This window comes from Nonomuraea aridisoli (genome assembly GCF_003236395.1).
Classification (GTDB): domain Bacteria; phylum Actinomycetota; class Actinomycetes; order Streptosporangiales; family Streptosporangiaceae; genus Nonomuraea; species Nonomuraea aridisoli.
On record NZ_POUD01000036.1, the window covers coordinates 1 to 46,902 of the forward strand.

Below are 46,902 nucleotides of genomic sequence, written 5' to 3' on the forward strand. Positions count from 1 at the left end.
CCTCCCAGCCGGAGCCGTCGCAGGAGCCGTCGCAGGAGCCGTCCCAGCCCCCCACCACGCCGCCGGGGCCCGAGGAGCCGACGGCCGAGCCGACCCTGAGCCGCCCGCCGGGCGAGTTGCAGTGCGTCCGTTCGCCCTGCAACTGACACCAGGGCGGGATGTCCGTGATCGCACGCAGATCATGAGAAAGTCGTCGAGTGGACTCGACTCGTGACCTTCTCGTAGCCCTTGCCGGTAGATATGCCTTCTCCGACCTCGGTGCGCTGACGTCCGACTCGGAGGTGGCCGAGGTCTGCGAGTTCGGGCACCGGCTGCTCTCGCTCGATGCCGAGGACTTCGCCGCCGAGGCCCGGGGCGTGCCCGCCGGCCTGCGGCGGCGGGCGCGGGCCTGCCACATGCCGCAGACGCCGCGCGAGCAGCCGCGCGGGGCACTGGAGTCACTGCGCCCCGCCTACGGGCTGCTGCTGGAGGTCATCGCCGTACGGTGGCACCGACGCGAGCTGAGCCCCATGATCGCCGCGGTCCACATCGCCGGCGAGTACCTGCCGCTGGTGGCGTTCGAGGCGCATCTCGGCCACGCCGGAGACCCGGCCCGCTGGCCGGAGGGGCTGAGCGCGCCGGGGAGCAGGTTCGGCGTGATCGGCGACCGGGAGTGCGACCACACGAAGTCGGAGCAGTCGGCCACCAACAGGACGTTGCGGGTGGCGGCCGAGCCGGCCGAGGGGTGGCGGGCGTACTTCGACCGGCAGCACAGCCAGGTGGCGGGGGCGCTGGGCGTGTGCGTGGCCGCGTGCCGCAACCCGTGCACGGCCATGGACTGGATCGAGCCGGAGGTCCGCGCCGACCTGCAGGCGCGGGCCCGCACGGCGCTGGCCTTCGCCGAGACGCCGCTCGTCCGGCTGCGTCACGCCGCGCCGGTGGGGCACGGGTTCGGGGTGCCGTCGCCGGAGGAGGTGCTGGACGCCTGGGAGCGCAGCCGGGCGGTCCTCGACAAGAACTCGGTCGGCACGGCGGCGCTGAAGGACGACGGGTTCCCGCTGCCGGGGCTGCCGTCGTTGTTCTCGGCGATCGCGGCCGCCGACATCCAGCCGGCGACCCTGCTGCGCGACGTCAGCGAGCACATCACCGCCCTGCTCGGACGCGGGTGACCACCGGCGGACGGTGACCTACGCGGGTGGCTACCGGCGGGCGGCGGCCCGCTTGAACGCGGGTGATCTACCGGCGGGCGGTGGCCTGCTCGCCGAGGGCGGCGATACCGTACAGGAGCCCGCCCACCAGGTCTCCCGCGCCGAACGCGGTGGCCATCGACATCGCCACCATCCGGCAGGCGCCGTCGGAGAGCCTGCGCCGCGCGTTCTGCCCTGTGACGATCTCCACGCCGCGGCCGTCGAGGTCGACCAGCACCACCACGGCGTCGTCGGCCTCCTCGTCCAGGGCGGCGTGCAGGCGCTCGGCGAAGTGGCGCCGGCCGTCCTCCGGCTTACCGAGGAACAGCCCGAACCGCAGCCCGCTGCGCCGCTCGGCGGTCAGCAACGCCTGCCTGACGTCGTCGGCCTGGGGCGCGGTGAGCGGCCTCATGGCTCACCATCCCGCCGAGGCGCCGCCGGTGCGGCCGCCCGGCTCGGCGGTCTCGGCGGCGGCCACCCAGTCGTTGCCGGGCCTGTCCGCCCAGCGCGGCACCCGGTCGGTCAGCACCGGGTCGGACGTGCTGACCCCGCGCTCGCTGCGGCCGGGCCCGCCCAGCCAGACGGGGCCGGAGTCGACGTGGCGCGGTGTGCCGCGGCCCGGCACCATGACCAGCAGGCTGATCAGCACGAACAGCCCCATGGACATCCCGATGAGAGCGAGCAGAATCTCCGTCGCGCTGTTCACGACTCGACCGTAAACCGCGCAAGGTGAGCGGACCAGACCCACGTCGTGCCGTACATGATCGGGACGCCCTCCAGCAGGTTAGGATCCTAGGTGTCGCAGGGCATCTCTAGAGAAGATGAACCTAAGACATACCCCGAAATCCCGGGTGGAACACGATGAGCCGGGCCATAAAACTATGGACGCGGCAACACTAGGAATCATTTCGATCTCCGAGCTACGGTGAGTTACGTGGACTCCGACAACCAGCGAGAAGACGGTCACAACGCGTCACCGATCTGGGTGAGCGACCGGCCTGAGAGCGAGCAGACCGCCACCGCGAAGCCCTCGGCGCCCACCTCCACGTACGCGCCGGTGGAGCGCGCGTCCGTGGGGACCCTGCTGCGCCAGCCGCGCTTCCGCCGGCTGCGCAACCGCGCGATCCTGGCGCTCGGCGTCGGCGTCGTGGTGGGGTTCCTCGTGGCCGACTGGCGCATCGGCGTGACCGCCGGCGTGATCGCGGCCATCGCCGAGGCGGTCTACCGGGCCCGCACCAACTCCTCCGTGCCGGCCTGGCGGCGCACGTCCGTGGCGGAACGCCGCACCGAGGGCCAGCTGCGCAAGCTCGAGCGCAACGGCTACCGCACCCTGCACGCCAGGGCGATCCCGGGCAGCGAGGCCCAGATCGACCACCTCGTGGTGGGCCCGACGGGCGTGTACGCGGTCGACTCGGAGAAGTGGGACCGCCGCCTGCCCGTACGCGTGCAGATGGGCAAGAAACTCTTCCACGGCCCCTTCGACAAGAAGGAGCGCCTGACCGAGGCCAGGTGGGAGGCGACCCAGGCCGGCGAGCTGATCACCAAGGCGTTCGGCCGCGAGGTCACGGTGGTGCCCTCGCTGGCCATCTACGGCCCCCCCGTGCCATGGAAGATCATGACCATCCGCGGTGTGGACGTCTACCAGGGCGACCGTGCGCGCAGGTGGATCACCAAGCGGGAGCGGGCGCTGACCGACGCCGAGATCGACCGGCTCTACGACATCGCCGCCCAGGTGCTGCCCGCCCGCTACGGCGAGGACTGACCCTCTCCGGCCGCCAGCTCCGCGCCGAGGGCGTCGAAGCGGGCGGCCAGCTCCTCGCTCGGCGGCAGGTCGCGCGGCAGCCGGGAGTAGAGCGCCGTACCGAATCCGGCCACGCGCACGACGCGGTCGATCAGCGCCTCACGGTCGGGCCAGGGGAACGACGGCTGCGCGATCATCAACGACGCGCAGCCGTGCAGGGCCGACCACAGGCCGAGCGCGACCTCCGCGGGGTCGCCCTCCACCACGCCGGTCTCCATGCAGGCCGACACGGCGTCCACCATGTGCCCGAACGCCTCAGCAGCGGCGGGCGGCACTCCCGGCGAGGCTGACGGGCGCATCATCAGCACGCGGTACTGCACCGGATGGTCGAGGGCGAACCGGATGTACGCGCGGGCGCACCTGCCCATGGCCGGCCACGGGTCGCCGCCGAGGTTGTCGCGGAACAGCCGGCCCAGCTCTCCCCACACGCGCATGCAGACCGCCTCGACCAGGGCCTCCTTGTCGGCGAAGTGGAGGTAGACGGCGGGGGTGGACACGCCCGCCCGGGCGGCGACGGCGCGCAGCGTCAGGGCCTCCTCCGTGCCGGCCTCGGCCAGCAGCTCCTCGGCCGCGCTCAGGAGCTCCTCGCGGAGCTGCGCTCCCTCTCCTCGTCTGGCGCGTACGCGTCTCATGGTCACGCATGAAGGTTGACACCGTCAGGTTAACGGTGTCAACCTGAGCGCCTTGGTGGAAGGGATTGCTAAATATGGGGACTTTTCAAGAAGCAACCGCACTGACCACCCGGGGGGACGGCGCCTTCGGCGTCACGCTCGACGCGGACTGGAGCATCGGGACCCGGCTGCACGGCGGTTACCTGCTGGCCGTGCTGGCCGGAGCCGCGCGCGAGAGCGCGGGAGCCGATCATCCGCATGTCACGGCGGTCACCGGCTCCTTCATCGGGCCGCCCGAACCGGGCGAGGCGGTGGTGCGGGTCGAGACCCTGCGGATCGGCAGGAGCGTGACCCAGACCAGGGCGTCGCTGACGCAGGAGGGCCGTACGTGCGTCGAGGCGCACGTCACGCTGGGCGTGCTGGACGACTCCGGCCCCTGGTGGTCGGCGCACGAGCCGGTCGACATCCCGCCCGAGCAGGAGTGTTTCCGGGTTCCCGTCGAGCCTCCGGGCCTCGGCGTCCGGGTGCCGCTGATGGGCGTGCTGGAGGAGCACGTCCATCCGGGCCACCTGGGGTTCGCCTTCGGCGAGCCGGCCGGGAACGGCGTGATCGCGTCCTGGCAGCGGCTGGGCGACGGCTCCGACTGGGACCCGGTGAGCCTGCTGGTGACGCTCGACCCCGGGCCGCCCATCGCGTCGGAGCTGGGGCTGACGGGGTGGTTCCTGACGATCTCGCTGTCGGCGTATCTGCGCAGGCTGCCCGCCCCCGGGCCGGTCCGGGTCCGGCTGTCGGCCACGGACGTCGGCGGCGAGCGCATGGACCAGTCGGTCAGCGTGTGGGACGCCAACGACCACCTGGTGGGCCAGGCCACCCATCTCACCGGCGTGCGGCTGCCCGCCGGGCGGTAACCCGGCCCTGGCCGGTGCGCTCCCTCGGGCGGTCTATCGTGTGAGGGAACGTGCCGGCCCGGGCGAAACCGTCGACATGGCTGTCCCGTGGCTCATCGGAATCTCCCACCCACGAGTTCCGGCACGCGTTCCGGCGACGACCGTCCGATGCGTGGACACGCGTCTCAGTTGCCGGGCAGTGGTCGTACCATGTGAAGACTCGCCAACGATGGGAGATGCGAATGCCCGCCCTCAGGTCACGTACAGTCACCCACGGCAGGAACATGGCCGGTGCCCGGGCCCTGCTCCGGGCGACCGGCGTAGCCGGGAGCGACTTCGGCAAGCCCATCATCGCGGTGGCCAACAGCTTCACCCAGTTCGTGCCGGGTCACGTGCATCTGCGCGAGGTCGGCGACGTTGTCTCGGCGGCGATCAGGGAGGCGGGGGCGATCCCCCGCGAGTTCAACACGATCGCGGTCGACGACGGCATCGCGATGGGCCACGGCGGCATGCTCTACTCCCTGCCGTCCCGCGAGCTGATCGCCGACGCGGTCGAGTACATGGTGGAGGCCCACTGCGCCGACGCGCTGATCTGCGTGTCCAACTGCGACAAGATCACGCCCGGCATGCTGCTGGCGGCGTTCCGGCTGAACATCCCGACGATCTTCGTCTCGGGCGGCCCCATGGAGGCCGGCAAGACGCCCGGCAGGAAGCTCGACCTCATCGACCCGATGATCGCCTCCGCCGACGACTCCGTCTCCGACGCCGAGCTGCTGGAGATGGAGGAGAGCGCCTGCCCGACCTGCGGCTCCTGCTCCGGCATGTTCACCGCCAACTCGATGAACTGCCTCGCCGAGGCCATCGGCCTGGCGCTGCCCGGCAACGGCACGATCCTGGCCACGCACAAGGCGCGCAAGAAGCTGTTCGAGGACGCCGGCCGCCGGCTCGTCGAGATCACCCGCCGCTACTACGAGGACGACGACGAGTCGGTGCTGCCGCGCTCGATCGCCACCCGCGAGGCGTTCGAGAACGCGATGGCGCTCGACGTGGCGATGGGCGGCTCGACCAACACGATCCTGCACATCCTGGCCGCCGCCCGCGAGGCCCGCGTCGACTTCGGGCTCAAGGAGATCAACGAGATCTCGCAGCGCGTGGCCTGCCTGTGCAAGGTGGCCCCGGCGACCAACAAGTACCACGTCGAGGACGTCCACCGCGCCGGCGGCATCCCGGCCATCCTGGGCGAGCTCGACCGCGCGGGGCTGCTGCACCGCGAGGTGTCCACGGTCAACGGCGGCACCCTCGCCGACCTGCTGGCCGAGTGGGACGTCCGCTCGCCGTCGGTGCGGCCCGAGGCCGTGGAGCTGTGGCACGCGGCGCCCGGCAACGTCCGCACGGTCAAGCCCTACTCGCAGGACAACCGCTGGGACGACCTCGACCTCGACCGTGAGGCGGGCTGCATCCGCGACATCGGGCACGCCTACAGCGCCGACGGCGGCCTGGCCGTCCTGTACGGCAACATCTCGCGCGACGGCGCGGTGGTGAAGACGGCCGGCGTCGACGAGTCGATCTGGACGTTCAGCGGGCCCGCGGTGGTGTTCGAGTCGCAGGAGCAGGCGGTCGAGGGCATCCTCGGCGGGCGCGTCAAGGAGGGCGACGTGGTGGTCATCCGCTACGAGGGCCCCAAGGGCGGCCCCGGCATGCAGGAGATGCTCTACCCGACCTCCTTCCTCAAGGGCAAGGGCCTCGGCAAGGTGTGCGCCCTAGTCACCGACGGCCGCTTCTCCGGCGGCACCTCCGGGCTGTCGATCGGCCACGCCTCTCCCGAGGCGGCCGAGGGCGGCGCGATCGCGCTGGTCGAGGACGGCGACATCATCGACATCGACATCCCCGGCCGCTCGATGGAGCTGCGGGTGCCCGAGGCCGAGCTGGCCGCTCGGCGTGAGCGGCTCCTCGCCGAGCTGGGCGGCTACCGTCCGCGTGATCGCGACCGGAAGGTGAGCGTGGCCCTGCAGGCGTACGCGGCGATGACGACCTCGGCCTCGACGGGCGCCTCCCGGGACCTGTCCCAGCTGTCCCGCTGATTCGCACCCGTACGGCAGGCGACTGGGTTCTCGCCTGCCGTACGGGTCCCTGTGACCCCGCACAGGTTTTCGAAAAATGTCGGTCGGGATCCCTATTCTTGGGGTATGACGACAGTCGTGAAGCACGATTCCCGCCCGCTGACGACCGCCGAGATCGCCGCCCTCGCCCTCTCCCTCGCTCACCTCGGAGCGGGCCCCCAGGCCGTCACCGCCAGGCGCGGCCTGCAGCACGCGCTCGAGCACCTGGAGCTCGACGACGACGTCATCGCCACCACGCTCACGACCCTCACCGAGCCGCTGCCCGCCGACGTCGCCTCCCGGGCGCGGCTCATCGCCGACGCCATCACCAGCCGTCTCATGATCCGCCTCCACTACCGCGACGCCTCGGGCACGATCACCGTGCGCGACGTCGAGCCGGTGACCTGCCTGGTCCACCGCGAATACTGGTATCTCGTGGGCGTGTGCCGGATGCGCCGGGCGATCAGGGCGTTCCGCTTCGACCGGATCATCGCGGTCGAGCCGACGCTCACGCCGTCCCGTCCGCATCTGGCCGACCGGTTCCTGCCGTTCCAGCGGCGTAAGCGGCGCACGACCGCGGCCGCGTGAGCCCGCAGAACTAACCGGGCTTTGACCGGGCCCTCCCCCGGCCGTTGGGACGGCGGATGGCAGGCTCCCGCACATGCGCGTTCGGGAGTTCACGCTGTTCGCCGTCCTGCTGGCCGTGTTGCCGGGCTGCGCCGCGCGGGCGGCCCCGGCGGCGCCCGAGGCGCCGCGGCAGGTCTCCGCGCTGCCGGCGGCCGAGCGGCGGGCCCTCGACCGGGCGCTCGGCCGTTACCTGCGCGACCGTCCGGGGCGGGCGGCGCTGGCCGTCCACGACCGCACGACCGGGATCCGGTACGCCTTCCACGAGCGGGCGCCGTTCGTGCTGGCCAGCGTGGCGAAGGTGGACATCCTGCTGGCGTTCCTGATGGCCAAGGGCGGCGAGCGGCTGAGCGAGCTCGAGCGCCGGCTCGTCTCGTGCATGATCCGCCACAGCGACAACACCTGCGCGCGCCTGCTGTACGTGACCGTGGGCGGGCGATGGGGCCTGGCGCGGACACTCGACCGGATCGGCGCGCACCACACGCGGCCAGGCCCCGGCTTCCTGTCGGGGTGGACGCGCAGCCGGCCGTCGGACCAGGTCCTGGTGCTGGAGCGGCTCACCGACCCGTACGGCCCGCTCTCCGCCCGTGCCCGGCGCTACGCCCTGGAGCTCATGTCGTCGGTGGCGCCGTCACAGGCGTGGGGCGTCGGCACCGTCGCACGGACGGGTGAGGTGGCGCTGAAGAACGGCTGGCTGCCCACCGAGCTGCACGACGGCCTGTGGACGGTCAACAGCGTGGGGCGCCTCGACGTGCGCGGGCACGAGCTGCTGGTCGCGGTGTTGTCGGAGCGCAGCCCCGACATGCCGACCGGCGTCGACACCGTCGAACGCCTCGCCCGGCTGGCCGTGCGGGCGCTGGCCGAGGAGGAGATCGTCGACGAGGGCGTACGGCTGGCGGTGGCCCGGCGGCTGGTCGGCAGCCGGGCCTTCCGTGAGACGTGGGCGTACCCGCGCCCCGGCCCTACACCCCCGGCGGGTCAGGACGCGCAGCACCCGCCGCCGCAGCAGCCCCCGCCGGGGCGGGGCGCGGCGGCACCGCCCGTCATGGAGACGGTGGACAGCAGCTTCACCGTGTCGTCGTGACCCTCCGGGCAGCTCGCCGGATCGTCGGAGGCCGACATGGGACGGGACACCTCGAAAGTCGAACCGCAGGCGCGGCAGCGAAAGTCGTAACGCGGCATGGCACCAAGGGTAACGGCATCACTCTGCATAGGTCAGGTGGGCGTAGTCGGAGATCGGGCGGTAGCCGATGGACCGGTAGACGGAGTTGCTCGTCGGGTTGGCCAGGTCGGTGAAGAGCACGACCTGGTCGCAGCGTTCGTCGAGGCCGATCCGGCTGGCGTACGCGGTGACGGCCGCGCCGTAGCCGCGCCTGCGGCGCGAGGGCGGCGTGTAGACGGGCCCGATGCGGCAGACCCCGCCGCACGCCGGGGAGAGGGCGGCGAGCGAGACCGGCGCCCCTTCGTCCTCCCACACGAACAGCTCGCGGCCGGACAGCCGCCGTGCCACCCGCTCGGCCACGTCGGCCTCGCCCATCCCCACCTCCGCTCCGAAGGCGTGGTACCAGCTCACCAGCAGCGGGAAATCGCCGGGCACGGCGAGCCGCCCCCGCCCCGGCACGTCGGGGACGGTGAGGTCAACCAGCCGGTAGAGCCGCTCGGAGACGGCTCTCGACGGCTCCCCGAGCAGGCGTACCACCTCGGAGATCACCTCCACGGGGCCGACGACCTGGGACACCCCGCCTTCCAGCGCCGCGAGGAGCGGGGCCACCGCCTCGACCGGCACGGCGAAGAGCCCCGCCGGATGCGGCGGCGTACGGAAGACCGCCCCGCGGATCTCACCGCCGGACGTCCACCAGCCGAACAGGGGATGCTTCACGGGCAGGCCGGCCCGCAGGTCGGCCAGGACGGTGAGCGCGACCGTGTGACGCACGGGGTCGCCGAGCAGAAAGGGCTCGGCGACCGCCGCGTATTCCTCGACGTCCGAGGTGAAGGTCCACATGCCTGCTCATGCTGTCAGGCGGCGGACCTCCCGCTCAATGCCGTTTCAGGCGGCCGCCTCGAGGTAGGGCGCCCACTGCGGGTCGCCGATGAGCGAGGCGCCGATGAGCCGCCAGTGGGCGCCCCGTGGCACCGCGGGGCTGACGCGCAGCGTCCACCCCAGCTCCTCGAGGTACTTGTCGGCCTTCCTGTGGTTGCAGCTCACGCAGGAGGCGACGCAGTTCTCCCACGTGTGGGTGCCACCCCGGGACCTCGGGATGACGTGGTCGATGGTCTCCGCCTTCTGCCCGCAGTAGGCGCAGCGGTAGTCGTCGCGCCGCATGAGGGCGGCCCTGGTCAGCGGGATGCGGGATCGGTAGGGGATGCGGACGTATCTGCGGAGCCTGATCACCGAGGGCACGTCGAGCGTGCGGCTCGCGGAGCGCAGCACCGCGCCCCGGCCGTCGCGGTGGACGACATCGGCCTTCTCCCGCAGCACGAGCACGATGGCCCGGTGGAGCGAGAGGGTGGTGAGCGGCTCGTAGGTGGCGTTGAGCAGCAGGACTTGGCGCATCATCGGGCCTCTCCCTGCCGCGCGGGTATCAAAGGGGACATGCCGCGGCATGTCCCGACTGTCGGCCCCTCCTGGGGCACTCGTGCTTCCGTCACGTGGACCTCCGCCGGACGGTCCAGCGGATGGTCACCACGGCACCGTCCTGTCACCAAGTCTGGCGTTTGCACCGTGGTCCCCGCCACCCCAAAAATTTCGGACCCGGGATGACCAGAGGGACGCACGGTACGTTTTATGCCCCCTCTACCAGCGCTTTACGCATCGCCGTTGGCATAGGGTTCCCTGCATGACGCGAGAGCCGTACCCGAGCGCACGCCGCGAAAACATCATCGACATCCTGCACGACACGCCCGTCCCCGACCCGTACCGGTGGCTCGAGGATTCCGACAGCCCCGAGACCAAGGGGTGGCTGCTCGCGCAGGCCGAGTTGTACGCCAGGGAGCGGGGGCCGCAGCGGTTCAAGAGCCGCATCGCCGAGTTGCTGAGGTCGGGCTCGGTGGGCGTCCCGGCCTGGCGCGGCGGCCGCTACTTCTTCTCCCGGCGCACGCCTGACCAGGAGCACGCCGTCTACTACGTGGTCGAGCCCGACGGCACCGAGCGGCCGCTGATCGACCCCATGGCGATCGACCCGTCCGGCGTGACCACGCTCGACGCCGTCCAGCCCGACAAGGAGGGGCGCCTGCTGGCGTACCAGATCTCGGTGGGCGGCGACGAGGAGTCGGTCCTCTACGTGATGGACGTCGCCACCGGCGCGCGGGTCGAGGGGCCGATCGACCGCTGCCGCTACTCCCCGATCGCCTGGATGCCGGGCGGTGAGGCGTTCTACTACGTCCGCAGGCTGCCGAGCACCGAGGTGCCGGAGAACGAGACGCAGTTCCACCGCCGCGTCTACCTGCACCGCGTCGGCACCTCCACCGAGGACGACGTGATGATCTTCGGCGAGGGCCTGAAGATGACCAACTACTACGGCGTCTCGGTCTCGCGCGACGGCCGCTGGCTGCAGGTGTCGGCCAGCGAGGGCACCGCGCCGCGCAACGACCTGTGGGTCGCCGACCTGACCGCCTCGCCGATCGACCGTCCCGAGCTGAAGGTCGTCCAGGAGGGCGTGGACGCGCAGACCGGGCTGATGTTCGGCCGCGACGGCCGGCTCTACGTCCACACCGACCGTGACGCGCCGCGTGGGCGGGTGTGCGTCACCGACCCGGCGACGCCGGGCTTCGAGACGTGGCGCGACCTGATCCCGCAGGACCCGGAGGCGGTGCTGTCCGACTTCGCGATTCTCGACGACCTGGAGCGCCCGGTCATGCTGGTGGGCTGGACCCGCCACGCGATCAGCGAGATCACCGTTCACGACCTGGAGACCGGCGAGCGCGTCGGCGAGGTGCCGACGCCGGGTCTCGGCACGATCGGCGGCATCGCCGAGCGGCCGGAGGGCGGTCACGAGGCGTGGTTCGGCTACACCGACAACACCACCCCGCCCACGATCCAGCGCTACGACGCCCGCACGGGCGAGACCACGCTCTGGGCGGCCTCCCCCGGCGCGGTCGAGGTGCCGCAGGTCCGCACCGAGCAGGTCGTCTACCAGTCGCATGACGGCACCGACGTCCGCATGCTGATCATCTCGCCGGCCGGCGAGGCGAGCGGCCCGCGCCCGACGATCCTGTACGGCTACGGCGGCTTCGGCCTGTCCATGACGCCCGGCTACTCCGCGTCGATCCTGGCCTGGGTGGAGGCGGGCGGCGTCTACGCGATCGCCAACCTGCGCGGCGGCGGCGAGGAGGGCGAAGACTGGCACCGCGCCGGCATGCTCGGCAACAAGCAGAACGTGTTCGACGACTTCCACGCGGCCGCCGAGCACCTCATCGCCACCGGCGTCACCACGCCGCAGCAGCTCGGCATCTCCGGGGGCTCCAACGGCGGCCTGCTGGTGGGCGCCGCGCTGACGCAGCGCCCCGAGCTGTACGCCGCCGTGGTCTGCTCCGCGCCGCTGCTCGACATGATCCGGTACGAGAAGTTCGGCCTCGGCGCCACCTGGAACGTCGAGTACGGCTCGGCCGACGACCCCGAGCAGTTCCGCTGGCTGCTGTCGTACTCGCCGTACCACCACGTCCAGGAGGCGGTGGCCTACCCGGCGACGTTGTTCACCACGTTCCAGTCCGACACGCGGGTGCATCCGCTGCACGCGTGGAAGATGTGCGCGGCGCTGCAGCACGCTTCGACGGCGGACCGGCCGGTGCTGCTGCGCAACGAGGCCGAGGTCGGCCACGGCGCGCGGGCGGTGAGCCGCACGGTGGACCTGTCGGCCGACACGCTCACGTTCCTGGCCCGGCACACCGGCCTGTAGTCGAGACCATGAGCGACCTGGGGCCGGTCATGGTGGAGGCCGCCCCCAGCGCCGGCCTCCGGCCGTACGTCACGCGGCTGTGCGCGTTCCGCGAGCACTACGCCGCGCCGGTGACGCGGTCGGAGGCGGCCGAGCCGGGGGCGGTGCTCGTGCTGGCGTTCGGCGCGCCGATGGAGGCCGGCGGGCGGCGGGTCACGGCGTTCACCGGCGGGCTCGGCGACCGGTTCACCGTCACGCGCACGGCCGGGCCGATCGAGGGCGTGGAGGCGGTGCTCACGCCGTTCGGGGCCAGGAGGCTGTACGGCGTCCCGATGCGCCACCTGACCAACCTCGTCGTGCCGGTCGGCGACCTGCTCGGGCCGTGGGCCGGCCTGGTCGTCGAGCGGCTGGCCGGCACGTCGTCGTGGCGGGAGCGGCTGGCGCTGACCGACCGGCTGCTGCGTGAGCGCATCGCGGCCGGTCCCCCGCTGCGGCCCGAGGTGCCGTGGGCGTGGGCGCGGCTGCTGGAGTCGGGCGGGCGGGTGAGCGTGTCGTCGCTGGCCGAGGAGCTCGGCTGGAGCCACCGCCATCTCGTCGCCCGTTTCCACGACCATGTGGGGCTGCCGCCGAAGACGGCGGCGCGGGTGATCAGGTTCGCGCGGGCGCGGCGGCTGCTGCGGTCGGGCGCGCCCCTCGCCGAGGTGGCCGCGGCGTGCGGCTTCTACGACCAGGCGCACATGAACCGGGAGTTCCGCGCCCTGGGCGACACGACGCCAGGTCAGATTCGTCCAAGACCCGCGGGCGCCGCCTCGGCATCCTGAGGTCATGCGCACCGTTTACGCACTCGCTCGATATCACGACTGCCAGGCCGCCGTCGACTTCCTGACCGCCGCGTTCGGGTTCCGCGTGCGGGAGGTCTCCGAGGACGACTCCGGCGCCGTCCACCACGCCGAGCTGCTCGTCGGCGACGACATCGTCATGCTCGGCCGGGGGGAGCCGGGCGGGCCGGGGATCTACATCGCGGTCGACGACGTCGACGCGCACCACGACCGCGCGAAGGCCGCCGGCGCGGTGGTCACCATGGAGCTCGTGGACCAGCCGTACGGCTCCCGCGAGTACGCCTGCGAGGATCCGCAGGGCAACCTGTGGTTCTTCGGCACGTACCGCCCGTGACGCCGGGCCGTTCTGTCGGTGGGGGGCTGCGAGGATCCGGTGGCATGACGACGGATCCCCTCGCCCCCTACCGCTGGCTGGAGACCCCCGAAGGCAGCCCGGCCAACCCGCTCGACGTGATCTACTGCGTCTCCTTCCTGCGCGGGGTCGATCCCGCCGAGGTGCTGCGGCGCTTCGACCCCGAGGGCCCGCCGGGGCGGGAGATGGGCTTCGACGAGCTGGAGGAGGCGGTCCACGAGTTCGTCGAGGAGACCGACGGCGGAGCCGGTGGCGGCTACGCCGGGGTGGTGGCGGCCGGCGAATGGAGTGTGGCCGTGGAGTTGTGGGGGTGGTTCGGCACGATCGACGACCACGGGATCGCGCGGACGTTCGCGCTGGCGGCCCTGATCACCGGCGTGCCGATGTCCCGCGATCTCCTCGCGGGCCCGTTCCTCGTCGGCGCCGTCGCCGAGGGGCGCGGCTAGCGCGGGAAGACGACGGTCTTGTGGCCGTCGAGGAGGACGCGCTGCTCGGCGTGCCACTTGACCGCGCGGGCCAGCACCAGCGACTCCACGTCACGGCCGATCGCCACCAGGTCCTCCGGCGAGTGGCTGTGGTTGACCCGGGCCACCTCCTGCTCGATGATCGGCCCCTCGTCGAGGTCGGAGGTCACGTAGTGGGCCGTGGCGCCGATGAGCTTCACGCCGCGGTTGTAGGCCTGGTGGTACGGCTTGGCGCCCTTGAACGACGGCAGGAACGAGTGGTGGATGTTGATGGCCCGCCCCGCCAGCTTGGCGCACAGGTTCTCCGACAACACCTGCATGTAGCGGGCCAGCACGACGAGGTCGACCTGGTAGTGCTCGACCAGCGCCAGCACCTCGGCCTCCTGCCGGGCCTTGGTCTCCGGGGTGACCGGCAGGTGGTGGTAGTCGATGCCGTACGACTGCGTGAGCGGCCGCAGATCGGGGTGGTTGGAGACGACGGCGGCGATCTCGATGTCGAGGGCCTTGGAGCGCACCCGGTAGAGCAGGTCGTTCAGGCAGTGGTCGAACCTGCTCACCATGATCAGCACCCGCGGCTTCCTGGCCACGTCGCGCAGGGTGAACTCCATGCCGAAGTCGGGCGCGAGCGCGGCGAAGGCGGCGTTGAGCTCGTCCTCTCCGGGCGGCCCGGCGAACTGCACCCGCATGAAGAACCGCTCGGCCACCCGGTCGCCGAACTGCTGGCTCTCGATGATGTTGCAGCCGCGGCCCGCCAGCAGGCCCGAGACGGCGGCCACCACACCGGGGCGGTCGGGGCAGGACAGCGTCAGGATGTATTCGGCGGGGCTGGTCATGACTTCACTCTCGCGGGCATAGACGGTGGCGGCTCCTGGCCTCGATCGAGGGTACCCGCGGTGACGGCCTCGCGGTGAGCGCTTCAGGTCTGCGGGTCTTTCGCCCAATCTCGGGTAGTTATCTGACATTACCGAGCAAAACACCGGAATTCGGGAGTGGCGGGACGGGGAACTACTGCCGCCTTTCTGGGCATGTGTGAGCCTTCCGAGGTCGTAGGAGAGTGGAGCATGTCCCGCCCCAGGTGGGTGGGGCGGGATGGAGCGCGTGCCGTTGGACGTCGTCGTACTGGCCTTGATCGCCGGCCTGTTCGCCGTCGTGTCCGGGATGAACGACGGTGGCGCCCTGCTCGCGACCGGCCTCAAGCTGCCCACGGTGCGCCCGGCGACCGGGATCCTCACCCTCGTCGTGCTCGTCGCGGTCATCCCGCTCTTCACGCACCAGGTGGCGCTGACGTTCGTGACCAGGCTGGCCTCGTTCGAGGATCCGGGCGGGCGGATCGCGATGGCCATCGCGGTGGTCGCCTCGCTGGCCGTGGTGATGCTGCTCAGCGCGCTGGGCCGGCCGACCAGCCTCACCCTGGCCGTCGTGGGCGGTCTGACGGGCGCCGGGCTGGGCTGGGGGCTGCCGGTCTCGTGGGGTTCGGTGGCGCTGGTGCTGGCGTTCGGGGTGGCGGCGCCGATCGTGGGCGGGATGCTGGGCTGGGCCATGATCCGGGTGCTGGTGGCCTCGGCGCGGGCCTCGGCGCTGCGACATTGGCACTCGGCGGGTTTCCTGCTGCAGACCCTCGCGTACGCGGCCAACGACGGGCAGAAGATGCTGGCCGTGTTCATGGTGGCGCTCGGGTTCTCCGGGGCGCCGGTGGAGTACACGGTGCTGGTGGCGGTGCTGTTCGGGCTCGGCACCATGTACGGGTTGCCCAAGGCGGGCCGGACCCTGAGCCGGGAGATCATCGTCTCCAGGCCCCCGCACGGCGTGGCGGCCGAGATCGGCGCCGGGGCGGCGGTGATGGCGTGCGCCGCCGCCGGGATGCCGGTGAGCATGACTCAGGCCGTCGCGGGCGGCCTCATCGGGGCGGGCGTCTCCCACGGCGGCGGCCGGGTCCGCTGGTACGCCGCCACCAAGATCGCCGCGGCCTGGCTGCTGACGTTGCCCGCGAGCGGGCTGCTGGGGTGGTGCCTCGCCCTGCTGGTGAAGGGTTTCGCGAGCCTGGAAGTGGCGTGAGAAGGGGCGCGTGAGCGCCATGGAAGGAGTGGCATGTCTCCACGAGACGCGCTCCTCGGAAGCGGGAGGGCGATGAAGAGATTGCGGCGTATCCGCGACCTGATGAGCGGTCGCATGGACAGCGCGCTCACCGAGGCGCTGCTCGGACAGTTGCAGGCCACCAAGGAAGGCGCATGGCTGGCCATGGCCATGATCGGCGGCGAGGTCGGCAGGACGGGCGCGCACGAGCAGATGCGCTCGATCGAGCACCTCGGCGACGAGGAACGCGGCCGCCTCGTCGAAGAGCTGAAGAACGCCCTCGTCACCCCCATCGACCGGGAGGATCTCTTCCGGCTCTCGCGCTCGATCGACGACGTGCTCGACTCGCTGCGCGACTTCGTCCGCGAGTCGCATCTCTACCGGGTGCCCGACCAGATCCGTTTCTCTCCCATGCTGGACCAGGTCATCGCGGGCATCGAGGCCCTGGAGGGCGCCGTGCGCGACCTCTCCTCGCGTCCGTCCGTGGTCATCCTGAACGCCCTGGAGGCGAAGAAGGTGGGCGGGGTGATCCGGAAGATGTACCAGTACGAGATCTCGCGGATCTACTCCGGGGAGATCACGGCGGACACGATGAAGGAGCGGGAGCTGGTCCGCCGGCTGGAGATCGTCGGCGTGGCCATCGGCGAGGCCGCCGACGCCATCGCCGACGGCGCGATGAAACGGTAACCGTCGGGAACGGCGGGCCCGGCGGGTGATCAGCAGGCGGCTCACGGGTGAGCCAGTAGGCGGGTCACCCGGCGGGCGCCTCAGTGGATGGCTCAGTGGCTGTTGAAGGCGTTGATGCCGGTGAGGTCGGCCGACAGCGCCCACAGGCGGGCGGCCTGGTCGGGGTCCACGGCGTGGTCGCGCACGCCGGACCGCGCGCTCGCGGGCGTGACCTCGGCGATGTCGCAGTCCTCGCAGTAGACGCCGCCCATGCCCGCGAGCTGCGGTGACGTGGCCGCCCACACCTGGGTGGCCGCGCCCTGCTCGGGCGTCTTGAAGCTGGGCTCGACCTGGTTGCCGTCCTCGTCGATCCAGCCCGCCGCCACCATCTCCTCCTTGGCGAGGTGGCGCTGGAGCGGCGTGAGGATGCCGCCCGGGTGCAGCGCGAACGCACGTACCCCCTGGTCGCGGGCGAGCCGGTCGAGGTGCACGGCGAACAGCACGTTCGCCGTCTTCGACTGGCCGTACGCGACCCACTTGTCGTAGCCGTGCTCGAAGTGCACGTCGTCCCAGCGGATGCCCGAACGGCGGTGCCCTGCGGACGACACGGACACCACCCGGCCCCGGCCGCGGGCGATGGCCGGCCAGAGCAGGTTGACCAGGGCGTAGTGGCCGAGGTGGTTGGTGGCGAACTGCGCCTCCCAGCCCGGCCCCACCCGCGTCTCCGGGCAGGCCATGACGCCCGCGCTGTTGATGACGATCTCGGCGCTGCGCCCGGTGGCGAGGAAGCGCTCGGCGAAGGCGCGTACGCTGCCGAGGTCGGCGAGGTCGAGCTCGTCCACCTCGACCCCGTCGATGCCCTCCACCGCCTGCTCGGCGGGGCCGACGCGACGGGCGGGCACGACGACGTGGGCGCCGGCTCGGGCGAGCGCGCGGGTGGTCGCCAGCCCGAGGCCCGAGTAGCCGCCGGTGACGATCGCCAGTTTCCCCGACAGGTCGACCCCGTCGAGCACGTCGTCCGCCGTGCTCCTGGCGCCGAACCCCGACCCGATCTTGTGCTGTGGCGTGCTCATGGCATCACCGTACGCAGTGGAGTTCACTCCAGGTCAACCGCCGGGATCTCCCTGGGTTTGGTTGCCCGGGGCCGTTCCGCCGCGCTGCAATGAGCGGTGTGACCGCCCATCACGGGACGAGTGGACGCCCTCGCCTGGCAGTCCGCGCCGGCCTGCTCGACGAGGGCGGCGACCTCATCGACGCCCTCAGCCCGTACGTGGACTGGGTCTCCGGCGCGGCGGCCGACGGGTGCCTGCGCGAGGAGGACGTGCGTGACCCGGCGGCTCGGGAGGCTTTCCTGGAACGGGTCTTCGCGCACGCCCGGCTGCGTACGCTGCTGGAGGGCGACTGGCGACCGCGCGATCTGGTCGCCTTCCACGCGCGGCACAAGATGCAGCTGCTCGCCCACGACCCTCGGCTCTACCGTGAGGCCGGTCGCATGGTGGCCGCCGCCGGCACGCGGCCGCGCGGCGAGGTGGCGGCGGAGTACGCGGCGGTGTTCCGGCGCGCGCTCGCCGCTCCCGTCACCGTCGGCAGGAACGTCAACGTGTTGCAGCACTGCCTCGGCATGCTCGGGCTCGACCCCGAGCGCCGGGCGGAGGTGCTGCGGGCCATCGACGCCTACCAGGCGGGCCGCGTCCCGCTGAGCGAGGCCGCGGCCCTGCTGCACCGGCACGCCGCCGACGAGTCCGGTGGGTACGTACGCGATCAGACGTACTTCGCGCCCTTCCCGGACGGGCTGCGCGGCGACCTCAGCCCGGCCGACGGTGACGTCCGGCACGGCACCCTCAGCCCAGGTCGACAGTGACGCCCGGCGCGGCGACCGACAGCTCGCCGTCGTAGGACGCCGCTGCCGCCGCCAGGGCGGGCTCCGGCGGGGTGTCGGGCCACAAGTGGGTGAGCACGAGCCGCGCGGCGCCCGCCGACGCCGCCGTACGGCCGGCGTCGCTGGCGGTGGACAGGTACGGGGCGTCCTCCTCGGGCACCTGCTCCGGGTAGGTCGCCTCGGCCAGGTACAGGTCGGCGTCCCTGGCCAGGGAGAGGAGGTCGGGCGAGGGGCCGGTGTCGCCGGTGTACGCGAGCACCCGGCCGCTCCCGCCGGTCAGCCGGAGCCCCGCGTCGGGCACGTGGTGCGGCAGATCGAACACGTCGAGACGGAACGGGCCGATCTCGCACGGCACGCCGGGCATCAGGTCGTGCGCGACGAACCCACCGGCCAGCATGCGCGGCCCGTCCAGAGCGAGAACCGCGTCCAGCGCCCCAGGCGGTGCGTGAACCGGCAACGGCGCCACCGGTGAGTCGCCCAGCACACGAGCGCGCAGCAACGGGTTGAGATCGGCGCAGTGATCGGGATGACCGTGGGTGACCAGCACCGCGTCCACGTCAGCAGCCGCCACATGCTGCAGCAGCCTGGGCAAAGTCGCGTACCCGATGTCGAGCAGCACCCGAAATCCGTCCTCTTCGACGAGGTACCCGCTGCACGCCTCCCCCGCCGCCGGCCAAGCCCCACACCCGCCCAGCACCGTAACCCTCACGCCGATCGCCACCCTTCACCCTCACACCAGCGGACCCCACGCACACCGACCTCGGCCCACCTGAGATCACCAGCCCCAGCCCGCAACCCAACCAGCCACGCGGGTTGACGTCCAGCCGAGGTGTGCCCGACCACGTGCGCTGAGGCCCAGGAGAGGGTGCCCGGCCCATGGTCCGAGGTCCCGAGGGTGTGCCCCGACCGTGTGGGCTGAGGTCCAGTGGGGGTGCGCCGGGGCTGAGGACTGGTGTGAGTGGGGGCGTGGACGAGCAGATAGGCCGGATCCAGTGGTTGAGCCCTCTGTGAGCGCAGCCGGGGGTTAGGGGTGGCCCAGTTCGGTGTGGGTGGTGGAGATGAGGTTGCGGAGGAGGTCGCCGGCGAGGTTTTCGTGTATGTCTTCCACCGCGTGGCCTTGGGTGACCTTGGTGCGGTATGTCTCGCGGTCGCGGGCGTCCGTGTACGGCAGGGCGGTCAGGGCGACGATGACGGTGACCTTGGTGCCGGTGCGCGGCAGGAGGGCCACCGCGTGCGTACGGAGGGTGGTCTCGTCGGGGGCGCCGTACCAGCCGCACTTGACGGCGGCCTCCGGCGAGCGGGTCGCCTCGCGGGCGCCGAACGCCTGCGTCTCGCTCACCTGCCGCATCCACCCGAGCACCTCGCCGGCCGCCGCATCGCCCGCGGCGGCGCTCTGGGCGAACACCGCGTACGCCGCGGCCACCTCGGCGGCCGTGACCTCGACGGAGCCGAACCTGGAGGGGTCGCCGTTGGGCAACCCCCACCGCACACCGGTGCGTTCGCGCAGGTCGTCGAGGATGACGCGGGGACCGACGCCGAGCCACAGGCCGATCGTGTCGGCGTTGGAGGAGACGACGACGGCGGGCTCGGCCAGCTCGCGCCACCGCGCGTCGGGCACGCGGGCCGCGCTCACCCACGCGTACAGCGGCTTGAGCAGGGAGGCGCAGCGCATACGGGTCAGGCCCGCGGTGAAGCTCACCTCACGGGCGGGTGGCCCGCCGTAGCCGCGCCTAATGCCCGCCGCCTGGACGCTGGCACTGTGATCAAGCTTGTCGATCAACTCGTTGAAGCCCACGGCCACCACCGTAGTGGCTACGGAGCGTCGCCCCAGCGCGATTCGTACCACTCCAGGGTGGGCGGCTCGCCCGGCAGCGCGGTCGCACCCGGCGCGCGCAACCCGTCGAGCGCGATGGCGAGCAGTCGGTGCCTGACGTGGTCGTGCTCCGGGCTCGGCGGGCCGGGGGCGGGGCGGCTGAACTGCTCCATGAGCAGCGAGATGTCGAGCATCGTCACGTCGCGCCTGAGCACGCCCGCCTCATGGGCCCGGGTGACCAGCCGCTCGGCCGCCTCGTCCGCTTCGCGGGCGGTGCGCCACATCTCGTCGGTCACCTCGATGGTGCCCGCGACCGGCGCCAGCGCGCCCGACCGGTTGGCCACGCACGTGCGCACGTAGAGCGCGAGGCCCTCCCACGGGTCGGCGTGCGCGAGCCCGGTCTCGGCGGCCTCGACCGTACGCTCCATGGCGATCACGCACAGGCGCTGGAGCAGCTGCTCCTTGGTGCGGTAGCGGCGGTAGAGGCTGCCCATGCCGACACCGGCCTGCCTGGCGATGGCGGACACCGGCGCGTCGAACCCCTGTCTGGTGAACACCTCGTGCGCCGCGGCCAACAGGCGCAGATCGTTGCGTTTCGCCTCGGCCTGCCTGCCGCGTGTGCCCATGCGGTCCAGGATAGTGCGGAGCGAAACGCTCCGATAAGGTGAACGGAGCAATTCGCTCCGATTCGGAAGGTGTCGCATGCGCGCGGTGGTCCTGAGACGGTACGGCGGCCCGGAGGCGCTCGTCGTGGAGGAGGTGCCCGATCCCGTTCCCGGCGCCGGGCAGGTGCTCGTGGAGGTGGAGGTGGCCGGCATCACGTTCGTGGAGACGCAGGTGCGGGCCGACCGGGGGCCGCGGCGGGTCGAGCTGCCCGCCGTCCTGGGCAACGGCGTGGCCGGTACGGTGTCGGCGGCCGGCGACGGCGTGGACCCCGCGCTCGTGGGCACACGGGTGGTCACCACGCTCGGCGGCCTGGGCGGGTACGCCGAGCGCGCGGTGGCCGCGGCCGGCGACGTCATCGCGGTGCCCGGCGAGCTGTCGTCCGAGGCCGCGGTGGCCCTGCTGGCGGACGGGCGTACCGCGGTGGGGCTGACGCGGGCGGCGGCGCCCGCACCGGGCGAGTGGGTGCTGGTGGAGGCGGCCGGGGGCGGCGTGGGAAGCCTGCTCGTCCAGCTCGCCCGCGACGCCGGGGCGCGGGTGGTCGGCGCGGCGAGCAGCCCGGCCAAGCGCGACCTGGCCGCGAGCCTCGGCGCCGAGCTGACCGTCGACTACACCGACCCGGGCTGGACCGACGTCGTACGCGCCGCGACCGGCGGGCTCGACCTGGTCTTCGACGGGGTCGGCGGCGAGATCGGCGCGGCGGCGCAGACCCTGCTCAAGGACGGCGGAAGGTTCTCCGCGTACGGCATGGCGGGCGGCCCGATGACCGTGCCCGAGCCTCGGGTGACCGCCGTGACCTGGCCGCCCGGAAGCCTGCGCGACCTGTCGGAGGCGGCCCTGGACCTGGCCGCCGCCGACCGGCTGCGCCCCGTCATCGGCGCCGTGTACCCCCTGGAGTCGGCGGCCGAGGCCCACGCCGCCATCGAAGCCCGCACCATCACCGGCAAGTCCCTCCTGATCCCCACCCGACCCTGAACACAGCGAACGGAGGTACGCCCCCGCAAAGGTCAGAGGCCGAAGCGGGCGATGGAGAGGGCCAGGGCGGCGGGGAGAAGGGCGAGTATCGCCGCGAGGGCGGCGACGCGCCAGCCCCGGGCCACGCTCGGTTCCGTCATGAACGCGGCCAGAACGCCGGCGAAGGCGCAGGCGACGCCGTACGCGGCCGCGTCGGCCAGGGTCGACGTCGATGACGGGAGCGACTCGGCGGCGAGGCGGAGGACCACCAGGGTCCCGGCGGCCGTCAGGGCGACGCGCCGGCCGGGGCGGACGCCCACGCGTTCCAGCGCGAAGGCCGACCCGGCCACCGCGCCCGCGCTCAGCAGGACCAGCAGCCCCACGGCCGGCAGGAGACAGCCCCAGTCCGCGCAGCCGACGCCGGCCCAGGCCAGCCGTACGGTGGCCCACCACCACACCCCGAGAGCGGCGCACACCACGGCGGCCCGCCCCAATCGCCCCCTCATGCAGTCAATGGTCCCATCAGGACATCTGCGCCGCCCGCCGCTCGTCCGCCTCGGCCTGCGCGACGCGCCCCAGGGAGCGCAGGGCGACGGCCCGGTTGGCGTACAGGTCGGCATGGGGTTGCAGCTCCACGGCCTGTGACAGGTCGTCGACCGCGCCCTCCAGGTCACCGACGGCGTACCGCAGCACGCCCCGGTTGCCCCAGGCGGCGGCCAGCCCGGGGTCGCGCCGCACGGCTTCGTCCAGCGCCGCCCTGGCCGCCTCGAACCGCCCCGCCTCCGTCTCCAGCTGCCCCAGCACCGTGAGCAGGTACGGGTTCCCGGGCGACAGCCGCAGGCCGGTCTCGGCGTCGGCGCGGGCCTCGTCGTCACGCCCGGCGGCGGCCAACAGCCCGGCGCGGTTGACGTAGGCGTCCAGGTAGCCGGGGTCCAGCTCGATGACGTACGCCAGGTCGGCCAAGGCGCCCTCGTCGTCCCCCCGCACCGTACGGACCTCCGCCCGGTTGTAGTACGCCTCCGGCAGCGGCGGCCCGGCCCGCATGGCGCGTTCGAAGTCGGCCAGCGCCTCGTCGTGGCGCCCCAGCCGGAACAGCAGGTTGCCGCGCTCCAGGACGTGGTCGGGGAAGCCGGGGTCGAGGGCGACGGCCGCCGAGTACTCGTCCAGCGCCTCCTTGGCGCGCCCGAGCGCGGCCAGCAGCTGCGCCCGGTTGGCCAGCAGCACCATCCGGTGCAGCGGATGCCGCTCCCCCAGCTCGCCCGCCAGCTCGATGGCCGACTCGACCAGCGCCAGCGCGGCGTCGAGCCGGCCCTGGCGCAGCTCGATCAGCGCCAGGCCGTTGCGGTCGAAGCCGAGCTTGAACGCCCGCTCGGCCGGGTCGGGCAGCAGATCGGAGATCGCGATCGCCTCGTTGACCCAGCCCCTCGCCCTGATCAGGTCGCGGCGGGCCGGGTCGGGGTGGCGGGCGTCGAGCATGGCCGTCCCGTACGCGGCGGCGGCGTGCATCGCCGGGTCCTGACTGCTCACCCGGACGAGGTCCCAGACGGCCCACGCCTCCTCGGTGCGGCCGAGCCCGCCGAGCGCCGTCGCCGTACGCTGCGCGAAGCGCCACCAGCGCGGGCCGCCGGGCTCCGTGCGCGCCATGCCGCGCTCCCCCAGCTCGGCGGCGGCGTGCAGGAAGCCTTCGCGTACGCACCGGTCGACGAGCGCCCACAACGCGTCGGCGTCGCGGGTGTCGGGCGGCGGCTCGGGGCCGCCGGCGTACACGGTGATCGCGAGCGTCGCGGGCGGGACGCGCCGCATCATGACCTCGAGCAGCTCGGTGTCCGTCGGGTCGGCCTGCGCGCCGTTGCACACGGCGATCGCCGACCCGGGCGGCACCGCGTCGCGGACGAACTCCGCCAGCCCGTTGGCCAGCCGGAGCGTACGGCGGGGCGCCGGCACGAGAATGCGCTCGTCCTCCGGCAGCCCGGCCTCGATCGTGCTCCGCCTGACGGGCACGATCGCCGCCAGCTCCGGCGCCGCCGCCCTGATCTCGATGTCGTGGGCCGCCACCAGCTCGGCGGAGCGTTCCAAGGCCCGTGGCACCAGATGACTCAGGAGGGCGGCGGCGACGGTGTAGGGGCCGCGCGGCCCGCGATGCCCGTCGATCAACGGGACCAGCAGCCGCGCGGCCTCCGGCGCGTCGGGCGGTTCGCCCGGGACCGTGAGATGGAACCCGGTCACCCCTTGTGAATGACGCTGGCTGCGCCGGCGAGCCTCGCGGTTCCGGGTTTGCGGACGACGATGCGCTTCATGACGTTCCCCTCCACTCTCGATATTTCCCCATTATTGGGTCACCCCGCCGAATATCAAGATTTATAGCGACTAAGTGGGAGGGAAATGGATAAAAACCCCTTGCCTTTTGAATGGCCCATCTAACCTATAGGGAGCGAAACCACCGCCCCCTGGTGGTCGTGGGGGCCCGTTCCGATTCCTCCATCAGGTCGCACAGACAGCGCCCGAGCAGCGTGACGGACTGGCAGCACCCCGGACCCGGCGGGCCCGCCGACCGGCAGCAACCGGGCGAGGGAGGGTTCTTCGCGTGCACGATGCGCGTGGCACGCTCGATCAGCCGCTCCAGGCTGGGCTCCGTGCCGCCCTTGAGCGCGTGGGCGTGCCACGGGCACGTCTCGGTGTGCACGCAGGCGCTCTTGACGATGAACGGCACGGGTGTGCGGTCGGGCCGCAGCGAATCGCCGCGTTTGACCCGCACGTCGGCCAGCGCCTTCGCGGCCCGGCCCGCGACGGTGAGCAGCTCGCGCCGCCCGCGTTCGCGTGCCGTGCCCAGCGCGGCCGTCCTGGACGGCAGGGCGAGCAACATCGCCCCGGCCATCAGCACGCCGCCCACCACCATGCTCATGCCCAGCCGCTCGTCGAACCAGATGATCGCGATCGCCGCCACCCACAGGGGCTGCGACGACATGAGCACCTGGCTCGGCACCGCCGGCACGTGGGCCTGCCCGTAGGAACGTGCCAGAAAGCCCAGCGCGCACGACACCACCGACAGGTGCGCCAGGATCGTCCAGTCGGGCAGGCTCGCCGGCAGGTCGATGCCGTCGCGGACGGCGGCCCCGCCGGTGAGCACCCCGATCGTGAACAGCTGGATCACGGTCAGCGCGTACGCGGGGAAACCCCCGGAGCGCTTGGACAACTGCGCCAGCATGATCGTGTGCCCGGAGTAGAGCACGGCGGCGCCGAGCGTCACGACGAGCGCGAGCACCGAGATCTCGTGCTCCTCCACCCCGCTCAGCAGCGTGAACGAGGTCATCCCGGCCAGCGCCAGCACGACCCCCGCCCAGATCCGCCGGGGCACCCTGGCCTTGAACAGCACCAGCGTCAGGATCGGCGTGAACATCACGCTGCACCCGACGGCGAACCCCGACACGCTCGACGGCAGGCCGTCGAGCGCGACCGCCTGACCGGTCTGACCGGCCCCGAACATCACCCCGAGCAGGGCTCCGTTGATCCACGTCCGGCGTGACAGTCCCCGAAGGCAGCGCGGCCTGATGACCAGCAGCGTCAGCGCGGCGAGCAGATAGCGCTCGGCGAGCAGGTCCTCCACCGGCAAACGGTCGATGAGGTCCTTCATCAGCGGAAACGCCGACCCCCACGCGGCGCTGACGAACAACAGAAGCACGGCTCCCAGAAGGGGGCGGGGAGCGGGCACGACTGCCATGAGAAAAGCATGGCACTACTATTCGCAGCCGGAGATGTACAGCCAGCAGCCGGTGATGTTCCTCTACATCCGGGTGGTAAGAGCCTCACCCGCGGGTTCGTACTTCCTTATCCGCGGCCGTCTGCGACGCGGAAAAGCGCACGACTTTCACACCGGTTTCCGATGCACAGCCGCAAAGCCGTCACTGTCCGTGACGGGAGAGACCGGCGGGAACGTCACGCCGGGAGCGGCCCCATGGAGGGGGAAGGTGGGGCCGTCGATGCCTACCGTTCGACGACGGCGGGCGGAATCAGGCGTTTTTCTCCGTAGACGACCACGAGGTCGCCGACACGCTGCCTGGACAGCTCGCGCCAGCCCTGGCGCGCGTACAGGGTCAGGGCGGCTTGCTGGTTGAGCGTGGTGTCGCCTCTGACACAGCTGAAACCGAGCTCCACCGCACGCCGCTCCAGGGCGGCGAGCATGGCCGCGCCGAAGCCACGGCGCTGGAACTCGGGGTGGACCCGCAGCCGGCAGACCTCCGCGGTGTCGGTGTCGACGGGTTTCAGGCCGCCCATGGCGACCACCCGCGAGTCGACCTCGCCGACCAGGAAGTCGCCGCCGCAGGCGAGGTAGACCTCCTGGATGCGGGGAAAGTCGTCGTCGTAGTAGACCCCGTCTCCGGGGACCAGGCCCACCTCGGCGAGGCAGATCCGGTGTAGCGCGAGGATGGTGTCGAGATCCGACCAGCGATAACGTCTGATCGCCAGCTTCATGCACCGCCCCCTTTCAGTTGCGGCCTCCGCGACCGGCGCAACTCGGCCCGGTAGGCGTCGAGTCCTGGGGCATTCGGATCGCGCGCCATGATGGCCTGCTCCAGCGCCATGGCGGGGCGCACGATCAGCTCGGTGAGATGTTCCTCGCTGACCAGCGACAGCGCCCGAGTGCCGATGGCCACGGCCTCCTTGACGTCGCCGTCGATCAGGCGGCACTGGGCCTGGTCGAGCCTGATCAGCGTCTGGTCGAGGATGTGGTCTTCGTACTTGGTCAGCGCTTGGTCGAGCACCACCTCCGCCTCGATCGTCTGGCCCAGCTTGGTGAGGACGTCGCCCTGGTAGAAGTAGAGCTGCTTCTCCGTGTAGCCGAAGGCGACGTCTTCCTGGTCTTCGGTCTTCATGTGCGAGAAGGCGCTCCTGGCCCGCGCCAGCGCGCGCTTGGCCTGGTCGACGACCTCCTTCTTGCTCTCGCCGCCCGACAACATGGCAAGGGCCCTGGCCTCGACGACCGGCGCCATGGCCTGGGCCGGGCACGGCGTGGAGCCGGCCAGGTCACGGCTCTTCTTCGCCAGGTTGAGTGCCTCGCGGGCGTCACCGAAGTAGAGGGGGACGAGGGATTCGCGGGCGCAGATCCAGGCGCGCAGCGCGCGGTCGCCGGTCTCGTCGGCGGCGGTGCGGCCGGTGCGGAAGAACGAGCGGGCCAGCCGGTGGTCGCCCAGGTTGATCAGGATCATGCCGCTCAGCCCGGACAGCTGCGCGGCCATCCGGCACAGGCGTTCCTGGAGGTCGATGGGCTGGCGGCGGGACATCGCGGTGCGTACGGCGCTCAGCTCCAGCAGCACGTCGCACAGCAGCCGCAGCGGCGCGGTGGTCGTGTACTGGCGGCCGAAGCTGATCGTGGCCTCTTCCCACTGGTCGAGCATCGCCGCCGAGACGGTGGCCGAGACGAGCGTCTCGTCCATCCGGCGCCTGATGCCCTCGCACGCGCCGAGGATCGGCCCGTCGAGTTGCTGGGAGACGGCGGTGTCGGCTCTCAGGAGGTTTAACAGGGTGCGGCGGAGGATGTTCTCGTCCTCCTCGGTGTCGGGCACGCTGTCCACCGACTGGTGGAGCTGCTCGCGCTCGGCGGGCAGCGGCGGCCGCTCGGCCACCTGCTCGGCGAGCGCCGGCGTCGCACGGTGGCTGTTGCCGCAGATGCACGGGCCGTCGTAGCCGAGCGCGGCGGGCTCGACCCGGTAGACGGTGCACAGGTAGTGCAGGTATTCGGGACCCGGGCGCTTGAGCCCGCTCTCGTACGCCGAGAGCAGGGTCTCGCCGATGCCCGGCATCGGCTTGGAGTCGCGTTCGAACAGGGCTCGCACCTGTTCGATCACGTCTGCCAGGGCGATGCCGTGGGCAAGGCGGTGTGCCTTGATGCGGGTCGTGCTGAAATGGGCGGAGCATGCCTCATGGATCTCGTCGGCGATCTGAGCCGACGTCCGCTGGGCGGCGAGGCCCTTGGCTCGGATCCGCCGGGCGATCTCCGTCTCCCTGTGCTGTCTGCCGGACATCCCGGCCCCTCTCACGCATGTCTCGACCGGTCCGCAACTGGTGACTCAGCGTAGCCCCCGGGTTGCTGTGCGCCTACCCATGATGATGAAGCAATGAGGACGCCTTGGAAACGCCACGACTCACTTTACGGTTAAGGATCGTCCTCCGCGGGACTGTTTCTTACATCCCATGAGTGAGAAGCGACAGCCTGTGAGCTTGGGGCCCTCGTTGCGCCCGCCCTTGACTTGAGACATCTTTGGCGCACCAGCAACGATTCCTGAGGGAGGACGAACGGTGGGGGACGACAACTTCGAACCTCTGGAGCGTCTCGTGTCCGAGCTCGGCGCCCGAGGGTTGCTCGCACGTGTGGTCCAGACGCAGAGCGGACGCACCTTCGTTCGGGTCATCAATCCGAACGCGACAAGCCTGTCCGAGAACGTCACCTGCCGGCCGGCCGACGCGTCCGGAATCCCTGACTGGTGGTACTGCTGGTCCTGGGGCGAGCGGATGCACACGGCCGACGACCCGGCCGGTGCGGCGACGAAGGTCGCCCGCGTGCTCGCCGCCGTGGGGGAGTGACGACGTGGTGAACCGGGTGGAGCGCAGCCACCACGGCTCACCGCACCCGCGGCGGCTCGAAGGAGCCGGCGGAGTGGCCGGTGCGGAGGGTCTCGCGCATGGCGTGGCCCTGGTCACTCCGCCGGTTCCGGCCGGCGCCCTCTCCCCGCACCCTTCTCCAGACCTCCGTACGGCGCCGGTGCGCCGTACGGACTCCAAGCCACTCGCCCGGCACGCCGGGCGGGTGTTCGGGGGATCCCGATCCCTCACGGAACCGGCACGGGACATGCTTCCGGGTGTGTGTCCCGTTCCGAGCCGTCCGTCATCGGGGCGCCGCCTCTCTCCCTCCGCGGCCCAGAGAGCCGGCGTCCCCGTCTTCCCCGGCGTGATGTGACGGCGGGCGGTTCGGTCGCCTGTATTTTTGGATCGAATCGGTCCAAACAGTCGACCGAACCGCTTCCGGAGGAGGATCCACCACGTGCTGGTGACACCGTCGCCATCCCCCACGACGACGCCCACGGGCTTCCCGGACCTATCTGACGTGACGCAGCAGGTCGCCGATGTCTGCCAAGGAGACACGGTCCTGTGCTCTACGCTGGCCGGGATGTTCAACAACGCACCGTGGGCAGGACTGGCGGCCACCGCGATCACCATCGTGCTGATCCTGATCCTCGCGTTCGTGCTCCGCAAGGTCGCGCACCGTGTCATCACCAAAGTGGTCAACCGCGCGGCCATGGGGGGCTCGCTCACGAGCAGGTTCCGCAAGGGCGTCACGACCAGCGGCGTCGACGCGCTGCTGCACGAGCGGCGGCGTCAGCGTGCCGAGACGATGGGGTCGGTGCTCAGGAGCATCGCCTCGGTCGTCATCCTCGGCACCGCGGTGCTGACCGTGCTCGACCGGCTGACGGTCCCGATCGCGCCCCTGCTGACCAGCGTCGGCATCCTCGGCGTGGCCGTCGGCTTCGGCGCCCAGGAGCTGGTCAAGGACTTCATCGCGGGCATGTTCATGCTGCTGGAGGACCAGTACGGCGTCGGCGACGTGATCGACGTCGGCCCCGCGGTCGGCACGGTCGAGGCGGTGACCCTGCGCATCACCCGGCTGCGCGACATCGACGGCCGCGTCTGGTACGTGCGCAACGGCACGATCACCCGGGTCGGCAACGAGTCGCAGGGCTGGTCGCGGGCCTACATGGACGTGCCTGTGCCGTACGACGCCGACCTGGTGAGCGTGCGGGCGGTGCTGGAGAACGTGGCCGAGGAGATCTGGGCCGACGGCGAGTTCCGCGAGTCCAAGATCGTGGAGGCTCCGCAGGTGTTCGGGGTCGAGCAGCTCTCCGACAGCTCGCTGGTCTTCCGCATCTCCGCCAAGACGGTGCCCGCCGCGCAGGCCGAGGTCGCGAGGGAGCTGCGGCTCAGGGTCAAGACGGCCCTCGACGACGCCGACATCCCCATGGCCGCCCTCGCCTGATACCTGTGGTGTGCCGCTGCTCGCGGCACACCATAGTCTAAGGAACGTGACAGACACCTCCTTCTACGACGCCGTCGGCGGCGAGGAGACCTTCCGGCGCCTGGTGCACCGCTTCTACGAGGGGGTCGCGGAAGACCCGCTGCTGCGCCCCCTCTACCCGGAGGCCGACCTGACCGGCGCCGAGGAGCGGCTCCGGGGCTTCCTGATCCAGTACTGGGGCGGTCCGAAGACCTACAGCGAGCAGCGCGGCCACCCCCGGCTGCGCATGCGGCACGTGCCGTTCGTGATCGGCGAGGCCGAGCGCGACGCCTGGCTGCGCCACATGCGCGACGCGGTCGACTCGCTCGATCTGCCCGAGGAGCAGGAGACCAGGCTCTGGGACTATCTGGTCTACGCGGCGCACAGTCTGGTGAACTCACCTACATAACGGGGCATGACACGCCTCATGAGTATCCCCTGGTGGCGTGACGCGGTCGTCTACGAGATCTACGTTCGCAGCTTCGCCGACGCGTCGGGTGACGGCGTCGGCGATCTGCCCGGGGTGCGCGAGCGCCTGCCCTACCTCCGTGACCTGGGGGTCGACGCCATCTGGCTGACCCCGTTCTACCCCTCCCCCATGGCCGACGGCGGCTACGACGTGGCCGACTACCGCGGCGTCGACCCGCTGTTCGGCACGCTGGCCGACTTCGAGGCGCTCGTCGCCGACGCGCACGGGCTGGGCCTGCGGGTGCTGGTCGACATCGTCCCCAACCACAGCTCCTCGGAGCATCCCTGGTTCCAGGCGGCCCTGCGGGGCGAGGGCCGTGACCGGTACGTCTTCCGCGACCGGCCCAACAACTGGCAGTCCACCTTCGGCGGACCGGCCTGGACGCAGGTCGAGGACGGCCAGTACTACCTGCACCTGTTCGCCCCCGGGCAGCCCGACTTCAACTGGCGCAACCCGGAGGTGCACGCCGAGTTCCTCGACGTCCTGCGGTTCTGGCTGGAGCGGGGCGTCGACGGTTTCCGCATCGACGTGGCGATGGGCCTGTACAAGGCGGAGGGCCTGCCCGACGTCGGCGACCAGTCGTTCACGACGTCCTCGCCGGTGTGGGGGCAGCCGGAGGTGCACGGCGTCTACCGCGACTGGCGGCGGCTGCTCGACTCCTATCCGGGCGAGCGGATGGCGGTGGGCGAGGTGTGGACCGACAGTCCCGAGGACCTCGCCCGTTACGTGCGGCCCGACGAGCTGCACCAGAGCTTCAACTTCGCCTGGCTGGAGGCTCCGTGGTCGCCGACGGCGTTCAAGAAGGTGATCGACGACACGCTGTCCACGGTGCCGTTCGCGACGTGGGTGCTGTCCAACCACGACGTCGTGCGCCACCGCACCCGCTACGAGACGGCCGATCCCGGCACGGGCCTGGCGCGGGCCAGGGCGGCGCTGCTGACGATGCTGGCGCTGCCCGGGTCGGCGTACCTGTACCAGGGAGAGGAGCTGGGGCTGCCGGAGGTGACCGACCTTCCGGCGCACGCACGGCAGGACCCGGTGTTCTTCCAGTCGGAGGGCAAGCTGCCGGGGCGCGACGGGTGCCGGGTGCCGATCCCGTGGACGGTCGATCCGCCCTCCCACGGGTTCTCGCCGGGCGGGGTGGAGCCGTGGCTGCCGCAGCCGGCGACGTTCGCGGAGCTGAGCGTGGAGAAGCAGGAGGGCGACGCCGACTCGACGCTGGAGTTCTACCGCCGGGCCCTGGCGATCCGTCGTGACCTGCAAGGAAAGATTCCTTACACCGTGGAGTGGCTGGATTCTCCCGAGGGTGTGCTTTTCTTCACCCGCGGGCCGCTGATCTGCGCGATCAACTGCGGCACGCACACCGTCCCGCTGCCCGGGCACGACAACGTGCTGCTCGCGAGCGGCCCGCTGCGCAGGGGCCTGCTGCCGCCCGACACGGCGGTGTGGCTGGAGCGCGACTCACAGACCGGCTGACCGCTCCCCCCGGAACGGGATCACCGGCAGGGAGATCAGCGCGCAGGCCAGCCCGGCCGCGAACGCCGCCCCGTAGCCGCTGCCGGTGATCAGCACGCCGGCCAGCGGCGTGACGACGAGGGAGACGACGTTCTGCACGGTGTTGTGGGTGCCGAGCACCCGGCCCGCCCACGCGGGCCCGGCCAGCTCGCCCGCCCTGAGGTAGGCGAGCCCGTTGCCGGCCACGGTCATCACGGAGGCCACGGCCAGCATGGCCGCGCCGAGCGTGGTGCGGGTGAGGGTGCCGGCCACCAATAACGCGAGCACGGCCAGGCTGGCCAGGGTGAGCAGGAGCAGGGGCCGCATGCGCAGGCCCGAGCGGTCGGACCAGCGGCCGGCGGCGACGCGCACCACGGCCCCGCCGATGGCCGCCGCGCCGAACAGCTGGCCGGCGGCCACGACGTCCCAGCCGTACAGGCGGACCAGGCAGGTCACGCCGTACGTGCTGACGATGACCTGGGGCACGGCGTGCAGGGCGCTGGTGGCGTGCACCCGCCACAACGCCGGCTGCCGGTACGGCGAGCCGGCCTCCAACGGGCCGGACGCGGCGATCGGGCGCGGCGGCTCGGCCAGGAAGATCCCGGCCAGCACGGCGGCCACCAGGCTCACGCCGGCGCACACGAGCAGCACGCCGCTCAGCCCGTACGCGCGGGCGACGGGCGGCAGGACGAAGGCGCCGATCGCCATGCCGAGGGTGAACGAGACCTGGCGCACGCCCATGGCGACGCCGCGCTCGGGCGGCTCGAACCAGCGCAGCACGATCCGCCCGCCGCCGACCATCGCGGCCGAGCCCGCCGCGCCCGCCAGCGCGAGTAACGCGATCACCGCCCAGGCCCGCTCGACGAAGGCGACGCCCGCCAGCAGCAGGCCCGCCAGGCCCACGCCGGCGCCGAGCACGAGCCGCTCGCCGTGCCGGTCGGCCAGCGCGCCCCAGGCGACGAGGGCGGCCAGGATGCCGAGGGCGGGGGCGTTGGCGATCACGCCGGCCACCGCCAGCGGCACCCCGAAGTGCCGCTCGATCTCGGGCATGACCAGGGGCAGGCCGAACAGGCCCAGGGTGACGCCGGCATGTGCGTTGACGCCCAGCGCCAGCATCCACCAGCGCTTCATGCAGGTCAGACCTGGTAGCGCTTGAGGTAGGTCAGCTCGCTCTCGGTCAGCCTGCGCGGGGCGGCCCGCTCGACGTCGTAGGCGGCGATGACGGACATCGCCGTGACGTACACCGTGTCGTCGTCGCGGATCTCGTACCGCAGGGTGAAGCGCACCGGCCTGATCTCGGTCACCCAGGTCTCGACCCGCACGGGCTCGGCGCGGAAGCCGAGCGGGCGGCGGTAGTCGATCTCGTGCCGGGTCACGACGAGGCCCTTGAACGGCTCGTCGCCCGCGACGTACGGATCGATGCTGAACATGCCGAAGCGGGCGTCCTCGAGGTAGTCGAGGAAGCGCACGTTGTTCACGTGGCCCTGGGAGTCGACGTCGGCGAATCTCACCGTACGCGGATAGATGTGCCGTTCTGCCGGGGTGCGTTCAACCACGTCCGCCACCGTATCGTCTGTGTCAGGCGGCTTTGCGCCGGGCCAGGCAGGCGAGCACGGTGAGCACGGAGATGGCGGCCATGGAGCCGAGCGCCCACTGGTAGCCGGTGACGAGCTGCTCGACCGCGCCGCCGGACAACTGGGAGAGGGTGCCGGCGAAGACCTCCTCGTGCAGCGCGGCGGGCAGCGGCGCGGTGATGATCGACAGGACCAGGCCGGTGCCCACGACGTTGCCGGTGTTCTGCACCATCAGGCGCATGGCGTTGACGATGCCGAGCCGGTTGGACGGCAGCCCGTCGAGGATCGCGGTGGTGTTGGACGGCAGGAACACCCCCGATCCGAGGCCGATGAGCACGAGCCCGGCGGCCACCGCCGGATACGGGATGTCGGCGGACATCACCGACAGCATGACCACCAGCCCGCACGTGGTCGTCGCGGCCCCGGCCACGGCGAGGGTGCGCGCGCTCATCAGGCGCTGCAGGAAACCGGAGACCACCGACGCGATCATGGCGGCGATCGCGAGCGGCAGCACCTTCAGCCCGGCCTGGACGGGGTCGTCCCCCTTGACGGCCTGGAAGTAGAGCGCAACCAGGAAGACCATGCCCATGCGGGCCACGGCGTTGAGGAACGACGCCAGCGTGCCGAAGGCGAAGGCCCGCTCGCGGAACAGGCTCATGTCCACGACCGGGTGGGCCGCCCGCGCCTCCCTGATCACGAACAGCGGCAGGCCCACGACGAAGGCGGCCAGTCCCCCGAGCACGAGCGGGTGTCCCCAGCCGAGCCGGGTGAACTCCGACAGCGCGACCAGCAGCCCGCCCAGGGTGAGCAGGACGAGCGCGCTGCCGGGCGCGTCGAGCCCGCCCTCGCGCGGCCCGGGAGCCGGCTTGCGCAGCACGATGGCGCCCCAGACGAGGCAGATCACGCCGATCGGCACGTTGAACCAGAACACCCAGCGCCAGCCGAGGCTCTCGGCCAGCACGCCGCCGAGCGTCGGCCCGATGAGCCCGGCGATCGAGAACGAGGCGACGTACACGCCCATGCCCTCGCCGAGCCGTTCGCGCGGGAAGGCGTCGCTGACCAGGGCGGCGCTGTTGGTGAGCAGCATGGCGGCGCCGGCCGCCTGCACCACCCGCATGGCGACGATCACCCACGCGTTCGGCGCGAGCCCCGCGAGCAGGGCGGCGACGGTGTACGTGGCCAGCCCGACGAGGTACATCCTGCGCCGGCCGAACAAATCCGCCAGCCGCCCGAATACCACCATGAGGACGGTCGTGGTCAACTGGAAGCCCAGCAGGATCCACCCTGCGGCCGTGGCGTCGGCGCCGGTGTGCCGGGCGATCTCCGGGAGCGCGACGTTGATGGCGCTGCCGCCGAGCCCGGTCAGCACGCTGGCCAGGCTCACGACCGACAAGGTGCGCCAGGCGTAACCGATCGGGGTGGTGGTGCTCGTCGTCGCCGGCAAGTGGGCCTGTCCTTTCTAGATTTTAATACTAGAATCTAATTCACACGTCAGCCGGTCAAGGATCGAGGTGTCGGATGAGCGGAATCGTCGAAGGCCGCGTGGTGATCGTCACAGGTGCGGCCAGGGGCATCGGACGGGGACACGCGCTGGAGTTCGCGCGGCAGGGCGCGAAGGTGGTGGTGAACGACCTGGGCGCGGAGGTCGACGGCACCGGCTCGTCTGGAGCGGCGGCCGAGGTGGTGGCCGAGATCGAGGCCATGGGCGGCCAGGCCATCGTCAACGGCGAGGACGTCTCCGACTTCGACGGCGCCGAACGGATGGTCAAGGCCGCCATCGAGCACTTCGGCACCCTCGACGTGCTGGTCAACAACGCGGGCATCCTGCGCGACCGGATGCTCGTCAACATGACGGCCGACGAGTGGGACGCCGTCATCAGGGTGCACCTGAGGGGCACGTTCGCACCGTTGCGCCATGCCGCGGCCTACTGGCGGGCCAAGGCGAAGGCGGGCGAGCGGGTGGATGCCAGGATCATCAACACGACCTCGTCCTCCGGCATCTACGGTAACCCGGGGCAGGGCAACTACGGCGCCGCCAAGGCGGGCATCGCCGGCCTGACCGTCATCGCGGCCAGGGAGCTGGAGCGTTACGGCGTCACCGTGAACGCCATCGCCCCCGCCGCGCTCACCCGCATGACCGAGAACCTCATGCCCAAGGGCGCCAAGGGCGCCGACCCCGACGACATCGCTCCGCTGGTCGTCTGGCTGGCCGGCGCCGAGGCCCGCGGCATCACCGGCCGGGTGTTCAACGTGCGCGGCGGCATGATCAGCGTGGCCGAGGGCTGGCACGCCGGTCCGGGCGTCGACAAGGGCGAGCGGTGGGACCCGGCCGAGCTGGGCTCGGTCATCCCCGCCCTGGTCGAGAAGGCCGCGCCGAACGCGCTGACCAACGGCCGCATCCCCGGACGGGAGGACTGACATGCCGCTCGACCACTCCGTGATCGGCCTCGAGGGCGAGCCGCAGGAGCGCTCCTGGACGGCCAAGGACACCATGCTGTACGCGCTCGGCGTCGGCGCCGGCACCTCCGAGCTGGAGTTCACGACGGAGAAGGGGCAGCGGGTGCTGCCGACGTTCGCCGTGCTGGCCGCGCAGGCGCGGGGGCGGCGCTTCGGCGACTTCGACCCGGCCATGCTGGTCCACGCCGAGCAGGGCTTCGAGCTGCACCGGGAGCTGCCGCCCGCGGGCTCCGTGCGGACGACCTCGAAGGTCACCGGCATCTACGACAAGGGCTCGGGCGCGCTGGTCACCACCGAGGCCACGGCGGTGGACCCGGAGACGGGCGAGCCGGTCATCTCCTCGCGCAGCTCGGTGTTCATCCGGGGCGAGGGCGGCTTCGGCGGCGAGCGCGGGCCGCGCGACGACTGGGCGGCGCCCGACCGGGCGCCCGACCACAAGGTCACGTACTCGACGCTCCCTGAGCAGGCGCTGATCTACCGCCTGTCCGGCGACTACAACCCGCTGCACAGCGACCCCGAGTTCGCCGCCCGGGCCGGCTTCGACCGCCCGATCCTGCACGGGCTCTGCACGTACGGGGTGACCGGGCGGGCGCTGCTGCACGCGGTGGCCGGGTCGGACCCGGCGCGGTTCAAGGCGATGTCGGGACGGTTCAGCAGCCCGGTGTTCCCCGGCGAGTCGCTGACGGTGTCGATCTGGGTGGACGGGACGGACGTGCTGTTCCGTACCGCGAAGGACGACGGGACGGTGGTGCTCGACCGCGGCCGCGCGGTCATCGCCTGACCGGTGGCGCGGCGCTTGCGCCGACCGGTCGGCGCGAGCGCCCGTCAGGTCTCGTGGAGGGGCCTGAGGGGGTCGAGGCGGTGGATCAGCGTCATGGTCGCCTCGATGATCTCCCGGGCCTCCTCCTCGGTGTCGGAGGTGGCCACCTCGCGCGCCGCCTCGCCGATGATGCTGGTCAGCACCGCCACGGTGAACCGGTCGAGCGGGTCTCCCCCGGCGCCCAGCAGCACGGCGTTCTGGCGCACCCACTCGCGCCCCCGCGTACGGCGCAGCAGCTCGAAGCCGGGCGGGCCGTCGCCGTCGATGAAGAGCCTGACCAGGTCGCGCCGCTCCCAGGCGCCGGCCAGGTAGGCGCGGGCGCCCGCGATCAGCAGCTCGACCGGGTCGCTGACGCCGTCCTTCTTGGCCTTGGCCACGCTGGAGGCCGCGGCCTGCTCGTGGGCGGCCTGGTGGTCCTCGTAGAGGGCGAGGAACAGCTCGGTCTTGCCGCCGAAGTGGTGGTAGAGGCTGCCGACGCTGGAGCCGGCGCGGGCGACCACCTCGGAGACGTTGGAGTCGGCGAAGCCGTGCTCGCTGAAGACCTCGCGAGCGGCCTGCAGCATGCTCTTACGCGTCTGGGCCGTACGGCTCCACTCCCACGAGGACTTGCGTGCCATGCGGCCATCGTAGCGCGCCGAATTCTAGAATCTGATTCTTGACACAAGCCCGTAACAGTAAGACTGTTTTCCTAGAGGTCGATTCTAGAAATACTCAGGAGGCGGCTGTGGACTTCTCGCTCACCCCCGAGGAACGGCAGATCCGCGACACCGTCCGGTCCTTCATCGAGAAGGAGGTCATGCCGCTGGAGCCGGAGGTGCTGCGCAACGAGCGCGAAGGCCGCCCCGGGCTGGCCCCGGACGTGCTGCAGGAGCTGCGCACCAAGGCCAGGAAGTCGGGCTTCTGGGGCATCAACACCCCCGAGGAGTACGGCGGCGCGGCGCTCGGACCGATCATGTCGGCGATCATCGCCATGGAGATCGGCCGGACGTTCGTGCCGTTCTCGTTCGGCGGCAGCGCCGACAACATCCTCTACGCCGGCACCGAGGAGCAGAAGCAGCGCTACCTGATCCCGACCATCGAGGGCGAGCGGCGCTCCTGCTTCGCCATCACCGAGCCGGGCGCGGGCTCCGACGCCCGCAACATCCGCACCCGCGCCACCCGCGACGGCAACGAGTGGATCATCAACGGCGAGAAGACGTTCATCACGGGCGGCAACGAGGCCGACTTCGTCATGGTCTTCGCCCTGGCCGAGGAGCACGGCGTGACGTGCTTCCTGGTGGACCGGGACATGGGCTGGAAGTCCGAGCCGATCCCGACCATGGGCCAGTGGGGCCCGGCCTCGCTGGTGTTCCAGGACGTGCGCGTGCCCGAGGAGAACATCCTGGGCGAGCTCGGCAAGGGCTTCGAGCTGGCCATGCAGTGGATCGGCCAGGGCCGCTACATGATCCCGGCGCGCGCCATCGGCTCGGCCGAGCGCATGCTCCAGATGGCCATCGACTACGCCAAGATCCGCAAGTCCATGGGCCAGACCATCTCCGAGTACCAGGCCATCCAGTGGATGATCGCCGACTCGCAGGTGGAGATCGAGGCCGCCAAGTGGCTCACGCTGTACGCGGCCTGGCGGGTCGGGCAGGGCATGGACGCCCGCCACGCCTCCTCCATCGCCAAGCTGAACGGCGCCGTCATGGCCAACCAGGTCGTCGACCGGGTCCTGCAGATCCACGGGGGTATGGGCTACACGAAGGAACTGCCCATCGAGCGCTGGTATCGCGAACTGCGCCTGCTGCGCATCTTCGAGGGCACCGACGAGATCCAGCGTCGCACCATCGCCCGCAATCTGATCAAGGGGCACGCCAGGCTCGGCCTCATCGGGGAGTAGTGAGCGCCATGTCCGTCGCCGAGCTGTTCAATCCGCGTTCGATCGCCCTGGTCGGGGCCACGGACAAGTCGGGGTGGTCGGTCAGCACGCTGGCCAACCTGCGCGAGCACGGGTTCCCCGGCCCCGTCCATCTGGTGAACCCGCGCGGCGGCACGGTGCACGGCTCGCCCGCCTACCGGAGCCTGGCGGAGATCCCGGAGCCGGTGGACCTGGCGTACGTCATGGTGCCCACGGCGGCCGTGCTCGACGTGCTGCGCGACGGCGCCAAGCTGGGCATCCGCTCGTACGTGGTGCTGACCGCCGGGTTCGGGGAGTCCGGCGAGGAGGGCGCCCGGATGGAGGCGGAGATCGCCGCCTTCGCCGCCGAGCACGGGCTGGCGGTCCTCGGGCCGAACGGCAACGGCTACATCAACGCCGCCGCCGGCGTCACCCCGTACGGGCTGCCCATCCCGAAGCCGCTGCTGCGCGGCGCGGTCGGCGTGGTGTTGCAGAGCGGCGCCCTGGCCAGCTCGGTGCTGGCCTTCGCGCAGGCCCGCAACCTCGGCGTCAGCCTGCTCACCTCCATGGGCAACGAGACCGTCGTCAGCGTCACCGACGTCGTCGACTACCTCGTGGACGACCCCGCCACCAAGGTCATCGCGCTCTTCCTGGAGTCGATCAGGAATCCGGCCGAGTTCTCCCGCGTCGCCCGCCGCGCCCTGGAGGCGGGCAAGCCGATCGTGGCGCTCAAGATCGGGCGCAGCAAGCTGGCCTCGCACACCGCGCAGGCCCACACCGGGGCGCTCGTGGGCGACGACGACGTCATCGACGCCGCGCTGCGCGGGCTCGGCGTGATCAGGGTGCGGTCGCTGGAGGACCTCATCATCACGGCCGGGCTGCTGGCCTCGACGGGGCCGCTGCGGGGGCGGCGGATCGGCGTGGTCACGCCGTCCGGCGGGGCGGCGGAGATCATCGCGGACCGGGCCGAGGACGAGGGGCTGGAGCTGCCGCCGTTCGCGCCGGAGACGGTGGAGCGGCTGAAGGAGATCGTCCCGGCGTTCGGGACGGTGCAGAACCCGCTCGACGTCACCGGGTACGTCCTCATCGACCGCACCCTGCTCGGCCGGGCGCTGGAGGTGGTGACCGCCGATCCGGGGATCGACGTCGTCATGCTGCTGTCGGAGCCGCCCCGGGTGGAGCCCGCCGACCCCGCCCCCACGTTCGCCCTGTACACGGCCAGCGCGCAGCGGATCGCCGCCTCGCCGGTGCCGGTGGTCGTGGTGAGCAACGTGCTGACGGACGTCACCGCGTTCGGGCGGCGGGTGCAGCAGGAGACCGGCTATCCGTACATCGCGGGCGGGATCGAGCACGGCATGCACGCCATCGGGGCGGCCGCGCGGTGGTCGCGGACGCGGGCGCGGGTGCTGTCCCGTCCCGCTCCCGCGCCGGCCTCCCCCACCGCGGTTCCGCCGGACGCGCGGGGGGTGTGGGCCGAGCACCGCGCCGCCGCGCTGCTCGCCTCTGCGGGCCTGCCGGTGGTGCCGTCCGAGCTCGTACGGGACGAGGACGCGGCGGTGGCGGCGGCCGGCCGCTTCGGCCACCCGGTCGTGCTCAAGGTCGCCGCCGAGGGGCTCGGGCACAAGAGCGACATCGGCGGCGTCCGGCTCGGGCTCGGCGGGGACGAGGACGTGCGGCAGGCGTACCGTGCGCTGGCCGCGGCGGTGCCCGCGATGGAAGGGGTGCTCGTCCAGCCGCAGCGCGGCGGCGGGATCGAGCTGCTCGTCGGGATCGTCCGGGACCCCGCCTGGGGCCTGACGCTGGCCGTGGGGCTCGGCGGGGTCTGGGTGGAGGTGCTGCGCGACACGGCGCTGCGGGTGCTGCCGGTGGACGCCGCCGAGGTCCGTACGGCGCTGTCGGAGCTGCGTGGCGCGGCCCTGCTGAACGGGGTCCGGGGCGGCGAGCCCGCGGACCTGGACGCGGTGGCCGACGTCGTGGCCCGGGTGACCTTCCTCGCCGAGACGCTGGGCGACCGCCTGGAGTCCCTGGAGATCAACCCCCTCCTCGTCACCGGCTCCCAGGTCGAGGCCCTCGACGCACTGGTGACCTGGACCTCCTGATATATCTTGACGTCGAGATAGTACCTCGACGTCCTCAGACTGCTGCGCGCCGAGACGGACGCCCCCTTCTACGTGGACGGCAACGGCGCGTGGCGGCCCGACGATCTGCCGGCGAGCCTCGACGTCATGGCGGAGCTCGGCGTGGCGCTGCTGGAGCAGCCCCTGCCCGTCGCCATGTGGCGGGAGATGCCCGCCGTGCGGGAGCGGGCGGCGTTCCCGGTCATCGCCGACGAGTCGGTCAATTCCGTCGCGGACGTGCCCCGCTGCCGCGACGGCTTCGACGGCGTCAACGTCAAGCTGCCGAAGCTCGGCGGGCTCAGCCCGGCCGCGGCGGCGGCGCGGGCGGCGCGCGAGGCGGGGTTGTCGGTCATGCTCGGCTGCATGCCCGAGTCGAGCGTGGGCATCTCGGCCACGACCCAGCCGGCCGCGTGGGCGGACCACCTCGACGTCGACGCCGCCCTGCTGCTCGACGACGACCCCGCAGAAGGCGTGTCGATCGACCCGCAGGGCCGCGTACGCTTCCCGGCCGGCTCCGGAACCGGTGCGCGGCTGCGCGCCGAGATCCGGAGCCTGCTGCCGCTCTGACCCGCTACGGCAGACGGTCGGCACTGCTGTGGCAGGCGGTCGGACCCGCTACGGCAGGCGGTCGGACCTGCTGTGGCAGGCGGTCGGCTCTGCTACGGCAGGCGGTTGGCGAGGACCAGGGTGGCGGCGGAGGCGAACATGCCGCCGTTGCCGAGCACCACGCTGATCTCCACGCCGGGCACCTGCGCCGCCGCCTCGCCGCGCAGCTGCCGCACCGACTCCTGGATGGCGAACATGCCGTACATGCCGGTGTGGGTGTAGGACAGGCCGCCGCCGTTGGTGTTGAGCGGGAGGCGTCCGCCCGGCGACGTGTGGCCCTCGGCGATGAACGCCCCGGCCTCGCCGCGGCCGACGAAGCCCAGGTCCTCCAGGCCGTAGATCGGCACGTGGGCGAAGGCGTCGTAGATCATGAGGTGGTCGACGTCGTCGTGGCCGATCTTGGCCTCGGCGAACGCCGCCTCGCCCGACAGCCGGAACGCCTTCGAGGTGGTGAAGTCCTCCATCTGGGAGATCATCGGCGCCTCGGCCGACTCGCCGGAGCCGAGCAGGTAGACCGGCGCACGGCGGGCGCGCTCTTCTGTGGTCACGATGAGCGCGCCGCCGCCGTCCGTCACCAGGCAGCACTCCAGCAGGTGGAACGGGTAGGCGACCATGCGCGAGGCGAGCACGTCGTCCACCGTGATGAGGTCCTGGAACATGGCCCGGGGGTTGCGGTTGGCCCACCGCCGCTGCGCCACCGCGACCTCGGCGAGCTGCTCGTGCGTGAGGCCGGTCTCCTTCATGTAGCGCAGCGCCGTGATCGTGAACGACGTCGGCGGCCCCACCACGCCGTACGGCAGCTCGAACTGGCCGAGGATCGAATCGGGGCCCATGCCGTAGCGGCCGGCGCCGACGCGGGAGCGTCCCGACTCGCCGTGGGTGATGAGCACCGTACGGCACAGCCCGGCGCGGATGGCGGCGGCGGCGTGCCGGACGTGGAACAGGAACGACGAGCCTCCCACGCCCGTGCCGTCCAGCCAGGCGGGCGTGATCCCGAGGGCGTGGGCGATCTGGATCGGGCCGGGGGTGCCGACCGTGGCGACGCCGTCGATGTCGTGGATGGTCATGCCGGCGTCGGCCAGGGCGTTCCTGGCGGCCTCCAGGTGCAGCTGCAGCGTGGAGTGGTGGGGCAGCTTGCCGACCTCGTCGGTCTCGGCCGCCCCCGCGATCACCACGGTCATCGGGCGCCTCCCGCCGGCTCGAAGAGCGGCACGTGGACGTCGCCGCGCTGCTCGAACACCACCCGCAGCTCCATGTCCAGCGGCAGGTTCTCGGGGACGTTCGCCACGCCCACGATGTTCGTCATCATCCGCACGCCCTCCTCCAGCTCCACGACCGCGATCGCGTACGGGGCCTCGTCCTCGAAGCCGGGGGCGGGGCGGTGGTTGATGACGTAGGAGTACAGGGTCGCGCGGCCGCTGGCGCGGACCCACTCGACCTGGTCGCCGCCGCAGCGGGGACAGTTCGGCCGCGGGTAGAAGTAGTGCCGCTCGCACGACAGGCAGCGCTGGATCCTCAGCTCTCCCGCGGCCGTGCCGTCCCAGAACGGCTGGGTCTCGGGCGTGGGCTTAGGTGCCGGCTTCATCGGCCTCCCCAATTCATGGTTTCTAGAATCACACTCTAGATCTAGCTTCTGCCCCCGCTCAAGAGCCTCGCTCGGCCCCTCGCGGGGACCGATCAGGGGCTGGGGACGCCGTTGCCGTTGCGGCCTCGGCCGGCGAGGACCTCCTCCAGGGACGGGCGGGGCTCGTCGGCGCCACGGAAGCCGGGCTGGGCGAGCTGGATCAGGACGCCGTGCGCCTCCTTCGGGTGCAGGAACACCTCCTGCCACCGCGGGTCCGACCGGTTGAGCCCGTGCAGGCGGTAGCCGCGGGCGGTGAGGCGTTCCACGGCGGCGCCCAGGTCGTCGACGTGGAAGTTCAGGTGGTGGACGCCGCCCCGGCCCCTGGTGAGCTCGAAGAAGCTGTCGAAGAACGTCGATCCGGCCAGCGGCTCCATCAGCTCGACCTTGCCGCCGTTGGCGTAGGTCAGCTGGAGCGTACGGTAACCGGCGATCCGGTTGTCGCCGCCTCCGCCCAGGTGCCGGCCGCCGAGCAGATCGCGGTAGATCGGCAGCAGATCCCTGATTCGCGGCGCGGCCACAGCCGTGTGGTCGAAGGACACCTCGAGACCGTCCAGTTCCAGGTCCACGCGGGGGCTCCTCACTCTCGGCAATCCTAGAATTTCATTCTAGCCGCAGCCGCCTCGCTCACCCTTGACGGAGCCCCATGCGAGGAGCAGCATCCAAGAAGGCACTTCTAGAGCTAGCTTCTAGAACGACTACGGGGGTCGAGAAAGAAAGGCTGGCCATGAGGCTGTCCTACGTCCGCGAACTCGACGAATACCCGACCGGCGCACGCCGGATGAAGATCCTCACCATGGCCGTGCTGGCCATCCTCATCGGCTCCTACGAGGGGCAGATCGCACCCGTCGTACCCCTGCTGCTCGACGACCTCGACATGTCGCTCGCCACGTACGGCACCGTGTCGGGCCTGGCGGCGGTGGCCGGCGCGATCGCCTCCATCCTCGGCGGCCGCCTCACCGACCGGCTCGGCCGCGTCCGCCTGCTCATCCCGCTCATGGCCCTGACGGCGGTGCTCTGCTTCGTCATGACCCTCGTGCACACCCCGCGCGACCTGCTGCTCGTCCGGATCCTGCTGGCGTTCGTGGACGGCGTCGCGATGGCGAGCACCGCGCCGCTGATCCGCGACTTCTCCCCCCGCCTGGGACGTGCCCAGGCGTTCGGCTTCTGGACCTGGGGCCCCGTCGGCGCGAACTTCCTGGCCGCGGCCGTCGCCGGCTGGACCCTGCCGATGTTCGACGACTCCTGGCGCTCGCAGTTCGTCATCATGGGCTGCTTCTCGCTGGTCATCTCGATCGTCATCGCGTTCAACATCGCCGACCTGTCGCCCGAGCTGCGCGCGAGGATCCAGCACACCGAGCGGGCCGCCACCCGGGTCGTGGACCTGTCGGCGCCACCGCGCCTGCGCTCCCTGTTCAGCCGGCCGAACATCTGGGCCCACGTCGTCGGCATCTCCCTGTGGCTGGTCCTCTACGTGACGCTGTCGCTGTTCGGGCAGACCATGCTGGTCGGGGCGCTCGGTGTGAGCAGCGCGGAGGCTTCGACGATCATGGCGGCGTTCTGGAGCCTCAACCTCATCACCCTGATCGTGACCGGGCGGCTGTCCGACCGAACGCAGCTGCGCAAGCCGTTCTCCCTCGGCGGCACGGTCGCGGCCGTCCTCGTCACCGCCTACCTCGCCGTCGAGCTCGGCCAGGAAGGCGTCTCGACCGGCACGCTGATGGTGACCGGCGCGCTGCTCGGCGGCTCACTCGGCGTCGCGTACGCCCCCTGGATGGCCAACTACTCCGAGGACGCCGAGGACGCCGACCCGCGCCTGCAGGGGACCGCGTGGGGGCTGTTCGGGTTCCTCAGCAAGGGCATCGCCGTGATCGGACTGCTCGTCATCCCGCACGTGGTCGAGGCCACCAACTGGCAGACCTGGCTCTTCGTGGCCCTGGGATGTCTCGTCCTGTTCATCCCCGCGATCGTGATGTTCAATGGGCCCTGGCGGCGCTCCGCCCGCACCCCCGCACCCGTTGCCCTCGGAGAGGCGGACTCATGACCGAGCTGACCGACGTCGCCGAATCCGACCTGCGCGGCATCCGCGACCTCGACATCGACGACGTGCTCGCGTACGTGCACCGCGACCTCAAGCGCCTGCCCGGCTACACCGAGCTGTACAAGCGTTACCTGCGCCAGCGCTGGGACGTCTACGAGCTCGACTTCTCCCAGGACGTCGCCGACTGGCGCGAGCGCATGACACAGGAGGAGCGCGACGCCTTCGTGGGCATCTCCGCCGGCTTCCACCACGGGGAGCGGCAGGTGGAGGTGGAGCTGCCGGTGTTCATGCTGGGCGGCTCCGAGGAGTCCAAGATCTACATGTCCAGCCAGATCGAGGACGAGGCCCGCCACACCGTGTTCTTCGACCGCTTCTACCGCGAAGTGGTCGGCATGCCGGGCGACTCCGTCCAGGACGTGCTGGACGCGTCGTTCGAGCACGTGTCGGAGACGTTCGTGGGGCCGTTCGGGCTGCTCGCCTACCAGGCCGACGAACTGCGCAAGGACCCGGAGGACCCGGCCGCCCGGGTGCGGTACGGGACCACGTACTTCCTGTGGATCGAGGGCGTGCTGGCGCTGTCGGTCATGAAGATCACGCTGACGTACTGCCGGGAGCGGGGGTTCCTGCCCGGTTACTACACCGGGTTCACCGCCACGTGCCGCGACGAGGCCCGGCACGTGCAGTTCGGCATGCGGTTCCTGCGCGACTCCGTGCAGGAGGACCCGCGGCTGCTGCTGCAGATCCACGAGACGCTGCGGACCATCCTCGCCATCAACGGCGCCGCCAGCCGCCGGCTCGCGCTGGAGTCGCTCGGCTGGACGCCGGAGGAGGTCAGGCGGCTCATGATCCGCCAGCTCCACATGAAGCTCACGGACGTCGGCATCGCGATCCCGCCCGACATCCGCGAGATGGTCTCCCGCATCGAACCCGAGCTGGCCGGAGGCTGACCCATGCGTTTCTTCACCCCGGAATGGGCCGAAGCCGCCCGGGCCGCCGTGGACGCCGGTCCCGAGCGCGAGGGCAAGCTGCCGACGTACTGGAACTGGATCGACCGCGCCCGCGCCGGCTACACCGCCACGTGGGCGCTCGGCGTGCGGGAAACCGGTGAGTATCTGCTGCTCACCTGGAAGGACGGCAAGTGCGCCGAGGCGGAGATCACCTCCGACCCGGGCGCGGCCGACTACGTGCTGGCCGCCGGCGAGACCACCTGGCGTGAGCTGCGCGAGGGCGCCGACCCCGGGCGGGTGGTGATGTACCGGCAACTGCGGCTGGAACGGGGAGACGTGCTGGCGTTCTTCCGCGTCATCTACTTCTTCGTCGAATCCCTGGCCGCCCTCTCCCGCATCCGGACCACCTGAACGTCGGTGCGCCGCCCGCCCTTCACGCTCGGGTTTCGGTCAGGACGTTCCAGTGCGTCACTTCGGTGTCCATGTGCAGAAGGAACGCTCGGGCCTCCGGCTCCACGACGGCCTTGGTCAGATCGTCACCGGCGAAAACGCGGACGGCGTCCTCGGAGTCCCAGAACGTGTGAGTGGTCAGGGCGACGACGTCTCCGTCCTGCCGCGCCAGCAGGTGACCGCTGCGGAACCCTGGGAGCTTGCGCAACTCCGGGAGCAGCGTGGTCTCGAAGTACCTGTGGTAGTCACCGGCTCCGGCCTCGGTGGCCCGCGCCGACCAGATCCTGAGGATCAACGCCCGTCCTTTCGCCCGCCCTCACTTCGCCAGCCAAGTCTGCGTGCCATTCGCTCACCGGTAAAGCCGAGCCCCCGAACGGCAAGCACCACCGCCTCGCTCCAGACACAGCGAACCAGCCGCCCCCACAGCCAACCGGCTCCATAGCGCCGCCCCCCGTCGAGGCCACGACACCGACCACCCGCGTCGGGACCAAAGGACCTTCACCACATCGGAGGCTTGCCGATGGATCAAGCCGCCTGGTGACCTGGTCGGCCCGGCCGCCAGGTGGTTACAACGCTGCGGTCAGTACAGCCAGCTGAAACCCGCCAGCACCCTCATCACAC

48 protein-coding genes and 2 pseudogenes are annotated in these 46,902 nt (G+C 71.6%); 26 read left to right on the top strand and 24 right to left on the bottom strand.

Annotated features, from left to right (window positions below):
* Positions 1-197 precede the first annotated feature (197 nt).
* Entirely contained in the window at positions 198-1,148 is a 951-nt protein-coding gene (locus C1J01_RS11555) for a hypothetical protein (protein ID WP_111178933.1), read from the top strand.
* A 67-nt stretch (positions 1,149-1,215) separates the two neighbouring features.
* Here the strand turns inward: C1J01_RS11555 and C1J01_RS11560 are convergent, their stop codons facing one another.
* Entirely contained in the window at positions 1,216-1,578 is a 363-nt protein-coding gene (locus tag C1J01_RS11560; protein WP_111178934.1) for a DUF5130 family protein, read from the bottom strand.
* A 3-nt stretch (positions 1,579-1,581) separates the two neighbouring features.
* The gene (locus C1J01_RS11565; protein ID WP_111178935.1) at positions 1,582-1,872 is read right to left on the bottom strand and encodes a hypothetical protein; all 291 of its coding nucleotides are present in this window, start codon (positions 1,870-1,872) and stop codon (positions 1,582-1,584) included.
* A gap of 228 nt (positions 1,873-2,100) precedes the next feature.
* Here C1J01_RS11565 and C1J01_RS11570 point away from each other — a divergent pair, with 228 nt between their 5' ends.
* The gene (locus C1J01_RS11570) at positions 2,101-2,928 is read left to right on the top strand and encodes a nuclease-related domain-containing protein (RefSeq protein ID WP_111178936.1); all 828 of its coding nucleotides are present in this window, start codon (positions 2,101-2,103) and stop codon (positions 2,926-2,928) included.
* Here the strand turns inward: C1J01_RS11570 and C1J01_RS11575 are convergent.
* Positions 2,913-3,599, bottom strand: a complete 687-nt coding sequence (locus C1J01_RS11575) for a TetR/AcrR family transcriptional regulator (RefSeq protein WP_235854387.1) — start codon at positions 3,597-3,599, stop codon at positions 2,913-2,915. The two genes, C1J01_RS11570 and C1J01_RS11575, sit on opposite strands and share 16 nt — an antisense overlap.
* A gap of 74 nt (positions 3,600-3,673) precedes the next feature.
* Here C1J01_RS11575 and C1J01_RS11580 point away from each other — a divergent pair, with 74 nt between their 5' ends.
* The 4 genes and pseudogenes from C1J01_RS11580 to C1J01_RS52030 all read left to right on the top strand — a co-directional run.
* Positions 3,674-4,486 (top strand): thioesterase family protein, encoded by an 813-nt coding sequence (locus C1J01_RS11580; protein WP_111178938.1) that lies wholly within the window; start codon positions 3,674-3,676, stop codon positions 4,484-4,486.
* Between the two features lie 221 nt (positions 4,487-4,707).
* Entirely contained in the window at positions 4,708-6,546 is a 1,839-nt protein-coding gene (gene ilvD / locus C1J01_RS11585; protein WP_111178939.1) for a dihydroxy-acid dehydratase, read from the top strand.
* Positions 6,547-6,651: 105 nt separating this feature from the next.
* A complete protein-coding gene (locus C1J01_RS11590; RefSeq protein ID WP_181448700.1) occupies positions 6,652-7,152 on the top strand; it encodes a helix-turn-helix transcriptional regulator in 501 nt (166 codons plus the stop codon).
* A gap of 361 nt (positions 7,153-7,513) precedes the next feature.
* Positions 7,514-8,032 (top strand): annotated as a pseudogene (locus C1J01_RS52030) (serine hydrolase); the annotation flags it as partial.
* A gap of 134 nt (positions 8,033-8,166) precedes the next feature.
* Here the strand turns inward: C1J01_RS52030 and C1J01_RS11600 are convergent.
* The 3 genes from C1J01_RS11600 to C1J01_RS11610 are packed head-to-tail and all read right to left on the bottom strand — an operon-like array spanning position 8,167 to position 9,742.
* Positions 8,167-8,370: an FmdB family zinc ribbon protein gene (locus C1J01_RS11600; protein ID WP_111178942.1), complete on the bottom strand. Its 204-nt coding sequence runs from the start codon at positions 8,368-8,370 to the stop codon at positions 8,167-8,169.
* 19 nt (positions 8,371-8,389) lie between these two features.
* Positions 8,390-9,190, bottom strand: a complete 801-nt coding sequence (locus C1J01_RS11605) for a GNAT family N-acetyltransferase (protein ID WP_111178943.1) — start codon at positions 9,188-9,190, stop codon at positions 8,390-8,392.
* Between the two features lie 45 nt (positions 9,191-9,235).
* Positions 9,236-9,742 carry an HNH endonuclease gene (locus C1J01_RS11610; RefSeq protein ID WP_111178979.1) on the bottom strand — a complete coding sequence of 169 codons (507 nt, stop codon included), beginning with the start codon at positions 9,740-9,742 and terminating at the stop codon, positions 9,236-9,238.
* Between the two features lie 283 nt (positions 9,743-10,025).
* Between C1J01_RS11610 and C1J01_RS11615 the strand changes: the two genes are divergently transcribed.
* Genes C1J01_RS11615 through C1J01_RS11630 form a run of 4 tightly spaced genes read left to right on the top strand, consistent with a single transcriptional unit; the run spans position 10,026 to position 13,699 of the window.
* The gene (locus C1J01_RS11615; RefSeq protein ID WP_111178944.1) at positions 10,026-12,083 is read left to right on the top strand and encodes a prolyl oligopeptidase family serine peptidase; all 2,058 of its coding nucleotides are present in this window, start codon (positions 10,026-10,028) and stop codon (positions 12,081-12,083) included.
* A gap of 8 nt (positions 12,084-12,091) precedes the next feature.
* Positions 12,092-12,883, top strand: a complete 792-nt coding sequence (locus C1J01_RS11620; RefSeq protein ID WP_111178945.1) for a helix-turn-helix domain-containing protein — start codon at positions 12,092-12,094, stop codon at positions 12,881-12,883.
* 4 nt (positions 12,884-12,887) lie between these two features.
* Complete coding sequence (locus tag C1J01_RS11625; protein ID WP_111178946.1) at positions 12,888-13,235, top strand: VOC family protein; 348 nt, start codon at positions 12,888-12,890, stop codon at positions 13,233-13,235.
* A 44-nt stretch (positions 13,236-13,279) separates the two neighbouring features.
* Entirely contained in the window at positions 13,280-13,699 is a 420-nt protein-coding gene (locus C1J01_RS11630) for a DUF6461 domain-containing protein (protein WP_111178947.1), read from the top strand.
* On the opposite strand, the gene purU is transcribed toward C1J01_RS11630, so the two are convergent.
* Complete coding sequence (gene purU / locus C1J01_RS11635) at positions 13,696-14,550, bottom strand: formyltetrahydrofolate deformylase (RefSeq protein ID WP_111178948.1); 855 nt, start codon at positions 14,548-14,550, stop codon at positions 13,696-13,698. The two genes, C1J01_RS11630 and purU, sit on opposite strands and share 4 nt — an antisense overlap.
* A 271-nt stretch (positions 14,551-14,821) precedes the next feature.
* Between purU and C1J01_RS11640 the strand changes: the two genes are divergently transcribed.
* Together C1J01_RS11640 and C1J01_RS11645 are read left to right on the top strand one after the other, a co-directional pair.
* Entirely contained in the window at positions 14,822-15,772 is a 951-nt protein-coding gene (locus C1J01_RS11640) for an inorganic phosphate transporter (protein ID WP_111178980.1), read from the top strand.
* A 72-nt stretch (positions 15,773-15,844) separates the two neighbouring features.
* On the top strand, positions 15,845-16,477 hold the full coding sequence (locus tag C1J01_RS11645; protein ID WP_111178949.1) for a DUF47 domain-containing protein: 633 nt from the start codon (positions 15,845-15,847) through the stop codon (positions 16,475-16,477).
* A gap of 92 nt (positions 16,478-16,569) precedes the next feature.
* Here C1J01_RS11645 and C1J01_RS11650 read toward each other — a convergent pair whose 3' ends face one another.
* Positions 16,570-17,529, bottom strand: a complete 960-nt coding sequence (locus C1J01_RS11650) for an SDR family NAD(P)-dependent oxidoreductase (protein ID WP_111178950.1) — start codon at positions 17,527-17,529, stop codon at positions 16,570-16,572.
* Positions 17,530-17,627: 98 nt separating this feature from the next.
* Between C1J01_RS11650 and C1J01_RS11655 the strand changes: the two genes are divergently transcribed.
* Positions 17,628-18,317, top strand: coding sequence for a YbgA family protein (locus tag C1J01_RS11655; protein ID WP_235854385.1), 690 nt, complete (start codon positions 17,628-17,630; stop codon positions 18,315-18,317).
* Here the strand turns inward: C1J01_RS11655 and C1J01_RS11660 are convergent.
* The 3 genes from C1J01_RS11660 to C1J01_RS11670 all read right to left on the bottom strand — a co-directional run bounded on the left by C1J01_RS11660 (position 18,298) and on the right by C1J01_RS11670 (position 20,774).
* Positions 18,298-19,044 (bottom strand): MBL fold metallo-hydrolase, encoded by a 747-nt coding sequence (locus C1J01_RS11660; RefSeq protein ID WP_111178981.1) that lies wholly within the window; start codon positions 19,042-19,044, stop codon positions 18,298-18,300. The two genes, C1J01_RS11655 and C1J01_RS11660, sit on opposite strands and share 20 nt — an antisense overlap.
* A gap of 315 nt (positions 19,045-19,359) precedes the next feature.
* On the bottom strand, positions 19,360-20,130 hold the full coding sequence (locus C1J01_RS11665) for a hypothetical protein (RefSeq protein WP_146615563.1): 771 nt from the start codon (positions 20,128-20,130) through the stop codon (positions 19,360-19,362).
* A 17-nt stretch (positions 20,131-20,147) separates the two neighbouring features.
* On the bottom strand, positions 20,148-20,774 hold the full coding sequence (locus C1J01_RS11670) for a TetR/AcrR family transcriptional regulator (protein ID WP_220039859.1): 627 nt from the start codon (positions 20,772-20,774) through the stop codon (positions 20,148-20,150).
* A gap of 76 nt (positions 20,775-20,850) precedes the next feature.
* Between C1J01_RS11670 and C1J01_RS11675 the strand changes: the two genes are divergently transcribed.
* On the top strand, positions 20,851-21,786 hold the full coding sequence (locus tag C1J01_RS11675) for a zinc-binding dehydrogenase (RefSeq protein ID WP_111178953.1): 936 nt from the start codon (positions 20,851-20,853) through the stop codon (positions 21,784-21,786).
* A gap of 32 nt (positions 21,787-21,818) precedes the next feature.
* Here the strand turns inward: C1J01_RS11675 and C1J01_RS11680 are convergent, their stop codons facing one another.
* The 5 genes from C1J01_RS11680 to C1J01_RS11700 form a co-directional block, all read right to left on the bottom strand.
* The gene (locus tag C1J01_RS11680) at positions 21,819-22,271 is read right to left on the bottom strand and encodes a hypothetical protein (protein ID WP_146615564.1); all 453 of its coding nucleotides are present in this window, start codon (positions 22,269-22,271) and stop codon (positions 21,819-21,821) included.
* Between the two features lie 16 nt (positions 22,272-22,287).
* Positions 22,288-23,991 (bottom strand): tetratricopeptide repeat protein, encoded by a 1,704-nt coding sequence (locus C1J01_RS11685; protein WP_111178955.1) that lies wholly within the window; start codon positions 23,989-23,991, stop codon positions 22,288-22,290.
* 196 nt (positions 23,992-24,187) lie between these two features.
* Positions 24,188-25,483, bottom strand: coding sequence for a DMT family transporter (locus C1J01_RS11690; protein ID WP_111178956.1), 1,296 nt, complete (start codon positions 25,481-25,483; stop codon positions 24,188-24,190).
* A gap of 263 nt (positions 25,484-25,746) precedes the next feature.
* Positions 25,747-26,235 (bottom strand): GNAT family N-acetyltransferase, encoded by a 489-nt coding sequence (locus C1J01_RS11695; RefSeq protein WP_111178957.1) that lies wholly within the window; start codon positions 26,233-26,235, stop codon positions 25,747-25,749.
* Positions 26,232-27,785 (bottom strand): NsdA family TPR-like regulatory protein, encoded by a 1,554-nt coding sequence (locus C1J01_RS11700; protein WP_111178958.1) that lies wholly within the window; start codon positions 27,783-27,785, stop codon positions 26,232-26,234. Before C1J01_RS11700 ends, C1J01_RS11695 begins: the two co-directional genes overlap by 4 nt.
* Positions 27,786-28,059: 274 nt before the next feature.
* Here C1J01_RS11700 and C1J01_RS11705 point away from each other — a divergent pair, with 274 nt between their 5' ends.
* The 4 genes and pseudogenes from C1J01_RS11705 to C1J01_RS11720 all read left to right on the top strand — a co-directional run bounded on the left by C1J01_RS11705 (position 28,060) and on the right by C1J01_RS11720 (position 31,754).
* Complete coding sequence (locus C1J01_RS11705) at positions 28,060-28,344, top strand: hypothetical protein (RefSeq protein WP_111178959.1); 285 nt, start codon at positions 28,060-28,062, stop codon at positions 28,342-28,344.
* 583 nt (positions 28,345-28,927) lie between these two features.
* Positions 28,928-29,791 carry a mechanosensitive ion channel family protein gene (locus C1J01_RS11710; RefSeq protein ID WP_181448701.1) on the top strand — a complete coding sequence of 288 codons (864 nt, stop codon included), beginning with the start codon at positions 28,928-28,930 and terminating at the stop codon, positions 29,789-29,791.
* A gap of 46 nt (positions 29,792-29,837) precedes the next feature.
* Positions 29,838-30,212: pseudogene (locus C1J01_RS11715) on the top strand (globin); the annotation flags it as partial.
* 24 nt (positions 30,213-30,236) lie between these two features.
* Positions 30,237-31,754, top strand: coding sequence for a glycoside hydrolase family 13 protein (locus C1J01_RS11720; RefSeq protein ID WP_111178962.1), 1,518 nt, complete (start codon positions 30,237-30,239; stop codon positions 31,752-31,754).
* Here the strand turns inward: C1J01_RS11720 and C1J01_RS11725 are convergent.
* The 3 genes from C1J01_RS11725 to C1J01_RS11735 are packed head-to-tail and all read right to left on the bottom strand — an operon-like array spanning position 31,740 to position 34,790.
* A complete protein-coding gene (locus C1J01_RS11725; protein WP_111178963.1) occupies positions 31,740-32,903 on the bottom strand; it encodes an MFS transporter in 1,164 nt (387 codons plus the stop codon). The genes C1J01_RS11720 and C1J01_RS11725 overlap by 15 nt on opposite strands.
* Before the next feature lie 5 nt (positions 32,904-32,908).
* Positions 32,909-33,337 carry an acyl-CoA thioesterase gene (locus tag C1J01_RS11730; RefSeq protein WP_111178964.1) on the bottom strand — a complete coding sequence of 143 codons (429 nt, stop codon included), beginning with the start codon at positions 33,335-33,337 and terminating at the stop codon, positions 32,909-32,911.
* Positions 33,338-33,350: 13 nt separating this feature from the next.
* Positions 33,351-34,790 (bottom strand): MFS transporter, encoded by a 1,440-nt coding sequence (locus C1J01_RS11735; RefSeq protein ID WP_111178965.1) that lies wholly within the window; start codon positions 34,788-34,790, stop codon positions 33,351-33,353.
* 74 nt (positions 34,791-34,864) lie between these two features.
* On the opposite strand from C1J01_RS11735, the gene C1J01_RS11740 reads away from it, so the two are divergent.
* Complete coding sequence (locus tag C1J01_RS11740; protein WP_111178966.1) at positions 34,865-35,764, top strand: SDR family oxidoreductase; 900 nt, start codon at positions 34,865-34,867, stop codon at positions 35,762-35,764.
* Position 35,765: 1 nt separating this feature from the next.
* Complete coding sequence (locus C1J01_RS11745) at positions 35,766-36,584, top strand: MaoC/PaaZ C-terminal domain-containing protein (RefSeq protein WP_111178967.1); 819 nt, start codon at positions 35,766-35,768, stop codon at positions 36,582-36,584.
* A gap of 44 nt (positions 36,585-36,628) precedes the next feature.
* Here C1J01_RS11745 and C1J01_RS11750 read toward each other — a convergent pair whose 3' ends face one another.
* Positions 36,629-37,240 carry a TetR/AcrR family transcriptional regulator gene (locus C1J01_RS11750; protein WP_111178968.1) on the bottom strand — a complete coding sequence of 204 codons (612 nt, stop codon included), beginning with the start codon at positions 37,238-37,240 and terminating at the stop codon, positions 36,629-36,631.
* 107 nt (positions 37,241-37,347) lie between these two features.
* Between C1J01_RS11750 and C1J01_RS11755 the strand changes: the two genes are divergently transcribed.
* The 3 genes from C1J01_RS11755 to C1J01_RS11765 are packed head-to-tail and all read left to right on the top strand — an operon-like array spanning position 37,348 to position 41,183.
* Entirely contained in the window at positions 37,348-38,502 is a 1,155-nt protein-coding gene (locus C1J01_RS11755) for an acyl-CoA dehydrogenase family protein (protein WP_111178969.1), read from the top strand.
* 8 nt (positions 38,503-38,510) lie between these two features.
* Positions 38,511-40,598, top strand: coding sequence for an acetate--CoA ligase family protein (locus tag C1J01_RS11760; RefSeq protein WP_111178970.1), 2,088 nt, complete (start codon positions 38,511-38,513; stop codon positions 40,596-40,598).
* Between the two features lie 42 nt (positions 40,599-40,640).
* Entirely contained in the window at positions 40,641-41,183 is a 543-nt protein-coding gene (locus C1J01_RS11765) for an enolase C-terminal domain-like protein (RefSeq protein WP_268958652.1), read from the top strand.
* 92 nt (positions 41,184-41,275) lie between these two features.
* Here the strand turns inward: C1J01_RS11765 and C1J01_RS11770 are convergent, their stop codons facing one another.
* From C1J01_RS11770 to C1J01_RS11780, 3 genes are all read right to left on the bottom strand, one after another.
* Positions 41,276-42,403 (bottom strand): thiolase C-terminal domain-containing protein, encoded by a 1,128-nt coding sequence (locus tag C1J01_RS11770; RefSeq protein ID WP_111178972.1) that lies wholly within the window; start codon positions 42,401-42,403, stop codon positions 41,276-41,278.
* A complete protein-coding gene (locus tag C1J01_RS11775; RefSeq protein ID WP_111178973.1) occupies positions 42,400-42,807 on the bottom strand; it encodes a Zn-ribbon domain-containing OB-fold protein in 408 nt (135 codons plus the stop codon). Before C1J01_RS11775 ends, C1J01_RS11770 begins: the two co-directional genes overlap by 4 nt.
* A gap of 92 nt (positions 42,808-42,899) precedes the next feature.
* Positions 42,900-43,412: a VOC family protein gene (locus C1J01_RS11780; protein ID WP_181448702.1), complete on the bottom strand. Its 513-nt coding sequence runs from the start codon at positions 43,410-43,412 to the stop codon at positions 42,900-42,902.
* Between the two features lie 158 nt (positions 43,413-43,570).
* Between C1J01_RS11780 and C1J01_RS11785 the strand changes: the two genes are divergently transcribed.
* Genes C1J01_RS11785 through C1J01_RS11795 form a run of 3 tightly spaced genes read left to right on the top strand, consistent with a single transcriptional unit; the run spans position 43,571 to position 46,242 of the window.
* Positions 43,571-44,887 (top strand): MFS transporter, encoded by a 1,317-nt coding sequence (locus C1J01_RS11785; RefSeq protein WP_181448703.1) that lies wholly within the window; start codon positions 43,571-43,573, stop codon positions 44,885-44,887.
* Complete coding sequence (locus tag C1J01_RS11790) at positions 44,884-45,831, top strand: ribonucleotide-diphosphate reductase subunit beta (protein ID WP_111178976.1); 948 nt, start codon at positions 44,884-44,886, stop codon at positions 45,829-45,831. The genes C1J01_RS11785 and C1J01_RS11790 overlap by 4 nt, the downstream gene beginning before the upstream one ends.
* 3 nt (positions 45,832-45,834) lie before the next feature.
* Positions 45,835-46,242, top strand: a complete 408-nt coding sequence (locus C1J01_RS11795; RefSeq protein WP_111178977.1) for a hypothetical protein — start codon at positions 45,835-45,837, stop codon at positions 46,240-46,242.
* A 22-nt stretch (positions 46,243-46,264) separates the two neighbouring features.
* On the opposite strand, the gene C1J01_RS11800 is transcribed toward C1J01_RS11795, so the two are convergent.
* Positions 46,265-46,576: an antibiotic biosynthesis monooxygenase family protein gene (locus C1J01_RS11800; protein WP_111178978.1), complete on the bottom strand. Its 312-nt coding sequence runs from the start codon at positions 46,574-46,576 to the stop codon at positions 46,265-46,267.
* Positions 46,577-46,902 lie beyond the last annotated feature (326 nt).

Coding starts and splice junctions, on each gene's coding strand:
- C1J01_RS11590 (WP_181448700.1), top strand. CDS start 6,652: ATGACGACAGTCGTGAAGCACGATTCCCGCCCGCTGACGACCGCCGAG.
- C1J01_RS11620 (WP_111178945.1), top strand. CDS start 12,092: ATGAGCGACCTGGGGCCGGTCATGGTGGAGGCCGCCCCCAGCGCCGGC.
- C1J01_RS11710 (WP_181448701.1), top strand. CDS start 28,928: ATGTTCAACAACGCACCGTGGGCAGGACTGGCGGCCACCGCGATCACC.
- C1J01_RS11785 (WP_181448703.1), top strand. CDS start 43,571: ATGAGGCTGTCCTACGTCCGCGAACTCGACGAATACCCGACCGGCGCA.
- C1J01_RS11700 (WP_111178958.1), bottom strand. CDS start 27,785: ATGTCCGGCAGACAGCACAGGGAGACGGAGATCGCCCGGCGGATCCGA.
- C1J01_RS11770 (WP_111178972.1), bottom strand. CDS start 42,403: ATGACCGTGGTGATCGCGGGGGCGGCCGAGACCGACGAGGTCGGCAAG.
- C1J01_RS11670 (WP_220039859.1), bottom strand. CDS start 20,774: ATGGGCACACGCGGCAGGCAGGCCGAGGCGAAACGCAACGATCTGCGC.
- C1J01_RS11625 (WP_111178946.1), top strand. CDS start 12,888: ATGCGCACCGTTTACGCACTCGCTCGATATCACGACTGCCAGGCCGCC.
- C1J01_RS11560 (WP_111178934.1), bottom strand. CDS start 1,578: ATGAGGCCGCTCACCGCGCCCCAGGCCGACGACGTCAGGCAGGCGTTG.
- C1J01_RS11645 (WP_111178949.1), top strand. CDS start 15,845: ATGAAGAGATTGCGGCGTATCCGCGACCTGATGAGCGGTCGCATGGAC.
- ilvD (WP_111178939.1), top strand. CDS start 4,708: ATGCCCGCCCTCAGGTCACGTACAGTCACCCACGGCAGGAACATGGCC.
- C1J01_RS11615 (WP_111178944.1), top strand. CDS start 10,026: ATGACGCGAGAGCCGTACCCGAGCGCACGCCGCGAAAACATCATCGAC.
- C1J01_RS11675 (WP_111178953.1), top strand. CDS start 20,851: ATGCGCGCGGTGGTCCTGAGACGGTACGGCGGCCCGGAGGCGCTCGTC.
- C1J01_RS11605 (WP_111178943.1), bottom strand. CDS start 9,190: ATGTGGACCTTCACCTCGGACGTCGAGGAATACGCGGCGGTCGCCGAG.
- C1J01_RS11740 (WP_111178966.1), top strand. CDS start 34,865: ATGAGCGGAATCGTCGAAGGCCGCGTGGTGATCGTCACAGGTGCGGCC.
- C1J01_RS11760 (WP_111178970.1), top strand. CDS start 38,511: ATGTCCGTCGCCGAGCTGTTCAATCCGCGTTCGATCGCCCTGGTCGGG.
- C1J01_RS11795 (WP_111178977.1), top strand. CDS start 45,835: ATGCGTTTCTTCACCCCGGAATGGGCCGAAGCCGCCCGGGCCGCCGTG.
- C1J01_RS11745 (WP_111178967.1), top strand. CDS start 35,766: ATGCCGCTCGACCACTCCGTGATCGGCCTCGAGGGCGAGCCGCAGGAG.
- C1J01_RS11630 (WP_111178947.1), top strand. CDS start 13,280: ATGACGACGGATCCCCTCGCCCCCTACCGCTGGCTGGAGACCCCCGAA.
- C1J01_RS11610 (WP_111178979.1), bottom strand. CDS start 9,742: ATGCGCCAAGTCCTGCTGCTCAACGCCACCTACGAGCCGCTCACCACC.
- C1J01_RS11575 (WP_235854387.1), bottom strand. CDS start 3,599: ATGAGACGCGTACGCGCCAGACGAGGAGAGGGAGCGCAGCTCCGCGAG.
- C1J01_RS11750 (WP_111178968.1), bottom strand. CDS start 37,240: ATGGCACGCAAGTCCTCGTGGGAGTGGAGCCGTACGGCCCAGACGCGT.
- C1J01_RS11725 (WP_111178963.1), bottom strand. CDS start 32,903: ATGAAGCGCTGGTGGATGCTGGCGCTGGGCGTCAACGCACATGCCGGC.
- C1J01_RS11775 (WP_111178973.1), bottom strand. CDS start 42,807: ATGAAGCCGGCACCTAAGCCCACGCCCGAGACCCAGCCGTTCTGGGAC.
- C1J01_RS11695 (WP_111178957.1), bottom strand. CDS start 26,235: ATGAAGCTGGCGATCAGACGTTATCGCTGGTCGGATCTCGACACCATC.
- C1J01_RS11580 (WP_111178938.1), top strand. CDS start 3,674: ATGGGGACTTTTCAAGAAGCAACCGCACTGACCACCCGGGGGGACGGC.
- C1J01_RS11790 (WP_111178976.1), top strand. CDS start 44,884: ATGACCGAGCTGACCGACGTCGCCGAATCCGACCTGCGCGGCATCCGC.
- C1J01_RS11720 (WP_111178962.1), top strand. CDS start 30,237: ATGAGTATCCCCTGGTGGCGTGACGCGGTCGTCTACGAGATCTACGTT.
- C1J01_RS11680 (WP_146615564.1), bottom strand. CDS start 22,271: ATGAGGGGGCGATTGGGGCGGGCCGCCGTGGTGTGCGCCGCTCTCGGG.
- purU (WP_111178948.1), bottom strand. CDS start 14,550: ATGACCAGCCCCGCCGAATACATCCTGACGCTGTCCTGCCCCGACCGC.
- C1J01_RS11650 (WP_111178950.1), bottom strand. CDS start 17,529: ATGAGCACGCCACAGCACAAGATCGGGTCGGGGTTCGGCGCCAGGAGC.
- C1J01_RS11690 (WP_111178956.1), bottom strand. CDS start 25,483: ATGGCAGTCGTGCCCGCTCCCCGCCCCCTTCTGGGAGCCGTGCTTCTG.
- C1J01_RS11600 (WP_111178942.1), bottom strand. CDS start 8,370: ATGCCGCGTTACGACTTTCGCTGCCGCGCCTGCGGTTCGACTTTCGAG.